This window comes from Peribacillus saganii (genome assembly GCF_003429095.1).
Classification (GTDB): domain Bacteria; phylum Bacillota; class Bacilli; order Bacillales; family DSM-1321; genus Peribacillus; species Peribacillus saganii.
The window spans coordinates 57,672-115,342 of sequence record NZ_QVTE01000001.1 but is presented as its reverse complement, the minus strand read 5'-3'; the positions used below and the strand labels follow the sequence as shown (position 1 = coordinate 115,342).

Here is a 57,671-nt window from a genome sequence, read left to right as displayed (position 1 = left end):
CGATTTGATCAGTAAGCTGCTTGTATGCTGCAGATCCGGTTACAGCTTCAATTCTTCGTGTTCCTGCACCGATACCAGTTTCTGAAACTATTTTGAATAAGCCGATTACAGCCGTGTTTGGTACATGGCATCCTCCGCAAAGCTCAAGGCTGTAATCTCCAACCTGAACGACCCGTACGATCTCACCGTACTTTTCGCCAAACAATGCCATAGCTCCCATTGCTTTTGCTTCTGCGAGTTTTTTGTTTTCTATATTTACCCCAATGCTTTGCCAGATCTTTTCATTAACGATTTCCTCGATTTTTTCAAGCTCGTCCGGTTTAACTTGTCCAAAGTGGGAGAAGTCAAAGCGCAAACGGTCAGGAGCTACCTGTGAACCGGCTTGGTTAACATGATCTCCAAGTACATCCTTTAGAGCTTGATGAAGCAAGTGTGTAGCTGTATGATTTTTGATAATTTGGCTTCTTGATTCGTTATCCACGATGGAAACTACTGCAGCATCTTGTTTAAGAGTGCCGGCTTCTACCGTTACCCTATGGAGGTTTTGTCCGTTTGGAGCTTTTTGGACGTCCTTTACTGACACCTTAACAGCTTCGCTGACCATGATTCCCTTATCGGCTACCTGTCCGCCACTTTCTGCATAAAATGGAGTTTCACTCAGAATAACCTGTACCTCTTCACCCTCGGTTGCTTCATCAGCTAACTCTCCATTTTTAATAATAGCAGCCACTGTTCCCTTTGCTTCCAGCACGTTATATCCCACAAACTTGCTTTCTACCTTCACGTCTCCTAGGACACCGCCCTGAATTTGCATGGAATCCACATCCTGGCGTGCAGCACGGGCCCGTACCCGCTGTGCTTCCATTTCACGTTCAAACCCTTCATGGTCCACGCTCATAGCTTCTTCTTCAGCATATTCTTCCGTTAACTCAACCGGGAAGCCATATGTGTCGTAAAGTCTGAATACATCTGCCCCCTGGATCGTGCTGCTACCCTTTTCCTTTTCCTTGCGAATAACTTCAGCAAGAATGGAAAGGCCGTCATTCAGTGTTTCGTGGAAACGTTCTTCTTCATTCTTAACTACTTTAGCAATGAAATCACCTTTTTCACGTACTTCCGGATAAAATTCATGCATGATCTCACCGACGACAGGCACAAGCTCAAACATAAACGGGCGGTTTATTCCGATATGTTTAGCGTATCTTACAGCACGACGAAGCAGTCTGCGCAGTACATAGCCGCGACCTTCATTTGATGGAAGTGCTCCATCACCCACCGCGAAAGTTACTGTGCGGATGTGGTCAGCAATTACTTTAAAAGCAGTATCTCGTTCTTTATCTTCACCATAGCTCATGCCAGCAATTTGTTCAGTCGCTGCAATGATTGGCATAAATAAATCTGTATCAAAGTTTGTAGGAACTTCCTGAATAACAGAAGCCATACGCTCAAGACCCATTCCAGTATCAATGTTTTTCTTTGGCAGAGGAGTATAAGAGCCATCGGGATTATGGTTAAATTGTGAAAAAACAAGGTTCCATACTTCAAGGTAACGCTCGTTCTCTCCACCTGGATATAGCTCCTGGTCGCTAGGATCATCACCAAATTCAGGTCCTCGATCATAGAAAATTTCCGTGTTAGGTCCGCTCGGGCCTTCACCAATATCCCAGAAGTTTTCTTCCAGACGGATAATTCTTCCAGCTGGGATGCCGATTTTTTTATTCCATAATTCAAATGCTTCTTCATCCTCTGGGTGGATGGTTACTGACAATTTTTCCGGGTTAAAGCCGATCCATTTTTCATCGGTAAGGAACTCCCACGCCCAAGTGATGGCTTCTTCCTTAAAATATTCCCCAATGGAGAAATTTCCAAGCATTTCAAAGAAAGTATGATGGCGAGCTGTCTTTCCAACATTTTCAATATCATTGGTACGGATAGCTTTCTGTGCGTTTGTAATCCGAGGGTTCTCCGGAATAACACGACCGTCGAAATACTTCTTCAGCGTAGCAACACCTGAATTGATCCATAACAATGACGGATCATCATGCGGCACAAGCGGAGCACTTGGCTCCACTGTGTGGCCTTTTTCCTTAAAAAAGTCTAAGTACATTTGGCGTATCTGTGATCCTGTTAACTTTTTCATGTAAATCCTCCTTATTTTCAGGCAATTGCCGTATACTTACCGTTTTTGAGCACAAAAAATCCCCGTCCCAAAAACAGGGACGAGGAGTTGTCTCGCGGTACCACCCTGATTATGGGTATCAAAGACTTACGACACCCATCACCTTAGCATTGCCTTAACGCGGCGAACGGCAGTGATTAGCTGCACTCCGGACTAGCTTTCCTCTGCCCTTCATCTGGAATTTCTTTCAGCCTTGGAAATCCCTCTCTATAGTGCCGTTTCGCACTCAGATGGTCTGCAGTGTACTTGTTCCTTCTTCGAATTCAATATTAGAATCATTCTATGTAAAGGATTATATTCACATCAATAGATTTTGTCAATAACGATCGGCCTTGAGAAAAGCGCAAGTGCCCTGCTTAAGGAAGAAGGGCTAAGGGCAGCTGGACATCTCGTACTCGCTATACAAGTTATACTCTCTTACTATGGAAGGAAACTTATAAAAAGGATTTCTTTATTCTCGCACCAGATCTTTTGGTGATTTAAGCTTCAGGAAGTGGATTCTGGAGTGAAGCAAGGCAACCTTCACGATTGCCAACATCGGAACTGCAGTAATCATCCCGATGACCCCTCCCACTTTCCCGCCGGTCAGCAGGGCAAACATGATGAATAATGGGTGCATATGCAAGCTCTTCCCGACTATCAGAGGTGATAGAATGTTCCCTTCCAAAAATTGGAGTACGAAAATGATGACTATTACAATTAAAACCATTTTAGGGGAATAGGTTGCCCCGATTGCCACTGCCGGAATTGCGCCGAAGAAAGGCCCGAAATATGGGATAACATTTGTTATGCCAATAATGATGCCGAGCAGTAAAGGATATTTCATATCAAAAATCCAAAACAGCAAGGATGAAAGGCCTCCGATTATCACACAAACAGTCAGCTGGCCCCGAATATACCCGCCGAGGGATGCATCTACATCCCTAATAAATGCTTTACTCTGGCTCCTCCAGGTGCGAGGAGTCAAATACCAAAACATCTTTTTTATTGCTTCAATATCTTTCAGAATATAAAAAGCAATCAAAGGTATGAGTGCAAAATATACAATAAAATTAAACAATTGCATGGCATACATAACTGCGTTGGAAAGCAGGCCATTAAGACTTGTTTCAATCATTTCAATACCTTCCTCCAGCCTTTCATGAAGTCCGAACGGCCAATGAGAGGTTTTATGATCAAGTTTTTTGAGCCAGCCTCTATACTGCTCGGCGACTCTTGGAGCACTGTCAGACAGCTCTCGAATCTGTTCTACTATTGCAGGTATGCCTTTGTATATGGCCAATCCCAGTCCGCCAAAAAACAAAATGTAAATAATTGTTATGGCCAGCCATCTTTTGACACCCTTGTCGTGAAGGACCTCTACGACTGGATGCAAAAGATACGATATAAAAGCTGCCGCAAGAAATGGGATCAGAACAGATACAAGGGTATCTAGTACAGGCAGCCAGAGCGGTTTAAGTTTTATAAAAATGTAGGCAACGATAAACAATAGCAGTAAAAAACCAAGCCTGTAATACCATTTAAGTCTTACATCCACGAATTTCACCTCAAATTTAGTGTTCGTGGAAAAGCATTGTTTCATACTTAAAAGCGAAGCCCGATGGTATGAGAAAAAAGACTCAAAATCGCACTGTTGTAGCTTAACCCAGGTTAAATCTTCGTCCTGAGAACACCGTTGAAACCACATTGTTAAATTGGAACGTCGATTCTGTCACTTTCTTTGCGCATCGCCAGCTAGCCATTGTTTCGTGCCGATGCAATACTGTGATAGCGTTCTGTGCATTGGGACTGGGGGTTATGGAGGAACTGATAGATCTACTGTTTTCGCTATATTATTTTTTTTGGGGTAATAAAAAAGTGCAGCACACGTGGCTTGGCCCTGTGACTGCACTTCGTTTCTGCTGCTTAAAGGCTCTACTTAACCTAGCCTGCGGTCTTGTTCATCAAATAAATCATCGAGGGAACTCAGGGTTCCATCTTCTTCAACTTGATGGGTATGAATCAAACCGTTTGATGTAGATAATTCAATAAAACAGCTCCAGCAATAGTACTGATTTACACCTATTTTTCCGATATCCTTGCTTCGACAATTGGGACATGTCATTTCCATGAAAGGGCCACCTCACTGATCATAGACAGATATCACAACGGCATCCTTTCCGAAAATGGGCGGGCAAGAAGTTTGAATCACTTTTGTCCCTACCGATATATCAGCAAAAAAACCGTCTGACGCTTCATATGCTACGATTGTGCCCTGTTTTTCATCAAAATATACATCATGGAGCAAGCCAAGTTCTTCACCTGAATTGGAAAGCAGTATTTTACCGGCTATAGGCTCATGGCTGTACAATGTATAACCAGTGAATTTGTTGCCCCTCCCAGCCTTTTCCGCAATCATCACTTCATCCCGCCCAAAACATAGGATGTCCTCCAGCGGCACAAAAATGGAAGAACGAAATAGGGCCGGCCGGCAAATAATTAGCCCGATAACAGTACCGTTTGCATTTATGGCCAGGTCATGTACTTGTCCAAGTTTCGTTCCATTTTCGGTAAAAACAGAAACAGCCTTTAATAATGACAAAGCTCTCAAAGTAATCCCGCCTTTTTGAACAGTATTATTATTTGGCTTTTCCAAAGAAATCATGATGAGTAACGTTTTCCATCAAAATTAAAAAGGGACGGTTCCCGGACACCCTGCCCGTAACCGTCCCTTTTTTGTTTTTGGCCAGCATCCTTGATTGGGGGTATTTCTTTGGAGTGTCAATGAATATTACTTAGCTTCCCCCATGAAATCATAAGGTGTGATGTTTTCCATGCCTATCATCGGGTCAGTTTTCAACAACTCTGATAGATAGTCAACATCTGCCCCCGTCTTAGCTTCATCTAAGGTTTTCTCCTGGAATGCCTCCAGCAGTTTTTGCTGTAGCGTGGTTCTCCTTTGAAGCTCATTATTCCGTTCTACACCCATACGCAATGCTTCTTCTTCTCCACAAAGAATTAAAAAGCTTTTACTCCGGGTGATCGCTGTATAAATAAGGTTACGCCGCAGCATCCGATAATAGCTTTTGACGACCGGAAGAATGACAATCGGAAATTCACTTCCCTGCGATTTGTGGATTGAACAGCAAAAAGCATGGGTAATTTGTGATAAATCCTGCCTCGTATAGGTAACCTCTATTCCTTCGAAGGAAACAATCAGCATATCCTGCTTTTCCGTGTTTTCCTTAGCATATAACACAGAAATGACTTCTCCCATATCTCCGTTATATACGGAGCTTTCGGGCTGATTGATCAGCTGCAGCACTTTATCTCCTACCCGATAGGTAACATCACCAAATGATAATTCCCTTCGTTTTCCATCACGGTTGCTATTAAAAATTTCCTGCAGCATTTTATTTAAACTGTCAATCCCTGCAGGCCCTTTATACATTGGAGCAAGCACCTGGATATCCCGGGAAGTGTAGCCTTTTTTCCGGGCATTCAACACAACCTTTTCCACCACTTCTGCTATTTGGGATGTCCCGCAGCTAAAGAAAGACCGGTCCATCTGCTGCTTTTGAATGTCATGCGGCAGCCTGCCATTTTTGATTTCATGGGCCAGTTCAATAATTGAGGATCCTTCAGCCTGGCGGTAGATTTGCTCAAGACTTACGATGGGAACACACTGGGATCCAAGCAGATCCTTCAGAACCTGGCCTGGTCCAACTGAAGGCAACTGGTCTTCATCCCCTACCAATATAACCTGAATTTGGTCTGGCAGCGCCTTAAAAAGCTGATTTGCCAGCCACGTGTCAACCATCGACATTTCATCGATAATCACTATTTTACCACTGATTGGGTTTTCCTCATCATGCGAAAACCCTTCTGAACCGTTCCAGCCAAGGAGTCTATGTATCGTCACTGCAGGAAGTCCAGTGGATTCAGCCATGCGTTTTGCGGCTCTGCCTGTTGGGGCTGCCAGGATAAAAGGAAATGGCTCATCTTTTTTATAATCATTAATATCAAGCGATACTCCATGCAGCTCACTGTAAAGTTCAACAATTCCTTTGATAACGGTTGTCTTTCCGGTTCCCGGCCCGCCCGTCATAATCAGCATCGGGGATTCTAAAGCTGTTTGGATAGCTTCCTTTTGAGCCGGTGCATATTCAACACCGATTCTTTCTTCAAGCTCCCCCAAGGCAAGCAAAAACTCAGATTCAGGGAATTGTTCCTTATACTCCGTTTGGGAGAGAATCCTCTTTATATGAGTTACGATCCCCTTTTCGGAAAAATAAAGAGAAGGCGGGTAGATTCTGCGCTCTTCCACCTGAATTTTTTCTTCTTCTCCCAATTTAACTATTTCATCAGAGATTGCAGCAAATTCGATATTGTCCCGTTTGTTTTCCTCGAGCAGTTTCTTCACGCTTTCCAGCAGCTGGTCGGCATCAAGATATACATTCCCTTCCTGAAGGCACTGTGTTTCCAAAGTGTATAAACATGCTGCCTTTATCCTGTCGGGATGGCTGCCGCTAATACCCAGCTGAAAGCCAAGCTCGTCTGCGCGGCCAAAGCCTATCCCTTCAATATCCTCAACAAGCTTGTATGGATTCTTCTGGATAATATCAAGTGAATCCTGCTTGTAGCATTGGTATATTTTCATGGAAAGCTGCGGCCCGAATCCATACTGGTTTAAGGCAATCATTACCTGTTCTAGTCCCTGGTGTTCGATAAGGGTATCATACAGGCTTTTTGCCTTTTCAGGGTTTAACTTGGGGATGCTATCCAATATGGAAGGCTGTTCCAAAATCTTGGTGATAGAATTTTCTCCCAACGCTTCAACGATACTTTCGGCAGTTTTTTTACCGATACCCTTAAATAGTTCACTCGACAAGTAGGCAACAATGCCATCCTTTGACTGCGGCATATCTTTTCGAAATTGCTCCACGTGGAATTGCAGTCCAAATTTAGGGTGATCTTTCATTTGTCCATAAAAAATATAGGTTTCCTGTTCGTGAATACGAGGGAAGTAGCCTGTGACCACAGCTTCTTTTTCATCATAGTTCACATTTGTATCATCAACACGGATTCTGACTACAGAATAAAGATTTTGCTCATTATGAAAAATAGTTACGAGATGACGGCCTTTCATATACAATTTTTCTTCTGAAAATAGATCCTGCTGCATGGGCTCCCTTCCCTCCTTTTTTAATTATTGATACTTTCAAGCCTTGTATATAGCGGTTTCTGATTAATTCTGAAAGCTGCTTTTTTTAATCGAAATCCAACATAATAAGCAAAAAGCGGCAAATAGAAGTCAGAGCAGCTCAATTCCTGTACAAAACACGTAAAATACAAGGTATGAACCCAAGTTCTAATCGCTTATCCGGTGGCTTACTCTTGCTTACCTTCTTCCATTGACTGAACAAGTTTCTTACCGTTTGCCGCCAGGATATGGTCCGGCTGAATCTCAAGCGCCTTTTCGAAATATTCTATGGCCTGCTTTGGGTCATTCAGATGTCCTGCTGCGGCTACTCCCAGGTTGTAATAAGCATCTGCATGCTGCGGATCATGTTCAATAACAAGTTTTAACTGTTTAATCAATTCATCATAAAGCTCAACATTGGCAATACAAAGGGCATACTGGAACCTGGCTTCTGAGTCTTCGGGGTTTAGTTCAACGCTTCTTTGAAAATAAGGCATGGCCTTAACAGGCTGTTCCAGCTGCAGGAACGTCATTCCCAGCATAAACATGCTGTCGCCGGTATCCAAACCGGTCTGGATCGCTTTCTCAAACATTTCCTTTGCATCATTAAACATTTCTTTGCCAAAAAACAAATTGCCCAGCGAGTAATAAGCAGCTCCTGCATTTGGATCAATTTCTATTGCCTTCTGATAAAAAGTAACCGCCTTTTCGCTTTCACCAACGTGGTTTAACACATTGCCAAAATTGATATAAGCTACCGGATCAACCGGATTTTCTTCAATGGCCTCTGAGAACACTTTAACAGCTTCCTCTATCTTGCCTTCCTGCATATATTGAATACCTATTTGATTTTTGTCCATCGTTACCACACTCCATATTCTAATAGCAAGTATATCATAGAAAAGCGCAGGCGCCCTGCTTCAGAGGAAGAACGGCTAAATTCGCCACGTCCTGTGGCAACGCCGTTCTGACCCACATCCTGTGGGCCTCCGACAAGCATAAGACAAGCGCTGATAGAAGGCGCTTTTTGCCTTCCGAAGCGATTGGCTTATGACCAGGGTTGTGACGGCCTTTGGTCACAACATTCGAGGGGCTGGGCGCTGCAGCTAGACATCATAGAAAAGCGCAGGCGCCCTGCTTCAGAGGAAGAACGGCTTAATTCGCCACTTCCTGTGGCAACGCCGTTCTGACCCACATCCTCATAAAAGAACGTCGACTAAGATCTGGCACGTCCTGTGCCAAAAGTCGACGCCAGCACATCCTGTGCAAGTCCGACAAGCATAAGACAAGCGCTGACAGAAGGCGCTTTTTGCCTTCCGAAGCGATTGGCTTATGACCAGGGTTGTGACGGCCTTTGGTCACAACATTCGAGGGGCTGGGCGCTGCAGCTAGACATTAGTCTGAATTTTAAAATAATAATCGGTTATATTAAGAAAACCCTGCCTCCATTCATCGAAGGCAAGGTTTTTCCTGATCATGCAGATTCCTGTTCAAGCTTCGCTTTTCCAGTTACCCAACATATGTTAACTTTTCCTCAGATTTAAAGATTTCGTCAATTGTACCGCCGCCTAAGCATTCTTCACCATTATAGAAAACAACAGCTTGTCCAGGGGTAATGGCACGGATCGGTTCCTTAAATATGACGGACACAGTGTTGTCCGGAAGAATTTTCACCTTTACTTCATTGTCTGCCTGACGATAGCGGAATTTAGCTGTGCATTCAAATTCTGCTGGAATTTCACGATCCGAAACCCAGCTTACATTCACACCGGTAATCGAGTCAGAATAGAGGAGATTATTATCAAATCCCTGGCCAACGTAGAGAATATTTTTCTGCAGATCTTTGCCTACTACAAACCAAGGCTCCCCGCTCCCGCCGATTCCAAGGCCCTGCCGCTGTCCGATTGTATAGTACATTAAGCCGTCATGCTTCCCCTTAACTTCACCATCAAGAGTTTGCATGGTGCCAGGCTGCGCAGGCAGATAATTGCTGAGGAATTCCTTAAAGTTTCTTTCTCCGATAAAACAAATACCTGTAGAATCCTTTTTAGCCGCTGTGGCTAACCCGGCTTCCTTTGCAATTTCCCGGACCTTACTTTTATCCATCCCGCCCAGAGGAAACATTACTTTTTCAAGCTGGTCCTGGGTAAGCTGATTAAGGAAATAGGTTTGATCTTTATTTTCATCGATGCCCCTGAGCATTTTATACTCACCGTCTCTGAACTCAACCTGTGCATAGTGGCCAGTTGCCAGATAGTCAGCTCCCAGACTGACTGCATGCTCAAGAAATGCCTTGAATTTGATTTCTTTATTGCACATTACATCCGGGTTCGGTGTTCTCCCTGCCTTATATTCATCTAGAAAATAGGTAAATACTTTATCCCAATATTGTTGTTCAAAATTGACGGCATAATAGGGGATTCCTATTTGATTGCAAACTGCAATAACGTCATTATAATCTTCCGTTGCGGTACATACTCCGTTTTCATCGGTGTCATCCCAGTTTTTCATGAAAATTCCCACGACATCATATCCCTGCTGCTTTAACAGCAAAGCCGCAACCGAAGAGTCAACGCCTCCTGACATTCCGACGACAACACGGGTATCTTTCGGTGCTTTATTCATTATTTATTCCTTCTTTACTTATTTATTTACTAGTCTTTTGACAATCTTTGCTGTTTCCAAAGCTGCCTTTTCAACCTGTTGTTCAGAATTGCCAAAGCCAAAACTAAACCGGATTGAATTTCTGGTTCGTTCCGAGCCCTTGCCAAACATGGATACCAATACATGGGATGGTTCTATTGAACCGGCCGTACAGGCAGAGCCGCTTGATGCCGCGATTCCAGCTAAATCGAGATTAACCAGCATTGACTCCACATTTGCGCCAGGAAAGCTTACATTTAGAATGTGCGGCAGGCATGACTCAGCGTTTCCGTTTACCTGATATTCAATGTCTTCACGTTCAAATATATTAATAACGATTCTTTTGAATCCTGCATATTGTTCAGTCTTTTCCGCCATTGATTCTTTAGAAATTTTTACAGCCTCTGAAAAACCGGCAATTGCAGGAACGTTTTCTGTTCCCGCTCTTCTTTTTCTTTCCTGCTCTCCTCCATATGTGCGCGGCAATATTGGAACATTGTTTCCTGCATAAAGAAACCCTATCCCTTTCGGACCGTTAATTTTATGGGCGGATACAGAAAGAAGATCAATGCCCATTTGCTTTACATCAAATGGGAGCAGACCGTATGCCTGCACAGCATCCGTATGAAAAAAAGCTGAATGCTCTTTTAAAAGCGCACCAATTTCGCGGATCGGCTGCACAGTACCAACCTCATTATTTCCGAACATGATTGAAACCAGAATTGAATCGTCCCGCAACACAGAATTCAATTGTTCCAACGATATCATTCCTGTTTCATCAACTGGCAAATACGTTAGTTCATATCCGGATTTCTCTAGAAAATGGCATGTATTGAGAATAGCATGATGTTCTATTTCAGTAGTAATAATATGCTTGCCCTTATCTTTGAGCGCCTCTGCCATCCCAATGAGTGCCATATTATCAGCTTCCGTCCCGCCGCTTGTAAAAATGATTTCATTTGGGGCAGCTCCAATACTTCTCGCTATCTCACTTCTGGCCGTATCAAGCAAGTGCCGTGCACTTCGCCCATATGAATGAATGCTTGAAGGGTTGCCGAACTCTGATTGCATAGCATCTGTCATTGTTTCGATAACCCTGGGATGCATTGGTGCAGTAGCCGCGTGGTCTAAATAGATTCTTTCCATTTTATCGCCTTCTTTATATTCACAGTTTTTCCACATCGCCGCTTTTAAATGTAGTACATATAGGAATCATGTTCCCCGGTATCCTTATAGTTTGCCAGATCCTCAAGGGTGGTATTATCCAAAACATCCTTAACGGCGTCCCTGATCCGCATCCAGAGCTCTCTTTTAGCCGGTTCCTCATCTTCGATTCCCTCAACAGGAGAAATCGGGCCCTCTAGTACCCGAATAATATCACCTGAAGTTATTTTATCAGGATCCCTTGACAGGACATAACCGCCATATGCACCTCTTATACTCTTTACAAGACCGGCGTTTCGTAATGGAGCAATAAGCTGCTCAAGGTAGTGTTCTGATAAATCGTTGTTTTGGGCAATCAATTTTAGGGAGGTCGGTCCCTCTCCATGCTTACGTGCCAGCTCAATCATAATTGTTAAGCCATACCGGCCCTTAGTCGAGATTTTCATAAACTGCACCTCTATAATTCCTGCTTATTTTATATAATCAACCCTTCTATCCGTTTCCATCCATTCGTGTGAGTAAAATGTTTTGAAATTATAACACAGAACGGTAACCACTTCATATATTATACCTTTTTCATAAAGTATAGAAAACCGATTGATTTAAAAGCCATTACTCTCGACACTAATATTGATTAGTCCCGTTATACTTAAAGGGCACTTTCATTGGAATCTTTGTATGAACTCTATATAATTAATAGAAGGACGTAATGTAATGGAGGTTATCAGATTGAATGGGGAACCGCTTGCATTTCGAATGCGTCCGACAAATATTGATGAAATTGTCGGCCAAAAAGAAATTATCGGTAAACATACAAGTTTATATAAAATGATAAAAAATGGCTATGTCCCTTCCATGCTCTTATATGGGGAGCCTGGCATTGGAAAAACGTCTATTGCGTACGCGATAGCTGGAACCACTAAGATTCCTTTTTTTGCTCTTAACGCGACCACTGCCGGAAAAAAGGATGTGGAAGCTGTGGTTGACGAAACCAGACTGACGGGAAAAGTGATTTTGTTTTTGGATGAAATACACCGCTTTAATAAAGCCCAGCAGGACTATTTATTGCCTCATGTCGAACGTGGGGATATTATTTTAATAGGCGCAACAACAGAAAATCCATTTCATGATGTCAACCCGGCGATTCGCAGCCGCTGCGGACAGATAAAGCAATTAACGCGCCTGCCGGTGGATGATATTAAAGAACTGTTAACACGGGCGCTGCATGATGAAAAGAAGGGCCTTGGACAAGAAAATGTGCAGATTTCGGACGAGCAAATCACGAAAATTGCATTCGGTTCCAATGGCGATGCCAGAAAATCATTAACCTTGCTTGAATCTATTATTTATTCTTCTTCAAGAGAAGGCAATATATATGTTGTAGAAGATGAAACGATTGACGACATGATCGGCAATGTAGGCGTATACGGGGATAAAAAAGGCTCCAATTTTTACAATTTGCTTTCAAGCCTTCAAAAAAGCATAAGGGGAAGCGATGTTGATGCCGCGCTTTACTACCTTGCCCATTTGCTTGAAACAGGTGATTTAACAGCGGTAAACCGCAGATTGCTGGTCATTGCCTATGAGGATATCGGGCTGGCAAATACAGCTGTAGGAAATAATGTCCTTGCAGCTGTTACTGCCAGTGAGCGCCTTGGCTTACCGGAAGCAAGAATCCCGCTTTCTGTAGCAGTCGTTGAAATGTGCCTATCTTATAAATCAAATTCAGCTTACAAGGCATTGGATATGGCAATTAACGATATTCGAACAGGGCATGTCGGTGATATACCAAAACACCTTCGAGATGGACATTATGCAGGCTCAAAGGTGCTCGGCCATGTTGGCTACAAATATCCTCATGATTATCCCATTGGAACGTTTGGCGGCTGGGTTCAGCAGGATTACCTTCCTGACAACTTAAAAGGCACCAAATATTACCGTCCAATCGAAGCCGGCGAAGAAAAACGCTTGGCTGCCATTTATCAGAAGCTGGAAGAGTTCAGGAAAAAGAAATAGCTTAATAACATTCGAAAGCATAGCGATTAGTATAGTATTCATAAGTTTTAGCATAAAAGCTCACACGTTATTTTTCGTGTGAGCTTTTTTTGTTTTAACTAAGTCATTCAACTTCCTCTTAAACTGCCGCATCTCGTTAAACACAGGCCAGAAAAGCTATAGCATGGAAACTGAAAAAGTAAATAACAAGCATTGTGATTAAGGTTAATGTCATTCCTTCGATTAAAGGTTCACCATTAACTATTGAATTAAATGGATGTTTTCATTCGGTTAAGGAAATGTATAGATTATTTTAACGCGATAGACACTATTTACAGTCCTCCCTGCCGTTTCTAAAAATTCCCTTAAAGAGTGAAGTCTTTTACAATTTAGTTAGCAAGTCGAAATAATTTGCTGTAAAATATATGCATAAAACCCAAGAGGAGGACCTTATGAGTCAATCAATAGCAAAAACAGGTCCAAATACCTCAGATAAAATTTGGACCAGAGATTTTACACTGATATGTTTGGCCAACTTTTTTATTTTTCTTGGTTTCCAGATGACTTTGCCAACATTGCCGCTGTTTGTGGAGCACCTTGGAGGAAATGATCAATTAATTGGAATGATTGTCGGTGTTTTTACCTTCTCTGCTCTTCTCATTCGCCCATATGCAGGACGGATACTGGAAACAAAGGGGCGAGGCTTTGTCTTTTTGCTTGGACTAGGCATTTTTGTCATTTCAATAGGTTCTTACGGATTTGTGGCCAGCCTGCTTTTTTTATTTGGAATGAGGCTAGTACAGGGAGTTGGGTGGGGATTTTCCACAACTGCTGCGGGAACAATTGCAACTGATTTAATCCCTCCGAGACGACGCGGCGAAGGAATGGGCTATTATGGTTTATCGGGAAGTCTGGCGATGGCCTTTGGCCCTTCACTAGGGCTATTTTTAGTAGACACTATTTCATTTACATTATTTTTTGGCATCTGCTCCATACTGGGCTTATTTGCTTTTCTTTTATCAGCACGAATTCATTATGTCAAAGGCCAAAAACCTTTGGTTAAACCAAAAAGATGGGATGTTTACGAAAAGACCGCTTTAAAGCCATCGATATTGTTATTTTTCATTACCGTTACTTTTGGTGGCATAGCATCCTTTTTACCTTTATATACTGCCGAAAAAGGGATCCCTGGCATCCAATGGTACTTCTTCCTGTATGCGATGGCAGTATTACTGAGCCGGACCTTTGCCGGTAAGCTGTATGACCTGAAAGGCCATCGCTTCCTCTTCCTGCCGGGTGCAACGATGATTTTTATTGCCATGCTGCTGCTTGCCTGGATGCCCAACAGTGCTATCCTATATACAGCGGCAGTACTTTATGGTTTAGGCTTCGGATCATTACAGCCTGCCCTGCAGACATGGTCAATTGAGAATGCGCCCATGAATAGAAAAGGAATGGCCAACGCCACTTTCTTTTCCTTCTTTGACCTGGGAGTCGGGGTTGGTGCGATTTTTTTTGGTCAAATTGGCCACGCATTCGGTTACCTGACCATCTATATTAGCTCGTCTATTTCTGTCCTTATCGCAATTTTGATTTATCTGCCTTCTCTTTGGAAAAAGGAGGCATAGCATTAAAGGCTCTTCTCTCAAAGGAGAAAAGCCTTTTTTGTGCTTGCTGGAATTTATTTTTTTCACGCGAAATACGCCTTTAATAAATAGAAATATTTTGTCAGGGACATCTTCATGAAATAATTATCTACTTTTCTTTGTTTCTCTCGCGCCCAATGAGAAATTAATCTTCCTCTGGGAATAAATCAGTTAGTCCTTCTTCTGAGACCACCCTTATTCCGTTTCTTTTAAGTAAGGCGGATGTAACCCCATTTCCAGACATTTTCTTTCCTAGAAACTCACCATTATAAATCTTTGAACTTCCACAGGACGGGCTAAATTCCTTTAGCACCACTGCGGTTGCATTGAGCTCTTGAGCTTTTCTTAGAGTAATATAAGCTCCATTTATGTATAGTTCAGTTACATCTCTACCCGTTTTTTCGATTACTCTGGCTTTTCCATCAAGGACATCGCCCCCATCACCGCCTATTATCTCAGCAGGTTCTCTGGGGGTTGAAAAACCACCAAGCAATTCAGGGCATACAGTTCTTGCTTTGTTCTCATCTAACATTTGACGTATCTTTTGGTTTAAACAATGAGTACCGTTATATCTTACTTCTAACCCCGCTAAACATGAACTTACTAAAATCATTTTTATCACCCCAATCTGGAACATTATTTCCTTCTTAAGTAAAACTGTCGCGTTAGCGGAATATCTAAATCTTAGTTTTAATTTTTATTCCTGTAAAAATATTAAGTCTATTCACTTTCCCGACAATCTAAAAAACCGCTGAACACAGCGGTTTTGCCATCATTACTTATTTTCTTCATTGACGCGGGTAATGCGGATATCTTTCAAAATCTCACGAACGACCCAGCTTGCTGCGATAAGGCCGGCAACGGAAGGGACAAATGCATTGGACGAAGGAGGCATTTTCGCCTTGCGAATTTTAGCGGCATCGTTCCCCACTTCTTTGCGCACTTCTTCCCGAATAACAATTGGGCTCTCGTCAGAAAAAATAACTGGAATTCCTTTTGTAATGCCTTCTTTTCTTAATCGGGTGCGAATTACTTTTGCAATCGGATCCGTATGGGTCTTGGATATATCCTTAATCATGAAACGCGTTGGGTCCATTTTATTGGCTGCCCCCATGCTTGATATCATCGGGATGTTGCGTTTCAGGCATTCCTTCATAAGGTGTATCTTATACACAATTGTATCAGAGGCATCTACAACATAGTCAATTCCGTATTGGAAAAATTCCTCGTATGTTTCCTCGGTATAAAACATTTTTAGCGAAATGACATCACAATCTGGATTAATGTCTCTAATTCGTTCCTTCATTAAATCCGCCTTAAACTGGCCCACTGTTGACAGAAGTGCAGGAAGCTGGCGATTTACATTTGTTATATCAATATCGTCTTTATCGACAAGGATCAGTCTTCCAACCCCTGACCTTGCAAGAGCTTCAACAGCGAAGGAGCCTACCCCGCCAATCCCTAAAATAGCGACCGTAGTGTTTTTTAGTAAATCAAGGCCCTCTTTTCCAATGGCCAGTTCATTTCGAGAAAATTGATGAAGCATCTTTTTCAACTCCAGTAAAAAATCTTTGTACTACTACAATTCCCATTCCTGAATATATCATAAACCGATATTTATACCAAGTAATTCTATATGCAATAGTGCATGCGCATTTTTGGGGATCTCCAGAGGGTTAGGTTTCCTCCTAAGACGGCAATTGGACTTCCATGGAAGTGCTGCCCTGTCATGGTCTTATTTCATTCTTCAAAAATGGTATGCCCATTTTATAGGCACTGGTTTTTTACATACCATTTATTATATATTTTCCCCATAAAAAAACCCGCACACGAGGTGCAGGAATATATACTCATATTGGGTGTAAGAGTCCCGATTGTGCCGTTTATGCCTTTGTTTTGAACCCGCTCTCCGCAGGTGGGTGCCCTGTTCCTTGCATTTGCAAGTCCTCAACGCTAGGGAGGCATTTACGCAGCCTGGAAACTAAGAGCTCCCGTAACTATAAGTGTTCGGTCAAAACTTATAGGTTAAAGAACGAACACATCAGGACTCTTACTTGTTAAAAGTATAATAGCATATTTTGGGTGCAGGATTCAAGATGTTATCTTTGGAAAATTATACCTTTTCACTCAATTTTAGAGCTAAATGCAATTCTTCAAGCTGCGCTTGGCTTACTTCACCAGGAGCTTCTGTCAGCAGGTCGCTGGCGCTTGCTGTTTTCGGAAATGCAATGGTATCTCTTAGATTTGTGCGTCCTGCCAGCAGCATGACAAGGCGGTCAAGTCCAAGGGCGATGCCTCCATGCGGCGGTGTTCCATACTCAAATGCCTCCATCAGGAACCCAAATTGCTCATTTGCTTCTTCCTTTGTAAAACCTAAAACTGAGAACATTTTTTCCTGTATATCACGTTCATAAATACGCAATGATCCGCCACCAAGCTCATAGCCATTTAGAACCAAGTCATAAGCCTGGGCCCTAACATTTGCCGGATCGCTATCAAGCTTCTCAAGGTCTTCTCTTACTGGCATTGTGAATGGGTGATGCGCCGCAAAATAACGCTTTGCATCCTCATCATATTCCAATAGCGGCCAGTCTGTAACCCAGAGGAAATTGAACTTACTTGTGTCAATCAGGTTTCTTTCTTTGCCAAGCTTGATGCGAAGAGCACCGAGTGCACCTGCAACAACGCTTTTCTTATCAGCAACAAATAACAGCAGATCTCCTTCAACGGCCTCAAGAGTTTCCATAACAGCCTTTTGCTCCTGCTCATCAAAGAATTTGGCAATCGGCCCTTTTAATCCGTCACTTTCTACCTTCAGCCACGCAAGTCCCTTGGCACCATAAACAGCTGCAAATTCGCCTAAAGCATCAATATCTTTACGGGAGTAATCGGCAGCTCCGCCTTTAACATTTATTGCTTTTACTTCTCCGCCACTTTCCACTGCACCTGAAAATACTTTAAAGCCGCTCTCTTTAACCAATTCTGAGACATTGGTAAGCTCCATCGCAAATCTAGTGTCAGGTTTATCGGAACCATAGCGTCCCATCACTTCATCATATGTCATGCGCGGGAATGGCAGTGTAACTTCGATGCCTTTAACCTCTTTCATAACTTTTGCCATCATTTTTTCCGTAAGGGCCATAATGTCTTCCTGGCTCATAAAGCTGGTTTCGATATCGATCTGGGTAAATTCCGGCTGGCGGTCAGCACGCAAGTCTTCATCCCTGAAGCAGCGGGCAATTTGATAATACCGCTCAAATCCTGATACCATCAGCATCTGCTTGAAAAGCTGCGGTGATTGAGGCAGCGCATAAAATTCCCCTTCATGCACGCGGCTTGGCACTAGATAATCACGTGCACCTTCTGGAGTGCTTTTTGTTAAAATTGGCGTTTCTATATCAAGGAATCCTTCTGTGTCCAAATATTCACGGATTGCTTTCGTCGTTTTATGGCGCATTTGGAAAGTTTCAAACATCATTGGGCGGCGCAAATCCAGGTAACGGTATTTAAGCCGGACATCTTCTGAAACTTCCGTTTTATCGTCAATTGCAAAAGGAGGTGTTTTTGCTTCATTAATGATGGTAACTCCCTGTGCCTGTATTTCAATTCTGCCAGTCTTAAGATTCGGATTAAACGTTCCTTCCTGCCGTGCGACAACCAATCCTTGGATATCAAGTACAAACTCGCTGCGGATCTTTTCAGCAATTGCAAGTGCTTCACTTGACAGATCAGGGTTAAAAACGACCTGTACAATCCCTGTGCGGTCTCTTAAGTCAATAAAAATCAGTCCCCCAAGGTCCCGCCTTTTCTGTACCCATCCTTTTAAAGTAACCTTTTCGCCGATTTGTGCTTCTGTGATTTCGCCACAGAAATAAGTTCTGCCCAACATTCCATTTCCTCCTCTTAGCGTTGTGTCTTTTTAAATTCTTCTACAAAGGTTTCCAGGTTCATTTCTACCTGCTCACCCGTTTCCATGTTTTTAAGGTTAATCTTATTATTGCTTAGCTCGTCGTCTCCGAGAACGGCTACAAATCTTGCATTTAAGCGGTCCGCCGCCTTGAACTGCGCCTTAACCTTTCTATCCAGATAATCTCTTTCAGCGGTAAAACCTGCGCCTCTCAGCTGATAGGCCAGTTTGACTGTATAATCCTTTGCTGCGTCTCCCAGTGATACAAGATAACAATCGATTGCCTGCTCCCGCGGAAGCTCTATACCCTCCGCTCCGAGAGCTGCAATTAATCTCTCAATGCTAAGGGCCATTCCGATTCCAGGCGTTTCCGGTCCGCCAATTTCTTCGGCCAGCCCATTATAGCGTCCGCCGCCGCACAAAGTAGTGATAGCTCCAAAGCCTTCCGCATCACTCATGATTTCAAAGGCCGTGTGGTTATAATAATCAAGACCGCGAACTAGTGTCGGATCTACTTCAAACTCAATTCCGAGCGAGGTCAAGTACTTTTGAACTTTTTCAAAATAAACTTTTGATTCGTCGTTTAAATATTCCAAGATGGATGGTGCCGTTGCCATTAACTCATGGTCACGGTCTTTTTTGCAATCCAGGATTCGCAGCGGATTTTTTTCGAGCCGGTTCTGGCAGTCACTGCAGAATTCTCCTATTCTTGGTTCAAAGTGATTCTTTAATGCCTCTCTGTGGCTGGTCCGGCTCTCCTTATCTCCCAGGCTATTGATGATCAGTTTTAATTTTTTCAGGCCAAGTCCTTTGTATAAATCCATTGCCAATGCCAATACCTCTGCATCAATGGCAGGATCGGAGCTTCCCAAAGCTTCTATTCCAAACTGAACGAACTGGCGGAAGCGCCCTGCCTGTGGCCGCTCATAACGAAACATCGGTCCGAAATAGAACAGCTTAACTGGCTGGGAAGCAAGACCGAACATTTTATGCTCGACAAAGGAACGCACAACTGGTGCCGTTCCCTCTGGCCTCAACGTGATATCACGTCCGCCACGGTCTTGGAAGGAGTACATTTCCTTCTGCACGATATCGGTCGTGTCGCCTACACCTCTTAAAAACAGTTCCGTATTCTCGAATATAGGTGTACGGATTTCATGGTATTGATACCTTCTGCATATTTCTCTGGCGGTATTTTCAATGTACTGCCATATTTCTGATTGTCCAGGAAGGATATCCTGAGTACCTCTCGGAGCTTGAATGGACATCTATGTTCCTCCTTTATTTTAAAGCGTAAGCGTCCTGTTGAAGGAAGAACGGCTAAGTGCGCCACGTCCTGTGGCAACGCCGTCCTGACCCACATCCTGTGGCCCTCCGACAAGTATAAGACAAGTACTGAAAGAAGGCGCTTTTTGCCTTCCGAAGTGCTTGGCTTATGACCAGGGTTGCGATGGGTCTTGATCGCAGCATTCGAGGGGGCTGGACGCTGCAGCTAGATATTTGCAGTTGTTAAGAGAGTTAAACAATCTTTTTTAAATAAAAAAACTCTCGTCCCTTGTAAAATACATTACAAAGGGACGAGAGTTATATTCCCGTGGTGCCACCCTAGTTGAAGCACAAAAAAACATGCTTCCGCTCAAAAACAGTTAACGCCTGTATACGTCCATCTCCTACTAAAGTGGTTATAGCTTTTTCAGAGTGAAGCCTACGGAGTGTTCTTTCATTAGGTCATCATGTGAAGATGGTTTCAGCCTGTGCCATTTTCTCTCTTTTCATGTGTTTCCCAGTTACTATTCTCCATCAATGGTTATCAAGGTATTTATGTATTTTTTTATCATACGGATGGAACCGAAAAATGTCAAGGCTGTTCTGAAATATTCCTGCAGATTACTTCATAATACTGGGAAATTTTTAATATTTTGTCCGAATTCGGAATCCCTAATCAAACAGTCTAAAAATCACTTTATCATTATGATCTTTCAAGCCGTTTCTTCAACATCCTGACGTCCCTTACGTGTAAGCCGAATTCTGAAGCAAGCTCCACCATATTGGAGCTTTGTTCTTTTTGAATGAAATCGTGAAAATCCACACCAAAGAGATCATGCCGCCCATTGTGGATTGTATTGCCCTTTTCACTGAATCGCATTTGTGTGCCCCTCCCTTAATCACCGTTACTTACTTCCTATTCTGTCCTTAATCTGTGATTTTTTTCAGAATTTAAGAGGGAATTTTTTTCTTATAGAGAATTTAATATTTTGCGGCAATGCATGCCGCCAATTCTTCACCTCTACATTTTCACTTCACGAATCAAGAAGAATTGCTAACAGGCTGCAGCCAAATCTTTAACAAAGGAGTCATTAGTTTTGAGAAATACAATCTGCAAATTGGCTGTTTCCTTCCTTTTGGTATCTTCACTGACATCTCCCGCTATTCCAATAAAAGCGGAATCAGATGAGGAAATAATAGTGAAAGCCAGTACTGTAAACGTCAGAAAGGGACCGGGTTTAAGCTACCCTATCGTTCAGCAGCTGCAAAAAGGGGACTCCTGTGAAGTCATCAATCAGCAAGGAGATTGGATTGAAATAAGCTCTGGAGCGGGACAATCCGGCTGGGTAGCCAATTGGCTGGTACAAAAGGACGATGCATCCAAAGAAGAAAGAACAAAGGAAGGAACAGCAGAAACCGACAATCTCCGCATTCGATCAGGCCCAGGCATGGATTTTCAAATAACCGGATCCCTTAAGAAAGGGGTAACCTTTCAGGTAATGAAGCAGAATGAAAGCTGGGTAAAAATTCAATACGGGGATAAGGAAGGCTGGGTTTCCTCAGAGTTTGTCAGCTTCAAGAAGGTAAAGGATGAAAAGAAAAAAAAGCAAAAGAAAACCAACTCCAAAAAAGGAGTGATATCAGCTGAACTGTTAAATGTCAGGACAGAGCCTAAAAAAAGTTCAACTTTAGCTGGGAAGCTAGCCAAAAATACTGAAGTAAAGGTCTATTCGAAAAAAGGCGACTGGATAGAAATTGAATTTAAAGGGGAGTCAGGCTGGGTAAGAGAGGAATACATAGTAATAAAGAATAACGATGACTCCAAAAAGAAAAATGAGTCAGATACCCTGGCCACAGTAACGGCCTCAGCCTTATCAGTCCGCAAAGAACCCTCCCTCGATGGCAGAATTGTTGCTAGGATACATGAAGGCGAAAAATATACAATCCTAAAAGAGAAAGGCAATTGGGTACAAATAGAGATAGCAAAAGGCGAAACCGGCTGGGCGGCGGACTGGTACCTTAAGAAAACAGATAAAAAACCTTCAGAATCCAAAATAGAGCTAAAGGATAGCAAAGTCCATGTAATACATAATGGCACAAACTTCCGAAGCAGCAGCGGAGGCAGTTCTCCTATTGTTTATTCTGGAAATGCAGGTGAAAGCTTCCCAATTCTATCCCTCGATGGCAATTGGTATAAAGTCAAACTAGAGGATGGAAGCCCAGCTTATGTCGCAGGCTGGATTGTAACTGTAAGCGGGGATGCTCCACAGCTGGAAAAGGCAGGGATACAAAAGTATCTTTCAAACAAGGTAATAGTCATTGATCCGGGCCATGGCGGACGGGATAATGGAACAACAGGGACAATGGGGACCCTTGAAAAAAACCTGACATATAGAACTGCTCGCTTACTTCAGGATAAATTGAACGCAGCGGGTGCAACAGCAATCCTAACCCGGGAAGGCGATTCGTATGCCTCACTTCCAGCCAGAGTGGGTACCTCCCATTTTCGTGAAGCTGATGCTTTTATCAGCATCCATTATGACGGAGCCAAGGATAAAAGTGCCAGGGGGGTTACTACCTATTACTATCATGCCTTCCAAAAGGACTTAGCCTCTGATATCCATAACTCCCTTACAGCCCAAATCAATCTTAAGGACAGAGGGTACCGTTTCGGGGATTATCACGTAATCCGGGAAAATAAACGAAAAGCCATCTTGCTTGAACTAGGATATCTGAGCAACTCGGCAGAAGAAATGACGATAACAAGCAGTAGTTATCAGGAGACTGTTTCGGGAGCAATCTTTACCGGGCTCGCCAGACATTTTAAAGCGAATATGTGAAGATGATAATCTCGTCATATTGATGCAAAAACACTGCTGATGGAGCTACTTATTTACGAGCTAGTTCAAAAAAGGCCATTCTAGAATGTTAAGAGTGGCCTTTCTATTTAAAAATATCACTCTTGCATTGGCCGGGAATTAGAAGCCCTGCTGGCTGCCAAAACAAATAAACGCATGGAATAGCTGCATGCGTTTTTTAAGATAAAATATTATTTTTTCTCTTTGCTCTCCACAATCAGCGTAACAGGTCCGTCATTCACTAGTTCAACTTGCATCATCGCCCCGAAGGTACCGGTTTCTACTTGAACTCCTTTGTTTCGAAGTTCCTGGTTGAAGGAATTATACAGGACATTTGCTTCCTCTGGCCTGGCGGCATCCATAAAGTTCGGGCGCCTTCCTTTACGGCAATCTCCGTATAATGTGAACTGTGATATCGAAAGGATCGAACCTCCCACATCCAGCAGTGAACGATTCATTTTTTCCTCGCTGTCCTCAAAAATACGCAGGTTTACGATTTTATCTGCGAGATAGACAGCATCTTCCCTTGTATCGCCGTGGGTGAACCCAACCAGTAGTACAAGCCCTTGCTCAATGGAGCCAGTGACCGTGTCTTCAACCGTTACTTGGGCCTTCTTTGACCGCTGTACAACTACACGCATTCAAAATCCCTCTTAATTCATAATTCTTCTTACTGAATAGATATCGGTTATTTGTTTAATTCTTTCGACTACTTTATGAAGATGGCTGATATTATGGATCGATATTGACATATTGATCGTTGCCATCTTATTCCGGTCTGATTTTCCTGAAACAGCTGAAATATTGGTTTTTGTTTCATTAACTGCTTGTAATACTTCATTCAGCAGGCCTCTGCGATCATAGCCGTTTATTTCAATTTCAACATTATATTCCTTGCGGTCATTCAGGCCGCCTTCCCATTCAACAGTGATTAAGCGGCTTTCCGATTCCTCTCCGCCAACGTTTGGACAATCAGAGCGGTGAACAGAAACGCCACGGCCCTTTGTAATGAATCCGACAATTTCATCCCCAGGAACTGGATTGCAGCATCTGGAGAGACGGATCAGCAGATTATCAATTCCATGTACCCGGACGCCAGATTCCCTCCGCTTATTTGATGGGAAAGATTTCAATTCTGAAACAGATTCGCTAATGTTCGTTTCCTGTTCCTGCTCTTTTTTCTTTCGGAGCTTTTCGGTTAGCCGGTTGGCTATTTGAAGACCAGTGATACCGTTATAACCAACTGCAGCATACATATCCTCTTCATTGGCAAAATTAAATTTCTCCGCAACTCGTTTTAGGTTTTCAGGGGTAAGCACCTCTTTAAGATCAAACTCAAGGTTCTTAATCTCTTTTTCAACCTGCTCTTTCCCTTTTTCTACGTTTTCTTCACGCCGCTGTTTTTTAAAGAATTGGCGTATTTTATTTTTTGCCTGTGATGTTTGGGTGAGCTTCAGCCAATCCTGACTTGGACCGTATGAGTGCTTGGACGTAAGAATTTCAATGATATCTCCTGTTTTGAGCTTGTAATCAAGCGGAACCATCTTGCCGTTCACCTTTGCACCGATGGTCTTGTTGCCGATTTCCGAATGGATCCGGTAAGCGAAGTCGATCGGCACAGAGCCTGCGGGCAGCTCAATAACCTCCCCTTTAGGAGTAAAAATAAAGACCATATCAGAGAACAGATCAATCTTTAATGATTCCATGAATTCTTCTGCATTCGTAGCATCGTCCTGAAATTCAATGATTTCCCTGAACCATGTTAGCTTATCTTCGAGGGAAGAAGGCTGAGCTGCATCCTTGCCTTCTTTGTAAGCCCAGTGCGCTGCGATACCAAACTCCGCGATCCGGTGCATTTCGAAAGTCCTGATCTGCACTTCAAGAGGATCTCCCTTTGGACCGATTACGGTCGTATGAAGTGATTGGTACATATTTGGCTTCGGCATAGCAATATAGTCCTTAAAACGGCCTGGCATCGGCTTCCAGCATGTATGGATGATCCCTAGAACTGCATAGCAGTCTTTAATATTGTTTACAACAATCCGGACCGCAAGCAAATCATAAATTTCGCTGAATTGCTTGTTTTGCAGTGCCATTTTCCGATAAATGCTGTAAATATGCTTCGGGCGCCCTGATATTTCTGCTTTTATATTTACTTCGTTTACTTGTGCACGTACCTCTCCGATAACTTCATCGAGATATTGTTCACGTTCGGCGCGTTTCTTCTTCATTAAATTGACGATTCGGTAATATTGCTGCGGGTTCAAGTAACGTAAAGCGGTATCTTCAAGTTCCCATTTGATTTTGCTGATACCCAGACGATGAGCGAGGGGAGCAAAGATTTCCAGTGTTTCATTGGATATTCTTCTTTGCTTTTCTTGAGGAAGATGTTTAAGGGTCCTCATGTTATGGAGCCTATCTGCCAGTTTGATCAGGATAACACGAATATCCTGAGCCATAGCAACAAACATTTTCCGGTGGTTTTCCGCCTGCTGTTCTTCCTGGGATTTATATTTAATTTTACCGAGCTTTGTCACACCGTCGACAAGCATCGCCACTTCTTCACTGAAAGCTTCTTCAATCTGCTTCAGTGTCACTTCAGTATCTTCCACTACATCGTGAAGGAATCCTGCTGCAATGGTAGAAGGATCCATTTCCAAATCAGCCAGTATGCCGGCAACCTGGATAGGATGGATAATATAGGGCTCTCCGGATTTCCGGAACTGTTCCCTATGGGCATGCTCGGCAAATTGAAATGCCTTATAAATAAGATCGGCATCGGACTGCGGAAGATATTCCTTCGCCCGCCCGACGACCTGCTCTGCGGTTAATATTTGATCATTCGCCATGCTATCACCTTTATCGTTCATATCCAGAATGGTTATGAAAAAATCATTATTGTTACTATTATCGAGAAAAACGCGGATAATGTAAAGAATTATTGCCCTAATTATGCCGTTTGCCAAATAATGCTCCCATTTCCACTTAAGAGCCGGCAAATTATTCAAAAGTTTTTCACAGTGTTAACTGAAAGAGCACCCTACTGTTACATAGAGTGCTCTCGTGCATTAAAAGTTCATCAGCGTAAGTATATCGTAGCCATCAAGCTTGCTTTTTCCATCAAGGTAGGTAAGCTCTATCAAAAACGCAATCCCTGCTACAATTCCGCCAAGCTCTTCTACCAGCTTAATAGTAGCTTCAATTGTTCCGCCTGTCGCAAGAAGATCATCCGTAATCAGTACTCTTTGGCCAGGTTTAATCGCATCCTTGTGGATGGTAAGGACGTCCTTGCCATATTCCAAACCGTAGTCAACCTTCACGGTTTCACGCGGCAGCTTGCCTTCTTTGCGCACCGGTGCAAATCCAACTTCAAGCGCATAGGCAACCGGACAGCCGATAATAAAGCCGCGAGCCTCAGGCCCAACTACAATATCAATGTTTTTATCGCGTGCATAGCTTACGATCTGGTCTGTCGCATACTTGTATGCGGCACCGTTATCCATTAATGTTGTAATGTCCTTGAATCTTATACCAGGCTTTGGCCAGTCCTCTACGATTGTTACATATTGCTTTAAGTCCATAGGATTGTTTCCTCCTCAGCATCTGCTGCTTCTCTAATTAAAATATCAAACCTCTGAAATAATTGCTTATATGAAGAATATAAAAGCTCCTGTTCCAGTTCAAACTGTTCTTTCTTTCTCTTATATGAAATGGATTCGTTCAAATCACGCTTGCTTGTTTGTTTAGCGAGTGAAATCAGTCCGTTTTCAATTGTAACAAACTCCAGCTCTAAAAACACCTGCGACATAAAATCGATTGTATCCTTAGACCATCCGCGGTACTTGGCAATATCTTCACAGTACCGTTCAAGGATAAATGGACCTTTTTTTGCAAGAAACGCATAATACCATTTGAAATGATCACGGGTCGGCATTGTACTGAAAAAGTGCTCTTGCTGATGGTGGAAGCAGGCATAAATACGTTCAGGGTGCTTGCCGGTGAGCAGCTTTTCAAGAATGGTCCTAGACGGCGGCATATCTAGCAGAACGACATAACTGCCGGCAAGATCCGTTTCTGCTGCTCCGGTTTCATCCGCTACAAGGCAAGCGTCCAATTCTTCCAAACCTAGAGTACTCAATGTGGCAGGATTAAAAGCTACCATTTTCCTTTTTGATTCGGGTATGGCCGTCAGCATTTTTCTTGCCTGCTTCATTCCTCTATAATCAAATAACTGCCAGTGTGAGACTGCTAAATCATATAAGAATATTTGCGGTTTCCGCATATTATTCCATTCATTCACCGCTAGTTCTCCTACAACAGAAACCTCTGAAAGCGGAGATATTTCGTCGGCATACCGTCCAAGTCCAAAACCAATCCCATCCAGCGAATGCCCGTCTCCTTCCAATAGGAGTTTCATATGGCTTTGATCCGAACCAATCTTTCGAATGGAAGAAATACCTGTTGATTCTATTAGTATTCTCGGTTTTGGATTCCCCATACCAAATGGGGCAAGCATCCCCATTTCCTCAATTGTCTTGAGCGAAATATCACTAAGCGCCGCTTGTCCATCAACGTTGGTAACGGGAATATAATCCTCCTCTGAGAGCAGCTTACATGCCAAAGTATTCAGGCGTGACCTGAGCTCGGATACGTCTTCAATTTTCAAGGTCATCCCTGCAGCCATCGTATGCCCGCCGAAATGAGGCAAAATATCCCTGCAGGTTGATAGATTCTTAAATAGGTCAAACCCCTCAATGCTCCTTGCAGACCCCTTTGCCAGCCCTTTTTCAATATCAAAGCTGAGGACGATGGCCGGGCGGTAGAAGCGTTCCACAAGCTTAGAGGCAACAATGCCGACAACACCTGAGTTCCAGCCTTCCTTTCCAACGATCAGGACGCCGTTATCTTCAGGTGGATATTTTTCTTCTACTTCCCTGATAGCCTCACGTGCCATTTCAGCGACCAATGCCTGACGCTCTTTATTCATCGCATCAATTTCTGAAGCAATTTGCTCAGCATCTTCCCTGGTTTCTGCAAGCAGAAGTTCAATTGCAGGATCTGCAGAGCCAAGCCGGCCTGCTGCATTGATCCGCGGCGCCATTCCAAAGCCGATCGATTCTTCATTTAAGACTTCCTGCTGGATGCCGGCTACCTTCATCAAAGCCGTTAGTCCCGGCCGGTTTGTACGCTGAAGGCCCTCGATTCCGAGCGCAGCAATCATCCTGTTTTCTCCTTTTAATGGAACAAGGTCCGCTATTGTTCCTATTGCCGCTATTTCAAGTAAATCTGAAGGCATTTTTCCGAGTAATGCGTGGGCAACTTTAAAAGCAACACCTACCCCTGCCAGTTCTTTACACGGATAGTTACCCTCCTCTAGCTTTGGATGTATAATGGCCAATGCTTCTGGTAAAACAGGACCCGGCTCATGATGATCCGTAATGATATAATCCATGCCCAGTTCTTTTGCAATCTTGGCTTCATGGACAGCAGAAATACCGGTATCAACTGTAATTAACAGGTTTACTCCGGACTCGGCCGCCTTCCTGAACGCCTGTTCATTAGGTCCATAGCCTTCTGTAAACCGGTTTGGTATATAGTAATTAACCCTGGCACCAAGTTTTTTAAGGGTAAGCAGCATTACAGCCGTACTGCTGACGCCGTCTGCATCATAGTCTCCAAAAATCATGATATTTTCTTGATTTTTAATAGCCTCGCTGATTCTGTTAACTGCTATTTGCATTCCAGGAAGCAAATAGGGATCGTGAAATTCCTGCTCTTTTACAAATAAAAAAGACCGTGCCTCATCACGGGTATCTATACCGCGGTGAACTAACAATGTAGCCACAAGCGGAGTTATGTTTAGTTCCTGTGTCAGCCTATTGACTGCATCTTGATCGGCTGCCTTCGCAACCCAGCGCGTTCTTGAATGTAACATGCATTCACTCCTCAACCTAATTATTATACAAAAGGTGAAGAAGGGTTTCAATTTAATTAGACAATAAATCTTTCAGCTCTTCTTCGGAAAGATCGGCAAATACGCTGGGAGACTTAAAGGCTTCTACCGTCGCAAAATTCATATATTCTCCGGCCTGTATGGACATGATGCTGCTGACAATGGAGTGCAAATGAATATCCTCTTGCGGCCGTTTCCACTTCTTTTTGACCAAAAAATTCCAGATTTCTTCATCTGTTACTGTCTTAAGGCCCAATATGGCAAATTCCTCACGCTTACTTTTTAGGGCAGGCTTGACCAAAGCCAGGTATTCGTCATAAGGATGGTTTTTGATCATGCGTTATTCCCCGCAATCCGTATTATTTTGAAGATACCTTGTCATGCTTTGTCCACTTTGGCGCATATAGATAATTGTATAGCATTACAGCTTTTTTGAGAAGGCGGGAATTCCTATGTCAAAGTTCATAAAGGGAACGATTATCCTTTTGGCCGCAAGCCTGATAACACGCGTTCTCGGTTTTATTAACCGTATCGTGATAGCCCGTTTTATCGGGGAAGAGGGCGTTGGGTTATATATGATGGTATTGCCGACACTGTTCCTGGTTGTTGCGATTACGCAGATGGGGCTTCCTGTTGCCATTTCTAAATTTGTAGCTGAAGCAGATGCCAAAGGCGACGTTAAGAAAGTAAAAAAAATACTGGTGGTATCTCTTAGCTGTACGATTACTTTATCGTTCCTTTTCACTCCTGCATTGATTGGTCTGGCTCCAACACTGTCACAAACGCTTTTTACTGATCCAAGGACTGTCTGGCCATTGATGGCAATTGCCCCGATAATACCGATTATTGCTGTTTCCTCTGTACTGAGAGGCTATTTCCAGGGAAGGCAGAACATGAAGCCATCCGCCATTTCCCAAATTATTGAGCAGGGAGTCCGGATTACCCTTATTGCCGTAATGACAGGGGCTTTCCTTCCCTATGGAATTGAGTATGCGGCAGCCGCTGCCATGGCTGCGTCCGTAATCGGCGAACTGGCATCTCTTATTTATCTATTAACAACGTTCAAGCTTAAGAAGCGCTTTAGGCTGAGAAAGGGATTCATTGGTGGAGTTAAGGAGGGAAGGAGTACCTTAAAGGAGCTAATGAGCGTAGCTCTGCCGACAACCGGTAACAGAATGATCGGAAATGTTGCTTGGTTTTTTGAACCTATCGTTATTTCACAAGGCCTTTTAATCGCAGGGGTTTCCACAACTATGATAACAAAGCAATATGGTGAATTGACCGGATATGCAATTCCATTGTTGCTGATTCCATCGTTTGTAACATTTTCTTTATCCACGTCCCTGATTCCGGCAATCAGTGAAGCAAATTCTACTGGAAATTACAAGTTAATGGAATTCAGGCTCCAGCAATCTTTGAAGATCACCTTCATTACAGGCTGTTTTTCGGTTGTGAGCCTATATGTTCTTGCAGAGCCTATCATGCAGGTTTTATACGGTTCATCTCATGCAGCGGTATTTATAAAAGTGCTGGCACCTTTTTTCTTGTTTTATTATTATCAGTTCCCATTGCAATCCGTTCTCCAGGCACTAAATAAGGCCAATGCAGCGATGATCAACAGCCTTGTTGGCAATGTCATCAAGCTTTTCTTCATGTTTTTGCTATGCTCTAAACCGAGCTTTGGCATTATGGGAGCAGCATTGGGCACAGCCATCGGGATTGTGCTGGTTACCTTTTTGCACTTTTTTTCAATTATGAAAATTCTTCCTTTTACACTGCACATACGCCATTATCTTTACACACTTTTATGTGCGGGCTCATCGGCTTGGATCGGGAAACTGCTTTTCTCAAAAATGGCTGAAGTCCAGTCTGAACTTGTTAGTGTTTTGCTGTCCCTTTTGGCTATGGGGCTATGCTTTTTCTTCTTACTTACATTAATTGGAATTGTGCGCCGTGAAGAGCTGCGAAGAATCCCTTACATTGGCCGCTTTCTATCGATACTTGCCCTTCGTTGATACGGGCATGTTTTAGTCTATGGCGTCAATAAATAATCTGCCATTCTCCATGCTGCAAAATGAAATGGAATCGAAATCATCAAAGCCTCGTTTTTTTAACTCAGCCTTTAGCCAGGTAATATCTCTTCCCAGGCCAGCGAGGTTTTGTGTTTGCAGCTTTCCATCCAGAATCAGCGGCAATGCTATATTTTTTTCTCCTTCGTCCTTTTTAATTACGGAGAGCTTTCCACTGGGTTCCAGTATCGCAAACTCAACATCAGAAAGATGAATGATCCCTTTTTCACGCAGCTGCACAAGCAAATCGTCAAAATTATAGCGCTGCTGCTTCATCACTTTTTCATCGATTTTTCCATGATTAATTATCAGCGACGGTTTACCATCTACCATTTCCCTAAACTTCTGGCTTTTTATTGAGAGCATTGCCATTCCAACCTGTATAACCAGCAGCACAAACATAGGCAGCAGTGCTTCGCTAATATTTCTGCTGCGGTCCTCAATGGCCACAACTGCCATTTCAGCAATCATGACAAACACAACAAGATCCAGTATGCTTACTTCGCCTATTTCTCGTTTGCCCATGAGCCTGAAAATCAGCAAGATAATAAAATACATAAAAATTGTTCTAAGTACCATCATGAAATATTCTTCCACTTTAAGCCCCCCATTTTTCAGGCACGTATACGGTTATCATAACCTTTCCTCTAATAAAATATTTGTTTGGAATTGCTGCTGTTCAGGAGAAAAAAGATTGTCTTGTATTCTAAATCTTCATGGTTGCGAATATGCTTGTACAAATAGTAATGACACATAGCAGAGGGGAGAGAATAACCATCGAAACAAAAAAATTGGGGACCGCCGTAGTATATGGAGTCTTATCGATTTTTATTTTTGGAGCAGCAACGAGTCTGATCTTTTCACTTTTCCTTCGATTCTCATCCATGGATGAATCGTCTTTAACGTATGTAATTATGGCTGCCTCATTTATCTCCCTATTTATCGGGGGATTTATCTCTGGGGGAAAAGGAAAAAGGCAGGGCTGGGTTCTTGGAGGAGGAACTGGGCTTCTATACACATTGATAATTTTACTTTTCCATTATCTTGGTCATGACGCACTTTTCACAATGAAACAATGGATTTCGTCCATCTGCTTAATTTTAACATCCATGATGGGCGGCATTCTCGGAGTAAATCTGAAGTCCGGATCACGGACGAACTAAATTATTAATTCGTTATTTTCTAAAATCTTGACAGCTCTAAATAAAAGACGGCCATCAGCAATGCTGACAGCCGTCTTTTTACTTATATTGTCTTCTCAGGTGCGCTCTCCAATACTTCACGGACCGCTGCTTTGTCGTATGTAAGACGGCTTCCATCTCCGCATTTGATAACAATCTTGTTATCATCAACAGAATCGATAAACCCATGGAGCCCGCCGATTGTAACAATCTTGTCCCCTTTTTTTAACCCGGTTTGCATTGTCTGAACAGCTCGCTGGCGCTTTTGGTTCGGACGGATCAGCAAAAAGTAAAACAGGACAAACATAATAATTAATGGTGCGATGGATGTTAAGGTTTCCATTCAATTCACTCCTTTCAATTTTAAAATTAAAAGTTCTTTGCATCCGGTTTATTGAAACCATACTGTTCAAAAAACTCTTCTCTAAAGTCTCCCAGCCGATCTTCTCGGATCGCCTGTCTGACCTGCTCCATTAAGTTTACCAAAAAATGAAGGTTATGGTAAGTCGTAAGTCTAATTCCTAGAGTTTCTTCAGCCCGGATTAAGTGGCGGATATACGCCCGGCTGTAATTCTGGCAAACATGGCAGCTGCAATTTTCATCAAGTGGCCCGAAGTCCCTTGCGTATTTTGCATTTTTCACTACCAATCTCCCATTGCTTGTCATCAATGTTCCATTTCTCGCAATCCGTGTCGGCAGCACACAGTCAAACATATCAATTCCACGCATGGCTCCATCAATCAGCGAATCAGGTGAACCTACCCCCATTAAATAGCGAGGCTTATTTGCCGGAAGCAATGGTGCCGTGAACTCGAGGACACGATTCATTACATCCTTGGGTTCCCCAACAGACAAACCTCCGACTGCGTATCCAGGAAAATCGAGCGAAACTAAATCCCTGGCACTTTGTCTGCGCAGATCCTCATATTCGCCTCCCTGAACGATACCAAACAATCCTTGGTCATTCGGGCGCTTATGGCCTTCTATACAGCGTTCCGCCCATCTTGACGTCCGCTCCACTGATTTTTTCATATATTCATGTGTTGCAGGGAATGGCGGGCATTCATCAAAGGCCATCATAATGTCTGAACCGAGAGCATTCTGGATTTCCATTGCTTTTTCAGGAGATAAAAACAATTTATCCCCATTCAGGTGATTCCTGAAATGGACACCTTCCTCTTCAATTTTCCGGAATTCACTCAAAGAGAAAACCTGGAAACCACCTGAATCAGTTAAAATAGATCCGTTCCAATTCATAAATTTATGGAGTCCGCCCGCTTCTTTAATGATTTCATGGCCCGGTCTCAGCCATAGGTGGTACGTATTGCTCAGAATAATCCCTGCCCCAATTGACACCAATTCTTCTGGAGACATGGTTTTAACAGTGGCGAGCGTTCCTACTGGCATAAACACAGGTGTCTCAAAAGACCCATGGGGTGTATGCACCCTACCTAGCCGGGCTCCTGTTTGTTTACAAGTTTTAATCAGTTCATAACGGATAGCAGTCACGTTATAACTCCCTTCTTCCACAACCCCTCAAATGAACGGGATCATAGCTTTCAAATCTTTTTGGTGATGAAACTCACCTGTTCTTTATTAAATAATCAGCATTGCATCGCCAAAGCTGAAAAAACGGTATCTTTCTTTTACAGCTTCTTCATAGGCTGCCAGAACATGTTCCCTTCCTGCAAGGGCGCTGATAAGCATAATTAACGTTGATTTCGGTAAATGAAAATTGGTTATCATGCCGTCAATCCCCTTAAACTCGTAGCCAGGATAAATAAAAATATTCGTCCAGCCATTCGCTTCTTTAAAAATCCCATCATTTGCTGCAGCAATGGTTTCCAGCGTCCTCGTTGAGGTGGTTCCAACAGTGATAATCCTTCCTCCCTGTTCTTTTACCTCATTGAGCAATTTTGCCGTACCTTCAGTCATCTGGTAAAATTCAGCATGCATTTCGTGCTCATCAATCTCATCCACACTTACCGGCCGGAAGGTTCCAAGGCCAACATGAAGTGTAATAAAAGCGATATGGACTCCTTTTTCGCGGATCTCGGCTAAAAGCTCCTCAGTAAAATGGAGCCCCGCTGTCGGAGCCGCTGCCGAACCCCTTTCCCTGGCGTAAACAGTCTGATAGCGGTCGCGGTCCTCAAGCTGCTCTTTAATATAAGGAGGGAGCGGCATTTGCCCAAGCTCATCCAGCACCTCATAAAAAATGCCATCATAATCAAAATGAAGAATCCGGCCTCCATGTTCCTGTTCTTCCAAACATGTCGCAACCAGCTTTCCGTCTCCAAAGATGATCTTGGAGCCTTTCTTTATCCGCTTGGCTGGTTTAACAAGAGTTTCCCATGTATCCTCTTCTTCTTGCTTTAAAAGCAAAACCTCAATCTTAGCGCCAGTATCTTCCTTGCTTCCAAATAACCTGGCCGGAAGGACCTTGGTATCATTTAAAACCAGGCAATCACCCGGCTTTATGTATTCTGTAATGTTTTTAAAAATCTCGTGCTGAATGGTTCCTGCTTGTTTATCAAGCACCATCAGCCTGCTTTGTTCCCGCTCTGCTAGAGGAGTCTGCGCTATCAGCTCCTCAGGCAAATGGAAATCAAACATATCAACCTTCAAAATAGTTCACTTCCTGTCCTGCTATATTCGTTTTACCATTTATTTTATCAGATTTTATTCATTTCTTCTTAGCGGGCATTTCCATCTGAAAATGCTTGTACACTAGCTCTGTAGCAATCCGCCCTCGAGGAGTCCTCTGCAGAAAGCCAATTTGAAGCAAATACGGTTCATAAACATCCTCAATCGTATGAGATTCTTCACCGATAGTCGCTGCAATCGTATCAAGCCCAACCGGACCTCCACGAAACTTCTCAATAATACCCTTAAGTAATTTATGGTCAATATGGTCCAATCCTAAACGGTCGACCTGCATCAATTCAAGCGCATAGTCTGCGAGTTCCATCGTGATCCGGCCGTCCCCTTTCACCTGGGCAAAATCCCTGACCCTGCGCAGCAGCCGGTTCGCTATCCTCGGTGTCCCCCTGGACCTTCTCGCAATTTCGGCAGCCGCACTGCCAACCATCTCCGTATCCAGGATTTCCGCGGTACGGATGACAATCTGCTTCAGCTGTTCCTCGTTATAATATTCAAGCCTACTAAGAACCCCAAACCTGTCCCTAAGCGGAGCTGTGAGGGATCCAGCACGGGTAGTTGCACCTACCAAAGTGAACGGAGGCAGGTCGATTCGAAGCGACTTTGCCGAGGGACCCTTTCCTATTACGATATCCAGGCAGAAATCCTCCATCGCGGGATAAAGAACCTCTTCAACAGCGCGCGGCAGACGGTGTATTTCATCAATAAACAGCACATCTCCCGGCTCTAATCCGCTAAGGATGGCGGCGAGATCACCGGGACGTTCAATTGCCGGGCCTGATGTTGTCCGGATATTCACACCCATTTCATTTGCAATTATAGCGGCAAGGGTAGTTTTCCCCAGCCCGGGCGGCCCGTATAAAAGCACATGGTCAAGGGTTTCTTCCCTGAGCTTAGCCGCGGTAATGAACACCTTCAGATTATCCTTGACCTTTTCCTGGCCAATATATTGCTCCAGTTTCTGCGGCCTGAGGCTCTGTTCAAAGGACAGTTCACTCAGGTCTGCGTCCTGGTTGACAATTCTCTCCTCCATTGTGCCACTCCTATCTCAGCATCATTTGCAGTGCTTTCTTGATGTACTGTTCAGTTGTCAGCTGCTCGGAATCAAGCTTACTGGCAACCTTCTGCAGCTCCTTATCCGAATAGCCCAATGCTTGAAGAGCCTGGATAGCTTCATCCAGCTCATCAGAATGCGCCCCTGAGCTGGCAGGCTCGACTCCATCATTAAATAAGTTAGGAAAATAATCCGGTACAACATTTTCAAGCTTTCCTTTTAAATCTAAAATCATTTGTCTGGCTGTTTTTTTACCTACACCTGGGAACTTAACAAGGAATTTTTCATCTTCATTTTCGATAGCCTGAACCACCTGGCCGACTTGGCCCGATGCCAAAATGGCAAGTGCGCCCTTAGGACCAATCCCGGTTACATTTAGCAGCTTTGTATACAGCGCCTTTTCTTCCCTGGAATTAAATCCGTATAAGGCAGCAGTATCTTCGCGAACATAGTGATAAATAAAAATTTTCACCTCACTGCCCTGCGAAAAAATAAAAGGATTAGGCGTCATTATCTGATACCCGATCCCGACATTTTCGACAACTATATATTCCGGTCCTACATAATCAATAATCCCTTTAATAAAATCGTACACTTAGGTTCGCTCCCTGAATTTGCTGTAAACCATTTTACCATATAAAACCGCCGAAGGTGTGAAAAAGGTTTATTAAGTAAAAAAGCGCAGCCCCACCTATCAGCCCATGAGGAAATAGGAAAGGAAAAGAAACGAAAGGGGGTGTAGTCCGCAGTGAGCTATGCGCTTTGTATAATACTTTGTCGGATTTTCTTGCTAAGGAAGGAACAACAGCGCATGCGCCCTCGTTAGAGAAGATCGGCAATGGTCGCCACGTCCTCACAAAGCTGCCGGTTTGATTCGTGCAATGTATCGCTGCCGAAGCATTCCGTGTCCTGTCCGCAAGGGCATTATTTTCCCGGGGAAGTAAGCTGCATTATTCTTAGTATGTAAAAAAAGCTGCTGCGCGCTGGAGCTAGAGAACTATTTTTGTTATACATAACTCAGGAATTTTATAAAGCAGTGAAAAAACCTGCCATGATGAACATGAACAGGTTTCATTCTAGCTGCTTTTAGTGCACAATTCCCTTTTAAGTTTATTAAGGCGACCAGGTTTCGCGGGATGCTGAGTAATATTTAAAAGATTCAATTACCTGTTTAAATCTATGTTTATTTTCAATGCGAATTCCCTCTTTCAGTTCCTGGCGTTTGTAGCTTTCGAGCTTTCTGACATCTATTTGGAAAAAAGATTGGATAATGTTTGATTGATCCGGCTTCCCATTAAAAATTGATAATGTTCCATCATTTGAAAGGCCGAAATACCCATTCGCCTTCAACAATGGTGAAATATCATTCTCCTGCTTGCGGAAAATAATCCGTTTTTCGTTTTGGTCCACAAGCTGCCAGCCTTCATACTCAGCCCAAAAATCTTCCATGGCCTGAATCTTATTCATTACAATTTCTATACTAACTTCACCATCTACATAAACACGTTGCAATACTACCTTTCTTTCTAGCGGTCCTGTAATGGTGGGTGCCTCTTCCCTATTATCAGGCCCAGCTGCCGAAATGAACAGTGCCGCCTTATTGTTATCACGCGCCGCTCCTTCATCCATGCTGCTGGCAAAAATACTTAAAAATATCATTATGGAAAACATTATGACATAAACGCTGAAACGTTTTCTCATTTTATCACCTACCAAGGAAGTGGAACTTTGTTATGAATAGCTTCACCTACTCTTAGGAATTTTAACCAACTTATTAATGAGGATTTGTGAACATTTTAAAAAAGAGGGGAGTTTGAAGATTTTGAGCGCAGTCAATCTCGCTGAAGCTGTTTCTTTTTTAAAACATACCCCTTGGCAAACCGCAACGATTCGTGCAAGGGGCATCTTTTTGTATACTGTAATATTTCCATTAGTTTTTACTCAGAATCAAAATAATTGTGATTATTCCTGTGAAGTGAGGATGAATTCCATCTGCATCTATGTCCGCCAGAAAAAAAGCATCCCTTCGAAAAGTATGCATTCCGGCCCTGACATTGCCGTTTTGTGACATATCATTCCCCATCCGGGTAACTGCAGTGGCCGGAGTGTTTCCAAGAAGATTTGATGGTGCCGTATTTGCGGGACCAGCGGGCCTGCTATTTCAGAGATAATATTAATTGTTCCAGATGGCGGTTAAAATGCATCCGGTTAATAAACTGCTCTACAGTCATTTTCCATATTGCGTGAAGCTGTGGCTGCCTTGCTTCTTTCTGTTCTTTGGCCAGTCTGTTCCACTCTCTGAAAATATCCGCTGGAAATGCCAGTGCATATAAAAATGCAGGATTCCTTTTATAAGGGGCAAGTTCCGGGTACTCCCAAATCTCATCTGGTTTACTTACATAAGGAAGTATCCTATTTGCATATTGAAGATAATCAATGACCGGGGGTGCAATCGAGATTAAATCAAAATCAATTAAACAAAGCTCGCCTGTTATTTTTCTTAAGAAATTATGATTTGCTACATCCCCATGGATGATAGCCATTTTTTCATGCGTTAACCAGCTTATATTGCGGGTGAGTCCTTCCAGCGACCAATCAGCCCATTTCTGCCATTGTTCTAGAACATGATCAGATACATAGTTTCGGACCATAGGAAGATTATGCTGAAACCGGCGAAACCTTTCCGACCATTTCCCTGTCTGGTCAAACGAGGATAAGTCCAGGTGAAAATCATCGCTTATCCGGGAGGAGGCCACGTGAAACTGTCCCAGCAGCTGCAGCCCTTCCTGTCTTTCACTTTTCCCCAAGAAAATAAACGGATTTGGATGAGGCATCAAGTATTCTAAAAACGCATAATGAAGGCCTCCAACTTGCATAGGCGGCAGATCAACGTTTATTGAGTAAGTCTTGTCAAATCCGTTATTCTTCAGTAAGTTAATTAGCCTTGACTGGAGCAACAGCTTTTTTTCACTAGAAAAACCTTTTGCAATAAATTTCCGAAAGCCATTGGTTTCTATATAAAAAATATTGTTTCTTATTTTTGCAGCCTTTTGCAAAGAGAATCCTGAACCTTGTAAATGAGACAGGAGACAAGTGATAAACTCACTGTCTCCCGCTGTTTTAAAATTCACTGCTTTCATCTGCATAACCTGGCATATTAAATGGCTCTGAGTCCGCCTGGTCCTGGTTTTCGCGAGTTTGCATATTACCTGGCTGATAGGGGTTTTGACCATATGGCTGTATTTGACCTTGTATTTGACCTTGCATTTGACCTTGCGGCAAAAATGGAGGCGGCTGTTGACCGAACTGCCGATAAGAGCCTGTTGGCTGCTGCTGGTGTTGTCCGTACGGCATTTGTTGGCCATATGGCTGCTGCCCATATCCGAATTGCTGGCCGTATGGCTGCTGGGCATACGGGGGCTGCCCTGTTAACGGCTGCTGGCCGTATGGCTGCTGGCCGTATCCGAATTGCTGACCGTATTGCGGCTGCTGGCTATATGGTTGTAGCGGCTGATTAAAGAACGATTCAGGCTGTGATTCTTCAAATACCTGATCCACAGACTCTCCCTGAGCAAATATTGGTGATTCCATAAATTGACTCTGTTCAAAAGGCGAGGCATGGCTATATCCGGGTTGCTGGCCGAAATGCGGCGGCTGGGCATATGACGGCTGCTGTCCAAATTGTGGCTGGACAAATGGCTGCTGCCCGTAATGCGGCTGGCCATATGGTGAGTGACCGCCGTATTGCGGCTGGGAATATGGCGATTGCTGGAATTGCGGCTGGGCATGTGGCTTCTGCTGTGCCAAGGGTGCCTGGCCGAAGAATTTTGGTGGCCCATATGAGCTTGGCTGAACTAAGGATGGCTGTTGTTGACTAAGTGGAAATGACTGCTGCTGAATTGGCTTCTGGTGCGGCATAGATGGAAATCCTGGAAACGGAATTCCTCCCATTTGCTGCCCAAAAGGAAACTGGGCGGATGATGAGCTTGACGAACTTGATGAGCTTGATGAACTCTCACAGCCGCAATCGCTGCTTTCCAGCTGAACTGGCGCCATCGCCGATACTGGCTGCTGAAATGAAGGGGGAGCTGGGATAGACGGCATACCCTCCATCGCTCCACTTACTCCAAACTGGCCCATACCTTCACATGTTTCGGCAACTCCTTGATAAGTCGGCGATTGGTCGGGATAACAAAACTGTCCCGGCTCCGGCTGATGCCATGAAGAAGGTGATACTGCTTGCTGCGGTAAGTATCCTTGAGTATCTGGAACGCCTGCCTGCCATACTCCCTGTACTCCTTGTGTTCCAGGAGTATAAGGCAATGAAGACGATTCTTCAAATAAACCTGGGGCTTGCTGCATTGGAAGCTGCCCTGGCATATTTCCATGGAACATTTGCGGACTCATCATCCACGGCTGAAGCGGAGGGCAAAATCCAGTTCCCGGCATAATTGGTGTAATCGGAATGCACTCTTCTGCCATCGCTTGTTGTACTTGTTGAGCCGGTAGTACTTCCGGGCATTCCTCCATTTTCTTCTCCGGTTTCACTATAGGCTTCATCTGCGGCTGCTGAATAGGCTTTATTTCCGGTTTCTTCTCAGGCTTCTTCATGGGCTTTTGCACCTGCGTATTTACCTTTTGCATCATAAGGTAGTTATTCACATCAATGTCTGCAACAAAAGTTGGAGAAATTGTTGGCTTCTCTTTCATTTTTGGCATTACAGGAGCCGGCTGTTCTTTAATAATTGGTTTCTCTTTCATTTTAAGCTGCTCCTTCACAATCGGTTGTTCCTTAGGAGCCACCTGCATTTCCTTTTTAACAACAGGCGGGGTTTCCATTACCGGCTGGAGGAGCTGGGATGGCTTAAGCTGCTCTTCTTTCGGCGCTTCCTTCTTTGTTCCGTAATGAACAATAGCTCCCGGGACTTGAGTCTCTTTTTTTATATTTGAAGCTGTTCCAGGAATTTTCACTTTCATGCCGGGCATGATCATGTCCGGATTGCTGAGCTGGGAATTCAATTTTTTAAGTTCTTCATAATCTACGCCGTATTTTTTGGCGAGATTCCAAAGAGTATCCCCTTTTTGGACGATATGAATTTTCACGCTGTTTCCCTCCTGTGCATATGTCCTTATATCCTATGAAACTTTGGGCAAAGTGCTATCTCTTTTTCATCAAAAACTTATGCGGCAAAAATCGTTTTTATGTTTATCTTTTCAGAAATCCTTTTGTGCTGGGCGGTTATGGAGTTCTTTTAATCATTTTTAACTTGAAGAAAAATCTTTTTTATAAATGGCTTTGTTAAACATGCCTGTTGATTTCCGATCCAGATACTCGCTTTCCCGCAGGAAGTTGTATAGTCTTCCTTCGAATAAACACCGCACGAGAAAATGCGGATGCATTTTCGAGGAGATTCGCACCTTCCGCTCCAATATAGAAAAGCAAAAGCGCCCCTGTTGAAAAGGAAGAACGGCTAACATCGCCGCGTCCTGTGGCAACGCCGTTCTCATCCACATCCTTTAGGCCTCCGACAAGGGGCTTTTTGCCTTCCAAAGCGATTGGCTTATGACCAAGGTTGCGATGGCACTTGATCGCAACACAGGGTTGTGACGGCTCTTGGTCACAACATTCGAGGGGCTGGGTGCTGCAGCTAGCCATACCCAGTGCAAAAACAAGAGTGAGCTTTAACATAACCTTATAAATAATAATATAAGTTTAATATTACGAGGTATTTTTATTATCCACCCAGTACACGATTTCAGAGGTTGCTCTAAAAAATATATGCTGCTGGTCAAAGAAATACTACCGGAACTCGAACAGCCTCCATGATGCATGGACCGTGTCCTCACATACTGAAGTTTTCATTGGAACATCTGGCCCAAAACTGGGGTTCAATGAAGCAGGATGATTTTTACGAGTGAGGCAGGGGAATCGATTTTAACTATCTCTAAAAAACGTTGCTTCCTAATGCCCCGGTAAAGAAACACATTTTTTCTTCCAAGGATCGAACACTCTTCAATTAGTGAATATGTGGAAAAATTTCAGGGGATAGGCGGCTAAGTAACATTCTTTACAGGAAAGATTGATTGGAAGCATTTCCAGAATCCAATAAAAAAGAACTGCCTTGGCAACCTGTAAACATGTTAATTCAGAGACAGAATGGATCTATCCAATTGTGTTTGCAGCAGATAGCATTAGCTGGTAAAGCCATAAAAAGTAGGTCTATGGGACAGAACAGGCAAAGTATAATATGGATATCGTTGGGCAGGCAAACAAGTCCCCTGGATGTGGTTGAGCAAAGCAAAGCGTTAATAGAGATCGGCACTGCTTCTGCTTTAACATCCTGACCGCTGTGTGATAAAGTGTCAATAATAGACGGTTTATTGCCTGAAAAGGATGACCTGAACAAATGAGGAGATATGAATGAAGACAAACAAAAAATTGCTTGGAGAAGAGAGGCGGCTCCAGCTGCTGGAGCTGTTGAAAAATAGAAATGAACCTGTTACAGGGAATGAACTTGCGAAAATTTCCAATGTAAGCAGACAAGTCATTGTCGGTGATATCACGCTTTTAAAAGCAAGAAATGAACCAATCATTGCAACAAGTCAAGGCTATTTATTTATGAAGCAGGTGGAAAATACCGTACAAGCCGAACGAACACTTGGATGCAGCCATACTCCTGATCGGACAGAGGAAGAATTGAACTTGCTCGTAGACCTCGGCATTACTGTAAAGGATGTCAGAATCGAACATCCGGTTTATGGAAATTTATCAGCACCCATTATGGTCAGCAATCGGGGAGAGGTTCAGCAATTTATCGCAAAAATCAATAAAACAAATGCTTCCTTTCTTTCTGAACTGACAGAAGGCATCCACTTTCACACACTGCTCGCCCGCTCCGAACAGGCACTTGACGAAGCGGAAACTGCCTTAAAAAAAATAGGGCTGCTTATTTAATAGCAGCCCATTTTGTAATTCATTACTGTTATTATTAAAAACCAAAATCCTCGCACGGCATGACTCTTGCGCGGCTTTACATGCGCTACTAAAACTTTAATTAGAGCTAACAGTTATGGATCCCTTCACAGACACCAGGGGATTATTTCATTTCTCATGGGCCGGGTATCCCGTCTTTTCTATGGTGAAGCTGGGATAGCTGCCAAGTAAAGAGACTTTACAGCCAAGGGCTTCCAGCTCTGCCATTGCTCCCGGGATTAGGACATCATCCAGTTTCATATCAATATCAATGATAAAAAAATAATTGCCCAGGCCTGTTTTGAGCGGTCTTGATTCGATTTTCGACAGGTTCAGCTTGCGCCATGCAAAAGCCGATAGAACTTGGTGCAAGGCTCCAGTATGGTCTGCAGGCAGCATGACAATCAGCGTTGTTTTATTATTGCCTTCAACTGTCTCATGTCCTGAAAAATCAGGTTCTTTTTTTGATACGATAATGAACCGTGTATGATTATGGCTGTAGTCGTGAATGTCCCTTCTTACGATCTCCAGCCCATATTCCTGCGCCGCCAGATCGTTTGCAATCGCAGCAATGCACCGGCCTGGATTATCTCTCACAAATTCTGCAGCCGCAGCAGTGGAAGTAGCATACTCGTACGGGGTCCCTTTCAATTCTTTATGTATGAATTTATGGCATTGGGCAATCGCATGTGAATGAGAATAGATCATTTCGGTTTGCTTCCAATTAGCCGCCTGCCCGGGATGCATGAGATAATGCTGCTGGATCGGTGCAATTATTTCCCCTTTAATCGGGAGTGTTACTTCGTGAATTAAATAATCCAGAGTAATATTGACCGAGCCTTCCAAGGCATTCTCCAGTGGAATAAGAGCAATATCCGCGTAATTCTCATTCACTGCATCCAGACATTCAGGAATTGTCATCATCGGCAGCTTTTCGCCCTTTGGAAACAGCCTAGATACCGCCAAATCAGTGAATGTGGCCCGCGGCCCTAAAAAGGCTATTGTTTGAGCCATGGTCCCACTTCCTTTTCTTTGTTAAAATTAATGTCAGCAATAAGCTACTTTGAAAATAAATCTATAATAGACCATTATTCCTAATATTTCAACAATTAATTGAAAAATTCAGATAATCCTTACTTATCCTTTTCTTCCTGCTTTTGAATTTCAGCAAGCTTCGCCAGCAAAATATGCTGTGGCATATGCATGATTTGTTCTAATGGCACTTTTAAGGATTCTGCAAGCTTTTGAGCTGTTGCGGGTGATATTTGCAGCGGTCTCATGTAAAATTCCTCCTTTTTTAAAATCAAAAACCGTGCAGCATTATTGACCTGCACGGTTTACTTCTTATTATTATAACATTTCCAGCAGGAATATGAATCCATCAACTGAAGCTTTTTTCCAGAAAAGATGAATCAGGTTATCTGACCTAAAGCTCAGCTGTAAAATGTTTGCTAATTTCTTTTTTCAAAGGGATATCTATATACAGTTGGTGAAAAATGAAAATCGAAGACAGGATAAGCAGGCATATAGCCAACACTTTAACGGCAGCCTGCAGCACTTGACGGATACCTTTTGTTAATTAAGCACCTGAGCTGAGAACTTCTACTTTTTCTACGAACTCCATCTTTCTTAGCCTTGTCAGCATGTCTTCAATTTCCATTACCATACCGCTTGTATTCAAAGAAAGTGTAACATTCGCTCTTCCTTGAAGGGGTATCGTTTGGTGAATCGTCAGCACATTGCAGCCCGCGGTAGCCACGACACCCAAAAGCTGCGAAAGCGTTCCCGAGCGATCCTCCAGGTGAAAGAAGAGTGTGATTAGCCTTTCTTTCACAATCGTATGAAAAGGAAAAACTGTATCCCTGTATTTATAAAATGCACTCCTGCTTAAATCGACCGTTTGGACAGCTTCCCATACTGAACCTGCCTTTCCCCGCTCAATCAGCTTCTTGGCATCCAGTGTTTTTTTCATAGCTTCTGGAAGCACATCTTCACGAACCAAATAAAACTTTTGATCGGTTTTATTCAAAATCCGCACACCTCATTTACTGCGGCAAAATCAATCCACAAATTCGAATTCAAAATCAAGAAGCCTTACTACGTCACCGTTCTTGGCTCCTCTTTCTCTAAGAGCATCGTCGACACCGAAAGAGCGCAGCTGTCTGGCAAACCGCTTGACAGACTCATCCCGTTGAAAGTCTGTCATTTTAAATGCCTTCTCTACCTTTGGACCTGAAAGGACAAAGGCCCCATCCGGATCTCTTGTGATCGAGAAGCCTGCCTGTGCAGCCTCGTGCTTATACAAAACTCGGTGGATGCCAGTTTCCTCTTCCTGATGCTGAAGCGGGAATTCCGGTGTAGCTTCAATTTTATCAGCTACAGCAAAAAGCAAATCCCTTAACCCTTCACGTGTAACAGCGGAGATACTGAATACCGGTACATCATCCTGCAGCTTCTCTTTAAACTTCTTTAAGTTCTCTTCAGAATCCGGCATGTCCATTTTATTGGCAGCAATTATTTGCGGACGCTCTGTAAGGCGCAGATTATATTCCTCAAGCTCTTTATTGATTGTCAGGTAATCTTCATATGGGTCTCGCCCTTCCAATCCTGACATATCAATAACATGGACAATTACTCTTGTTCTTTCTATATGCCTTAAAAACTGATGGCCCAGCCCGACACCCTGATGGGCCCCCTCAATTAATCCTGGCAGATCCGCAACCACAAAATCGCGGCCATCCTCTGTTTCAACCATCCCAAGGTTTGGAACGATCGTTGTAAAATGATAATCTGCAATCTTTGGCTTTGCCGCAGAAATGACAGAAAGAAGCGTAGATTTACCGACGCTTGGGAACCCGACTAGCCCCGCATCCGCCAGCAATTTAAGCTCCATGACCACATTCCGTTCCTGACCTGGCTCTCCATTTTCGGCAAACTCAGGAGCTGGGTTGGAAGCTGTCGCAAAACGCGAATTTCCTCTGCCACCTCGGCCTCCTTTAGCGATAACAGCCCGCTGGCCATGCTCAACAAGATCGGCAATAACTTCCTTTGTATCCTCATCAAGTACCACTGTTCCCGGCGGAACCTTGACAACCATATCAGAAGCATTTTTTCCGTGCATTCCCTTTGACATTCCGTGCTCACCGCGGGAAGCCTTAAAATGGCGCTGATAACGGAAATCCATTAAAGTCCGCAATCCTTCTTCTACTTCAAAAACGACGTTAGCGCCGTTACCGCCGTCTCCGCCCGCAGGACCGCCTTTTGGAACATATTTCTCACGGCGGTATGCAACCATCCCATTACCGCCATCGCCAGCTTTAACGTATATCTTGACCTGATCGACAAACATCCTGATCACTTCCTTCTTTGTATGTAGTCCATTGATGCCGTTTACTTACCAAATATCATTAGAATTATTTCCGTAATTCGCTACAGTTGACATCTATATGGAAGAAAAGCTCCTGCTCATTCATCACTATTACGGATACTTCCCCTTTTTCAGAGGGCGTTTCCTGAAAAAAGAAACGCAAACTATCTTCATTTCTTATTCTTCCCTGCAAATCGAAGGAAAACCGTATATTTTCACCGCAGTAACTTATAAATATGTGCAAGGAATTTTCCGCCATGGGATCAAGCGTATCTGAAAGCAGAAGGAAAAAATTTTCTGTCCAGCTAAAGATACAATCATCCAATAATGAACAGCCAGCAACTGTATCCATCACCTCATATTCAAGTAAAAATGGTTTACTGCTCCAATTTGATGTTAAAAGAAGTTCGGAAAACTTTGGCATGGCAAGATTGGAAAGTTTTGCTTCCTGCTGAGTTTCAATGATGATTTCATCAATGATCATTCGGACGCGGTCTATCTTATTTAAATCAAGATTCCCTTTAATCAGCTGGATTTTATTTAACCAGTCATGTCTTGAGTGGCGAAGAATCTCCACTGTATTCCATTCTTTTTTCATTAATAAGCTCCCAAAAGTAAAATAAAGAACTTATCCTCGTCAAGCCGCCTGAATTAGTTTAATGTAAGGGGATAAAATTCCTCTGTTCGTAATTTGAACAACGTTTGGCCTTTAGTATTTTCAGCCGCCGCCCTCGCTTTTAATAAGTATATCAAAAAAGCGGGCAACAGCGTATTATTTCGTAAGAAAAGCGTATAAGCGCCCTGGTTAGAGGAAGAACGGCTAAAAACGCCATGTCCTCACAAAGCTGTCGCTTTGTTCGTGCGATGTATCGCTTCCGTAGCATTCCTTGTCCTGTGCAAGTCCGCCCTCGAGTGGCTGGTCGCTGCAGCTAAACATCACATAAAAGTGCAAGCGCCCTGTTTTAGAGGAAGAACAGCTAAATTCGCCACGTCCTGTGGCAACGCCGTTCTGACCCACATCCTGTGGGCCTCCGACAAGCATAAGACAAGCGCTGACAGAAGGCGCTTTTTGCCTTCCGAAGTGATTGGCTTATGACCTCGAGGGGCTGGGCGCTGGAACTAGACATCTGTACCTTGTTCAAAAAAGTAATACCTTCTGATCTTTTAAAAAAGAAAACTCTAACCTGTGGGTTAGAGTTTTCTTAGTTGCATAATATTAAGCTTCTTGAGCAACAGGATATACGCTCACCTTTTTACGGTCACGGCCAAAGCGTTCGAATTTAACAACGCCATCAACCTTTGCGAATAAAGTGTCGTCTCCACCGCGGCCCACGTTTTCACCTGGGTAGATTTTTGTACCGCGCTGACGGTAAAGGATAGAACCGCCAGTTACTAATTGGCCATCTGCACGCTTAGCGCCAAGGCGTTTAGCGATTGAGTCACGACCGTTCTTAGTAGAACCTACTCCCTTTTTGGAAGCGAAGAACTGAAGATCTAATCTTAACATATGTTCCACCTCCTATTTATTTAAGTTAATTTGAATGTATTTACCGTAATCACGTTCAACCGTTTGAAGTGATATCAGCATGCCTTTCAGCAGCAACTGGACCTTCTCTTGTGCTTCCATAGGAATATCTCTCGGAATCGCACAGCGGAGATAGCCCCCATTACCGCCCTGCTCAATCTCAGGCTCTACGCCAGTTAACGACATGATTGCGTTCACAGTCCCAAAGGAAACTGCAGAAACACCCGCACAAACAATATCTGAACCATGTTTGGCAAAGTCAGCATGTCCGCTTAACGTAAACGAAGAGATCACTTCTGTACTTTCATACTCGATTGTAACTTTAATCATCTTATCACGCCTTACGCGTTGATTGCATCAATAACAACTTTAGTGTATGGCTGACGATGACCTTGCTTTTTACGGTTATTTTTCTTCGCTTTATATTTGAAAACGATGATTTTCTTAGCACGGCCTTGCTTTTCAACTTTACCTGTTACAGTAGCGCCTTCCACCAATGGAGCACCTACTTTAACATTGTCGCCGCCTACGAATAAAACCTTGTCAAAAGTTACAGTTTCGCCTGCTTCTACGTCTAATTTTTCAACGTATACCACATCGCCTGCTGCTACTTTAACTTGCTTGCCGCCAGTTTCGATAATTGCGTACATACCTGCACCTCCTTATTAAACTCAGACTCGCCAATCACAGGTGTTCTGCATCTATGCAAAAGCTTAATACCTGTTCTGAGCGGTTGTAGCACGGGTGCTACAAACATAACATTAAAATCCTATCATGAATACCTATGTGGTGTCAATATGTTATTGCAAAGTATTATACATAAGACAAATATATTTAGATAGACTTTTTTTGTCTTTCGGTTATTTCCTCTATACTGCCGAAATGGCGGATACGATAAGTATTTATATTTTCGGGCATTACAGAAAACAGCAATTTCTTTGCAATCGCCTCTTCCAGAGTAGGAAGGAAGGAATCCTTGTCCCCTGAAAGAACATCAATGATACTTTGCGGAGCCTCTATCCACACAGCCTCACCATCGGTCTGCTTGTGTTCTAGCAGTTCTCTTTCCAGCCTGAAGGCAAGTGATTCGGAGCTTTCGACTTTTCCGCTACCTTTGCATACAGGACAAGATACGTTCATTCGTTCACTAAGGGAAGGAGTCGTTTTTTTGCGAGTCATTTCGAGAATTCCCAGTGAAGAAAAACTCCCGATTTGTACACGCATTTCGTCTTTCTTGCTTTCTTCCTTTAATATAGAGATGACCGAGCGTTTATCAGCTTCATCCTTCATGTTAATGAAATCAACCAGGATGATTCCCCCAATATTTCTTAACCTTAGCTGCTTAGCAATCTCCTTAGCAGCGTTCCGGTTTGTTTCGGTCAAAGTTGCTTCTTTTTCCCGCTTGCCGGTGAATTTTCCTGTATTTACATCAATAACGGTAAAGGCTTCTGTTTCTTCAATGATTAGATAGGAACCATGTTCAAGCCAAACGATTTTTTTTCCAGCCTGCTCGATTTGATTCTGTAATTTATAAGCAGTGAAGATATTTTCCGGCCCTTTGTGGAGCAGGATTTGCCAATCCGAGCCATGATTTTCAAGCCATTTTCCGAGCTGCCGGTAACCGGCGCTGTCATCCAGTACGACCTCTCCCCAGTTGGCAGTGGATATTTCTGACTTTATCGATTCCATTAACGTATCTGCTGCTTTAACCAGTCCCGGCCTTTTTTCCATTCGAAGGGCCTGCTCTATTACTTTAAATTCCGCCCGCAGCTCCTCTATTGTCTTTATCATAGCCGTTTCGGGCTGATTTTCCATCGATGTGCGGACGATGAGCCCTTCGTCGTCTTCTTTGTGGGATGCAGCACGTTTTCTCCACTTTTCCTGTTTTGCTGGATCACTAAATTTCTTGGATACACCAACATAGTCAATCCCGTGCATATAAACAAGATTGTCTGATGAGAGCTCGATAATTCCGGTAAGCCGAGCCCCTTTATTGCCGCTCCCATCCCTTACCACCTGGATCAGAAGTTTCTCGCCCTGACGGATGAACTGATTGATCTTTTCGTTCCCACTCAGATTCCCGGCTCTTTTTGCGCGCTGAAAGGACGGCAGCTGATCACGATGCAGGAATCCGTTCTTCTCTGCACCATAATCGATAAAGGCCGCATCCATGCCCGGTAATACCTTAGTTACTTGACCCGTGTATATATTTCCTACAGCAGATGCCTGTTGAGGCGGAAGCAATTCCAGCTTCACAAGCTCACCATCTTCGATTACAGCATATCGTTTTTCCCTGCCGATCATGTTAATGATTATTTTTTTCATAAAAAAAATCCCTTCTCCAATATGACTGCTGCGCACAGACAGCCGATTATTGAAAAAAGAATATCATAATTACCATGAATATAACAGGTCTCCGACTTTAATGTTTGTCAGCTTATCAGAAAAGTAAGCATGAAGAATCTCGTTCTCATCAAGCGCGCCTTTTTCTTTGCCATTTTGCAGGATAATGATTGGATGCTTGCAGCCCCTGCGAAATTTCTCCAGCACATGGTATATATTCTCACTTTCATCAACTGCAAGCGGAGTCAGCTTTCCTGGACTGTCCATCCTCCCATAATGACGCTCCAGCAGAAAGCGGATGAACGCGTAATGCCGCTGCCTCCATTCAACGGTGAGTGAAAAAAATAGAAAACCGGCGATAATCCATATATTTAAATTAAAGGGACTAATAATAGCTGCAATAAAAACAAATAAAATAGAAAATACAATCGAAAACAAAAGCGTAACCCTATGCGCGTCCAAAAACGAACGGGAAAGGGAAAAAATCAAAAATAACAGCTTTCCGCCATCCAGCGGCCAAATAGGAAGCAGGTTAAACAGGAGGACAGCCAGATTCATATATAAGAATTGTTCAAATAGTACATGCGGGAGGATCGAGGCTGAATACAGTAAAAACGCTGCACCAATCAGCCATAAGTGCTGGATGGGTCCCGCAAGGATCACCATCAGATCTTCCTTTAGGGTCCGGTTCCCATACTCCTCCGTAACCACGGCACCACCAAAGGGCAGCAGCTCGATGGACTTTATCCTCCATTTATAAAACTGAGCAGCAAATGCGTGTCCCATTTCATGAAAGAAAACAATGCAAAGAAGCATCAATACAGGGATGAAATGTGCGGTAACAACCGAAATGCCGATAACCAGCCAAAGGGTAGGATGAATTCTCATCTTTAACAGAAGCTGAATATATTCATTCAAAAGATATCACCTTATTTGGGTCGATAAAAATATCGTCCTTTTTAATTGCTAAGTAAAAGGAACCTTTGGAAGCATCCTCACTTGGAGCGACTGTTCCTATTGATTTCCCCTTGCTTACAGGGTCATACAGCAGTACATCAACCCTCTCCAGCCCGCCATACCAGGATTCGCTCTTATCATAATGCTGGATAATCACAGTCTTGCCCAGCTGTTCTTTCACACCAGCAAAAATAACAATTCCTTCATTAACTGCCTCCACCTTTGAACCCAGACCAGTCTCTATCATGATTCCTTCGCCATTTACCTCAAAGGGCTCCATAATTCTTCCTGATGCAGGCAATGCATATTCGGTATTGGCTATAGTTTTTTCAGCCTGTTCGGATTTCCCGGTATCTGGGGGCAAAAAAGCAATCGGCTTTCCAAATGTTTCTTCATACCAGTTCGAAATGGCCGCAAACTGCATTTCCGTTTCCATTGTGTTACTGACAAAGTTCCGGGCTGCATCAAGCTTTTCCGAAGGATGTTTGAACAAAACGGCCGTGATGAGGAACAGGCACAGGGCAGCCAGTATTTTAAAATAAAAGACTTCCTTTTTAAATAAAGGATGATCAAGGTCTGATGGTGTCCCCTCATAGGCCGGCAGCCGCTCAAAGCCGTATTTCTCTTCATCATAAATGGGCGGCGTAAAACCTGACGGCCGTGTCCCACTCATCTTCTTCCGCTTCGCAATCCGATTCCGTATCTCTTTTCGTCTATCCTTCATATCTCCACTCGACCCCCTGCTTCGAACAAGTACTTTTGTTACACATTGTATGAGCGACTTGTCCATGCTATGACAAAATAGATTAATGCCGGGATTAATAAGAAGCGGATAGGCAGGAAGATTTTTTCAGCCGCTCGGAAGGCCAAAGACTTGTTTTTGGAGTACTCAAATTGAAAGATAGGTTGCAAATTTTACCGATTCACAGAACTAAAAAGGCTCCACCGCAAAAAGCAGTGGAGCCTTTCTATCAATTAGCGTACACCAAATAGTTTTTTTACTTTTGCCATGAAGCCTTTTGATTCATCTTCCAGCGGTTTTAGCGGCACAGATTCCCCCAGGATGCGGCGCGCGATATTTCTGTAAGCAATGGACGCACGGTTATTCGGATCAAGGGCAATAGGTTCACCTTGGTTCGAAGCCCTAATTACTTGGTCATCATCAACCACAATCCCAATCAGGTCAATCGATAAATGTGCAGTAATTTCGTCGATATCTAACATTTCCCCGCTTTTAAGCATATGGCTCCTAATCCGGTTGATGACAAGTTTAGGTGCTTCCACATTCTCTTCCTTCTCTAGCAAACCGATAATCCGGTCTGCATCACGGACGGCGGAAACTTCAGGAGTTGTAACAACGATTGCCTTATCAGCTCCCGCAACTGCATTCTTAAAACCCTGCTCAATCCCTGCAGGGCAATCGATCACAATATAATCGTAATCCTGCTTCAGTCCATCCACAAGCTTTTTCATCTGCTCAGGCGTCACAGCAGTCTTATCACTAGTTTGAGCAGCCGGCAGCAAATATAACAAATCGTCGAATCGCTTATCCTTAACCAGAGCCTGATGAAGTTTGCAGCGCCCTTCAATTACATCGACCAAGTCATAAATAATACGGTTTTCAAGACCCATCACCACATCAAGATTGCGAAGCCCGATATCAGTGTCAACCAGGCAAACCTTTTTGCCAAGAAGAGCTAACGATGTTCCCAAATTGGCTGAAGTTGTCGTTTTCCCGACCCCGCCTTTACCGGAAGTAATAACTATTGCCTCTCCCACGATTAGAGTCCCCCTTCTAATCTATCAAAATTAGGTCTATATTTCTTTAAAACCTGCAGCTTATCTACTATAATCTGATTACTGTCATCAATAAAGGCGCATTCCATCTCTTGGCCTTCCTCAGAATATTGGTCCGGAGTACGATGCATCATTCCCGCAATCCGCAGCTGTGAGGGCTTCATTACAGAAGCTGCAATCACTGCGCCCGAATTTCCCGTAGACCCGGCATGAACAATACCCTTTAGAACACCCATGATAAAAACATTGCCTCCAGCCGATACCGTCCCGCCAGGATTCACATCGCCAATCAGCAATAAATCACCTGGAACTTCTAATATCTGCCCGGACCTGACAATTCTTGCAATTGTCGTAATCTCGTTTTCTTCCTTCCATCTTTGGGCCTCATCCTTGGAAATGACATTAGAAGTTATACTTTCAACAGACAGTTTTTTCTTTGTCTGGATAAGCTCCTGGATTTCCTCATACTGCTCTTCCGTTAAAAACCTGTTGCCTGTATGTACTTTAACCGAAATTATGGGATCGTTTTCCTGGAAATTATAATTGGCCGATAGCTTTGTTTCAAGCTCTTTGATGAGCTCATGAAATGAACAAGAATCATCGAGATGAAGTGTCAGCCCGTCCTTTGTCCCCTTAATCATAACATTTTGCTGATTCCTCTTACTCATGACGAAATTTCACCTCAATGATATTATAATTCGACATTTCGAGGGGATATCCTTTTTCCTAGAAAAATTCTGTAAAGGATCATACCCGAAGTCAGTCCTCCCGTGTTTCGAGTTCAAACTTTTCCATTTGGAGTTTTAGCGGAAACGCTGCCAGAATGGTAAAAGCTAAGTTCAGAATCAGTGTAGGAAGAAGCCTAACTTCAACAAATTCAGAAAAACTCATCTCGGCAAAATGCAGAATTACGTTAACCTCAAAAATGGCAACCTCAAGCAAAGCTATAAATAACACAGAAACTATTAATACAATGAATAAATTTGTCTGCAGCACCTTCATTGCTTTTGAAATCAAATAACACAATATTGGGAAAAGAAACATGTAGATTCCCAATATTTCTGTATACACTGCATCAAATAAAAGACCAAGGATAAAGCCATAAATAACGCCCATTTTCCTAGAGCCATATATAGTAAGGAAAACAAGGAATACCATTATGAACCGCGGCACAAAGATCTGCTCACTATTGTACAATTCCCCAGAAAATAGAGTCACAAAAAGGCTTTCAGAAATGAAAAACAGCAAAGCAACAAGAGGAAGGATGAACTTGCTCACGGTGTTTCATCTCCCTCTTGATTGCTAAAGCTTTCATCCATTTCATCAACACTTGGAGTGAGTCGCTCCACTACCATTACATTATCAATATCATAAAAATCTGCAACAGGTTTAACATAAGCAGTCTGATTCAACCCGTATTGGTCCGTTATAACTTCCTCAACTGTTCCGATAGCAAGGCTTTCTGGGAACACCCCGCCAATTCCAGAGGTGGCGACCTCTGAACCTATCTTGATTTTTTCATTATATGGAATGCGCTTCAACAATAAAAGCTTCCGTTTCTGATCGTAGCCTTCAATTACACCGTAAATTTCTTTTTGCCCCTGTATAACTGCTGAGATCCGATTTTTTGGATCCTTAGAGCTTAACAGCTGTACAGTGGATGTAAAAGGCTTAGCATTTTTAACCTTTCCAATTAACCCCCGGGAGGTTATAACACCCATGTTTTTCTTGACTCCCTGGTTGGTCCCTCTGTTAATTGTAATGATCTCGTGCCAGCGATCAGGATTCCGCCCAATTACTGTAGCCTGTATTGGTGAATATTCGCGCAAGTCATCTTTCTTGCCAAGAATTTCACGAAGCTCCTTATTTTCGTTTTCTAGTCCTTGAACCTGGGTTTTCAGGGTTACATATTCATCCAAACGCTCTTTCAGCTTTCTGTTTTCATCATATGTATGTTGAAGATCGATCAAATTTTCAAAAAATCCGGCCACAGAAGTTACTGGTTTGTGGAAAACATTTTGAACAAAGCCGATTGTATCGCTAAGGAACTGCTCTGGCCAGCTCACTTTCTCTCTTTCTCTTAGAGAAAACCCAATCAATGCCACGAGAATGATAATGCTGACAAGCAGTAGAATGAGCCTTTTATTTAGAAAAAACTGTGGCATGGTTTACACCTCTATCATTTTGAAACTACTGCCTTCTTTCGGCAAATTTCGCAGTGGATATAAGAAAAGCGCAAGCGCCCTGTACAAAGGAACGTCGACTAAGGCCGGGCATGGTTGAAATTTAAGGCCATTTCAACCTCCCTCCTGTACGCCGGGCTGGGCGCTGCAGCTAGACATCTTGACTTGTTAAAAAATTATGCTGTCTTATCTTGAAAATAACCCACACAGAAAAGCAAATTTTATTCTGTTTCCTTTCCTGTGGCTAGCTTTTTAATCTAAATATTATATTAACGTGAGTCACGCGCTTTACTTTTGAATAAATGGATGTGGTCAAGAGCTTTCCCTGTTCCGATCGCTACGCAATCAAGCGGATTTTCAGCAATTAGGACTGGCATTTTTGTTTCCTCACTGATTACCTTATCAAGGTTTCTAAGCAATGCTCCGCCTCCGGTAAGGACGATTCCCCGGTCCATAATGTCCGCTGCGAGTTCAGGCGGAGTTTTTTCAAGAGTGTTTTTCACGGAATCGACAATTGCGTACACTGTATCATGAAGTGCATTTGAAATTTCCTTAGCTGTGATTTCAATCGTCTTCGGAAGACCTGTCAGCAAATCACGGCCGCGGATTTCCATATTATCAATGCCCTCAGTATCCCCTGCAGAACCGATTTCCATTTTAATGTTTTCCGCTGTACGGTCACCGATCATCAGATTATAATTCTTGCGAATGTAGGTTATGATCGCGTCATCCATTTCATCACCGGCGATACGGATGGATTGGCTTGTTACAATGCCGCCAAGGGAAATGATGGCTACCTCAGTTGTTCCGCCTCCAATATCAACGACCATGCTTCCAGTCGGCTCCCAGACGGGAAGATTTGCGCCGATCGCTGCTGCAAAGGGCTCTTCGATTGTATAGGCATCACGTGCGCCTGCCTGGCGTGTAGCATCGATTACCGCACGTTCTTCAACAGCCGTAATGCCGGAAGGAACACAAACCATGACATAAGGCTTACGGGCAAACACACCTTTGTTCTGGGCTTGTCTCATGTAATATTTCATCATCGTCGCTGTTGTTTCATAATCAGCGATAACGCCATCCTTCATCGGGCGGAGTGCCACGACATTACCAGGTGTACGACCGATCATATTTTTCGCATCATTGCCAACAGCGACAATTTGCTTCGTATCTGTCTGCAACGCCACTACTGAGGGCTCACGTACCGCAATCCCTTTTCCCTTTACATATACAAGCGTATTAGCCGTTCCTAAATCAATCCCAACATCTCTTGTACCAATTCCAAACATTCGCTGTATCTCCTTTTCATAGACAAGATGCTTTTTTATAGTAAGGTTTCAAGTCCCTTTTCATTCAATCTTTATCAAATGGAAGTCAAAAAAAAAAGATTCCCCCTAAAAATCATAAACAATATTATATCCTACCGTCAAAGAATATGGTAGTGCTATAAATAACCTTTTTCCTTAAGGCTGACAAATTTCTTTTCACCGATGATAAGATGGTCCAAAAGGTCTATCCCAATAATCTTGCCGCACTCTACCAGCCTTTTCGTCACTTCAATATCCTCCCTGCTCGGAGTAGGGTCGCCTGAAGGATGATTATGAAGGCAAATGATAGACGCAGCGGACCTGCGGAAGGCTTCTTTGTATACTTCGCGTGGATGTACAATGGAGGCGTTCAAGCTGCCGATAAAAACGGTCTGCTTGTGGAGAACTTGATTTTTCGTATTTAAATAAAGACACACAAAGTGTTCCTGAGACAAAAAGCGCATTTCATCCATGCAATAATTGGCACAGTCCTCAGGGGACCTGATGACATACCGATCCTGATAGTTGAGCGAGCTGACTCTCTTGCCGAGCTCTACCGAAGCTAAAATTTGAATCGCCTTCGCTTCGCCAATTCCTTTAATCGCTGTTATTTCTTCGATCGAGGCATCCTTTAGAAGCCGCAAACCTTCAAATGTGCTTATCAGCCTGTTTGCAAGCTGCAGGACGGACTCATCCTTTGTACCGGTCCTCAGGAGAAGGGCCAATAATTCCTGGTTGGACAAGCTGCCGGGCCCGTCCTGAATAAATCGTTCGCGCGGTCTTTCCTCTTTGGGAAAATCGCGGATCATTAAATTGTCTGACAATTACATCTCACCTTTCGATGGCTTAAGAGCTTCGAAAAGAAGAGTGGCAGCGGTTAATCCATGTCGCTGCAAAAGGCCTGCAGTTCACGGGCAAGCCTGGAAACTGGCAATCCGACAACCGTGTAATAATCTCCGGAAATTTCTTTTACCAGCAATGATCCGTAGCCTTGAATTCCATAGCTGCCCGCTTTGTCAAACGGTTCACCGCTATCCAGATATGTTTCGATTTCTTCTTTTGAAAGCTCCCAAAATACCACATCTGTTTTTTCTGAAAATACAAGGGAACTTTGCCCTTCTATAATTGCCACTCCAGTATACACGGAGTGTTTTTTGCCTGAGAGCATGCTAAGCGTCCTTGCAGCATCCTCTCTGTCAAGTGGCTTTCCAAGAATCTGTCCATCTAAAACAACGACAGTATCAGCTCCGATCACACAGCATTCCTGATTGCTGTCCGCGACTGCCTTTGCTTTACGGTAAGCCAGATCCTCAACCGCTTCTTTCCCGCTCATTCCCGGAAGAATCGTTTCATCCGTTTCTAAAGTTTTAATGTCAAAAGGGATTCTAAGCATCTGGAGAAGTTCCTTGCGTCTGGGGGAGGAAGAAGCCAAAATCAGTTGCATTCATTTTCACCTTACCTTGT

At 43.3% G+C, this 57,671-nt stretch carries 54 protein-coding genes, 1 other RNA gene and 2 other annotated features (1 of these 57 only partly in view); of the genes, 6 read left to right on the top strand and 49 right to left on the bottom strand.

What is annotated here, in order from left to right; genetic code table 11:
• From alaS to cymR, 9 genes are all read right to left on the bottom strand, one after another.
• Positions 1 to 2,140, bottom strand: partial view of an alanine--tRNA ligase gene (alaS, locus tag D0469_RS00525; protein ID WP_117324703.1) — the 5' portion only. 497 nt of this gene lie to the left of the window's left edge; only the first 2,140 of its 2,637 coding nucleotides appear in the window; it begins with the start codon at positions 2,138 to 2,140; the stop codon falls past the left edge of the window.
• 490 nt (positions 2,141 to 2,630) lie between these two features.
• Positions 2,631 to 3,716, bottom strand: coding sequence for an AI-2E family transporter (locus D0469_RS00520; RefSeq protein ID WP_117324702.1), 1,086 nt, complete (start codon positions 3,714 to 3,716; stop codon positions 2,631 to 2,633).
• Positions 3,717 to 4,097: 381 nt separating this feature from the next.
• Positions 4,098 to 4,289, bottom strand: coding sequence for a hypothetical protein (locus tag D0469_RS00515; RefSeq protein ID WP_233522901.1), 192 nt, complete (start codon positions 4,287 to 4,289; stop codon positions 4,098 to 4,100).
• A gap of 12 nt (positions 4,290 to 4,301) precedes the next feature.
• Positions 4,302 to 4,769: a PRC-barrel domain-containing protein gene (locus D0469_RS00510; RefSeq protein WP_158553312.1), complete on the bottom strand. Its 468-nt coding sequence runs from the start codon at positions 4,767 to 4,769 to the stop codon at positions 4,302 to 4,304.
• Positions 4,770 to 4,949: 180 nt separating this feature from the next.
• Entirely contained in the window at positions 4,950 to 7,343 is a 2,394-nt protein-coding gene (recD2, locus tag D0469_RS00505) for an SF1B family DNA helicase RecD2 (RefSeq protein ID WP_117324700.1), read from the bottom strand.
• Between the two features lie 206 nt (positions 7,344 to 7,549).
• Positions 7,550 to 8,221, bottom strand: a complete 672-nt coding sequence (locus D0469_RS00500; RefSeq protein WP_117324699.1) for a tetratricopeptide repeat protein — start codon at positions 8,219 to 8,221, stop codon at positions 7,550 to 7,552.
• A 649-nt stretch (positions 8,222 to 8,870) separates the two neighbouring features.
• Positions 8,871 to 9,986, bottom strand: coding sequence for a tRNA 2-thiouridine(34) synthase MnmA (gene mnmA / locus D0469_RS00495; RefSeq protein ID WP_117324698.1), 1,116 nt, complete (start codon positions 9,984 to 9,986; stop codon positions 8,871 to 8,873).
• Positions 9,987 to 10,004: 18 nt separating this feature from the next.
• Positions 10,005 to 11,150: a cysteine desulfurase family protein gene (locus tag D0469_RS00490; RefSeq protein WP_117324697.1), complete on the bottom strand. Its 1,146-nt coding sequence runs from the start codon at positions 11,148 to 11,150 to the stop codon at positions 10,005 to 10,007.
• Positions 11,151 to 11,194: 44 nt separating this feature from the next.
• Positions 11,195 to 11,614 (bottom strand): cysteine metabolism transcriptional regulator CymR, encoded by a 420-nt coding sequence (gene cymR, locus D0469_RS00485; protein ID WP_117324696.1) that lies wholly within the window; start codon positions 11,612 to 11,614, stop codon positions 11,195 to 11,197.
• A gap of 283 nt (positions 11,615 to 11,897) precedes the next feature.
• On the opposite strand from cymR, the gene D0469_RS00480 reads away from it, so the two are divergent.
• Positions 11,898 to 13,184 (top strand): replication-associated recombination protein A, encoded by a 1,287-nt coding sequence (locus D0469_RS00480; RefSeq protein ID WP_117324695.1) that lies wholly within the window; start codon positions 11,898 to 11,900, stop codon positions 13,182 to 13,184.
• A gap of 431 nt (positions 13,185 to 13,615) precedes the next feature.
• Positions 13,616 to 14,791 (top strand): MFS transporter, encoded by a 1,176-nt coding sequence (locus tag D0469_RS00475; RefSeq protein WP_117324694.1) that lies wholly within the window; start codon positions 13,616 to 13,618, stop codon positions 14,789 to 14,791.
• Between the two features lie 163 nt (positions 14,792 to 14,954).
• Here D0469_RS00475 and D0469_RS00470 read toward each other — a convergent pair whose 3' ends face one another.
• From D0469_RS00470 to D0469_RS21290, 6 genes are all read right to left on the bottom strand, one after another.
• Positions 14,955 to 15,422, bottom strand: a complete 468-nt coding sequence (locus D0469_RS00470) for a DUF523 domain-containing protein (RefSeq protein ID WP_117324791.1) — start codon at positions 15,420 to 15,422, stop codon at positions 14,955 to 14,957.
• Positions 15,423 to 15,584: 162 nt separating this feature from the next.
• Positions 15,585 to 16,355 carry a tRNA threonylcarbamoyladenosine dehydratase gene (locus D0469_RS00465; protein ID WP_117324693.1) on the bottom strand — a complete coding sequence of 257 codons (771 nt, stop codon included), beginning with the start codon at positions 16,353 to 16,355 and terminating at the stop codon, positions 15,585 to 15,587.
• Between the two features lie 317 nt (positions 16,356 to 16,672).
• A non-coding RNA gene (gene ssrS, locus D0469_RS00460) (6S RNA) lies at positions 16,673 to 16,860 on the bottom strand.
• A gap of 62 nt (positions 16,861 to 16,922) precedes the next feature.
• Positions 16,923 to 18,698, bottom strand: coding sequence for an aspartate--tRNA ligase (gene aspS, locus D0469_RS00455; protein WP_117324692.1), 1,776 nt, complete (start codon positions 18,696 to 18,698; stop codon positions 16,923 to 16,925).
• A gap of 14 nt (positions 18,699 to 18,712) precedes the next feature.
• Positions 18,713 to 19,984: a histidine--tRNA ligase gene (hisS, locus tag D0469_RS00450; RefSeq protein WP_117324691.1), complete on the bottom strand. Its 1,272-nt coding sequence runs from the start codon at positions 19,982 to 19,984 to the stop codon at positions 18,713 to 18,715.
• Positions 19,985 to 20,286: 302 nt separating this feature from the next.
• Positions 20,287 to 20,529 (bottom strand) — a binding site (T-box leader).
• Between the two features lie 156 nt (positions 20,530 to 20,685).
• Positions 20,686 to 20,862: a hypothetical protein gene (locus tag D0469_RS21290; RefSeq protein WP_199478289.1), complete on the bottom strand. Its 177-nt coding sequence runs from the start codon at positions 20,860 to 20,862 to the stop codon at positions 20,686 to 20,688.
• 217 nt (positions 20,863 to 21,079) lie between these two features.
• On the opposite strand from D0469_RS21290, the gene D0469_RS00445 reads away from it, so the two are divergent.
• Positions 21,080 to 22,822, top strand: coding sequence for an SH3 domain-containing protein (locus tag D0469_RS00445; protein WP_117324690.1), 1,743 nt, complete (start codon positions 21,080 to 21,082; stop codon positions 22,820 to 22,822).
• A gap of 209 nt (positions 22,823 to 23,031) precedes the next feature.
• On the opposite strand, the gene dtd is transcribed toward D0469_RS00445, so the two are convergent.
• The 5 genes from dtd to D0469_RS00420 all read right to left on the bottom strand — a co-directional run bounded on the left by dtd (position 23,032) and on the right by D0469_RS00420 (position 29,130).
• Complete coding sequence (gene dtd, locus D0469_RS00440; protein ID WP_117324689.1) at positions 23,032 to 23,481, bottom strand: D-aminoacyl-tRNA deacylase; 450 nt, start codon at positions 23,479 to 23,481, stop codon at positions 23,032 to 23,034.
• A 12-nt stretch (positions 23,482 to 23,493) separates the two neighbouring features.
• The gene (locus tag D0469_RS00435) at positions 23,494 to 25,689 is read right to left on the bottom strand and encodes a RelA/SpoT family protein (protein WP_117324790.1); all 2,196 of its coding nucleotides are present in this window, start codon (positions 25,687 to 25,689) and stop codon (positions 23,494 to 23,496) included.
• A 219-nt stretch (positions 25,690 to 25,908) separates the two neighbouring features.
• Positions 25,909 to 26,421 (bottom strand): adenine phosphoribosyltransferase, encoded by a 513-nt coding sequence (locus tag D0469_RS00430; RefSeq protein WP_117324688.1) that lies wholly within the window; start codon positions 26,419 to 26,421, stop codon positions 25,909 to 25,911.
• Positions 26,412 to 28,775, bottom strand: a complete 2,364-nt coding sequence (recJ, locus tag D0469_RS00425) for a single-stranded-DNA-specific exonuclease RecJ (RefSeq protein WP_117324687.1) — start codon at positions 28,773 to 28,775, stop codon at positions 26,412 to 26,414. The genes D0469_RS00430 and recJ overlap by 10 nt, the downstream gene beginning before the upstream one ends.
• A 52-nt stretch (positions 28,776 to 28,827) precedes the next feature.
• Positions 28,828 to 29,130, bottom strand: coding sequence for a post-transcriptional regulator (locus D0469_RS00420; protein ID WP_117324686.1), 303 nt, complete (start codon positions 29,128 to 29,130; stop codon positions 28,828 to 28,830).
• A 115-nt stretch (positions 29,131 to 29,245) separates the two neighbouring features.
• On the opposite strand from D0469_RS00420, the gene spoVB reads away from it, so the two are divergent.
• Positions 29,246 to 30,808: a stage V sporulation protein B gene (spoVB, locus tag D0469_RS00415; protein WP_117324685.1), complete on the top strand. Its 1,563-nt coding sequence runs from the start codon at positions 29,246 to 29,248 to the stop codon at positions 30,806 to 30,808.
• 12 nt (positions 30,809 to 30,820) lie between these two features.
• Here the strand turns inward: spoVB and D0469_RS00410 are convergent, their stop codons facing one another.
• A complete protein-coding gene (locus D0469_RS00410) occupies positions 30,821 to 31,459 on the bottom strand; it encodes a DUF421 domain-containing protein (protein WP_117324684.1) in 639 nt (212 codons plus the stop codon).
• A 131-nt stretch (positions 31,460 to 31,590) separates the two neighbouring features.
• On the opposite strand from D0469_RS00410, the gene D0469_RS00405 reads away from it, so the two are divergent.
• Positions 31,591 to 32,025, top strand: a complete 435-nt coding sequence (locus D0469_RS00405; protein ID WP_233522900.1) for a TIGR04086 family membrane protein — start codon at positions 31,591 to 31,593, stop codon at positions 32,023 to 32,025.
• Positions 32,026 to 32,107: 82 nt separating this feature from the next.
• On the opposite strand, the gene yajC is transcribed toward D0469_RS00405, so the two are convergent.
• From yajC to D0469_RS20795, 9 genes are all read right to left on the bottom strand, one after another.
• On the bottom strand, positions 32,108 to 32,386 hold the full coding sequence (gene yajC, locus D0469_RS00400) for a preprotein translocase subunit YajC (protein ID WP_117324683.1): 279 nt from the start codon (positions 32,384 to 32,386) through the stop codon (positions 32,108 to 32,110).
• 26 nt (positions 32,387 to 32,412) lie between these two features.
• Complete coding sequence (gene tgt / locus D0469_RS00395) at positions 32,413 to 33,552, bottom strand: tRNA guanosine(34) transglycosylase Tgt (RefSeq protein WP_117324682.1); 1,140 nt, start codon at positions 33,550 to 33,552, stop codon at positions 32,413 to 32,415.
• An 87-nt stretch (positions 33,553 to 33,639) separates the two neighbouring features.
• Positions 33,640 to 34,668 carry a tRNA preQ1(34) S-adenosylmethionine ribosyltransferase-isomerase QueA gene (queA, locus tag D0469_RS00390; protein ID WP_117324681.1) on the bottom strand — a complete coding sequence of 343 codons (1,029 nt, stop codon included), beginning with the start codon at positions 34,666 to 34,668 and terminating at the stop codon, positions 33,640 to 33,642.
• A gap of 58 nt (positions 34,669 to 34,726) precedes the next feature.
• Entirely contained in the window at positions 34,727 to 35,734 is a 1,008-nt protein-coding gene (gene ruvB, locus D0469_RS00385; protein WP_117324680.1) for a Holliday junction branch migration DNA helicase RuvB, read from the bottom strand.
• A 10-nt stretch (positions 35,735 to 35,744) separates the two neighbouring features.
• A complete protein-coding gene (ruvA, locus tag D0469_RS00380) occupies positions 35,745 to 36,350 on the bottom strand; it encodes a Holliday junction branch migration protein RuvA (protein ID WP_117324679.1) in 606 nt (201 codons plus the stop codon).
• Positions 36,351 to 36,868: 518 nt separating this feature from the next.
• The gene (locus D0469_RS00375; protein ID WP_233522899.1) at positions 36,869 to 37,456 is read right to left on the bottom strand and encodes an intercompartmental signaling factor BofC; all 588 of its coding nucleotides are present in this window, start codon (positions 37,454 to 37,456) and stop codon (positions 36,869 to 36,871) included.
• A gap of 455 nt (positions 37,457 to 37,911) precedes the next feature.
• Positions 37,912 to 38,886, bottom strand: a complete 975-nt coding sequence (locus D0469_RS00365; RefSeq protein WP_158553311.1) for a phosphotransferase — start codon at positions 38,884 to 38,886, stop codon at positions 37,912 to 37,914.
• A complete protein-coding gene (gene safA / locus D0469_RS21805; protein WP_117324676.1) occupies positions 38,876 to 40,858 on the bottom strand; it encodes a SafA/ExsA family spore coat assembly protein in 1,983 nt (660 codons plus the stop codon). Before safA ends, D0469_RS00365 begins: the two co-directional genes overlap by 11 nt.
• Before the next feature lie 196 nt (positions 40,859 to 41,054).
• Entirely contained in the window at positions 41,055 to 41,444 is a 390-nt protein-coding gene (locus D0469_RS20795; protein ID WP_158553310.1) for a hypothetical protein, read from the bottom strand.
• 732 nt (positions 41,445 to 42,176) lie between these two features.
• On the opposite strand from D0469_RS20795, the gene D0469_RS00345 reads away from it, so the two are divergent.
• A complete protein-coding gene (locus D0469_RS00345; RefSeq protein ID WP_117324673.1) occupies positions 42,177 to 42,710 on the top strand; it encodes a transcription repressor NadR in 534 nt (177 codons plus the stop codon).
• Between the two features lie 147 nt (positions 42,711 to 42,857).
• Here D0469_RS00345 and pheA read toward each other — a convergent pair whose 3' ends face one another.
• The 19 genes from pheA to D0469_RS00255 form a co-directional block, all read right to left on the bottom strand.
• Entirely contained in the window at positions 42,858 to 43,742 is an 885-nt protein-coding gene (pheA, locus tag D0469_RS00340) for a prephenate dehydratase (protein WP_117324672.1), read from the bottom strand.
• Positions 43,743 to 43,861: 119 nt separating this feature from the next.
• Complete coding sequence (locus D0469_RS00335; RefSeq protein ID WP_117324671.1) at positions 43,862 to 44,008, bottom strand: YycC family protein; 147 nt, start codon at positions 44,006 to 44,008, stop codon at positions 43,862 to 43,864.
• A 299-nt stretch (positions 44,009 to 44,307) separates the two neighbouring features.
• Positions 44,308 to 44,757: an ACT domain-containing protein gene (locus D0469_RS00330; RefSeq protein ID WP_117324670.1), complete on the bottom strand. Its 450-nt coding sequence runs from the start codon at positions 44,755 to 44,757 to the stop codon at positions 44,308 to 44,310.
• A gap of 30 nt (positions 44,758 to 44,787) precedes the next feature.
• Positions 44,788 to 46,077: a GTPase ObgE gene (gene obgE / locus D0469_RS00325; protein ID WP_117324669.1), complete on the bottom strand. Its 1,290-nt coding sequence runs from the start codon at positions 46,075 to 46,077 to the stop codon at positions 44,788 to 44,790.
• 64 nt (positions 46,078 to 46,141) lie between these two features.
• A complete protein-coding gene (locus tag D0469_RS00320; RefSeq protein WP_117324668.1) occupies positions 46,142 to 46,693 on the bottom strand; it encodes a Spo0B C-terminal domain-containing protein in 552 nt (183 codons plus the stop codon).
• A 222-nt stretch (positions 46,694 to 46,915) separates the two neighbouring features.
• Positions 46,916 to 47,113: a hypothetical protein gene (locus D0469_RS20790; RefSeq protein ID WP_158553309.1), complete on the bottom strand. Its 198-nt coding sequence runs from the start codon at positions 47,111 to 47,113 to the stop codon at positions 46,916 to 46,918.
• A gap of 198 nt (positions 47,114 to 47,311) precedes the next feature.
• Complete coding sequence (gene rpmA, locus D0469_RS00315; RefSeq protein ID WP_117324667.1) at positions 47,312 to 47,602, bottom strand: 50S ribosomal protein L27; 291 nt, start codon at positions 47,600 to 47,602, stop codon at positions 47,312 to 47,314.
• A 12-nt stretch (positions 47,603 to 47,614) separates the two neighbouring features.
• Positions 47,615 to 47,950 (bottom strand): ribosomal-processing cysteine protease Prp, encoded by a 336-nt coding sequence (locus D0469_RS00310; protein WP_117324666.1) that lies wholly within the window; start codon positions 47,948 to 47,950, stop codon positions 47,615 to 47,617.
• An 11-nt stretch (positions 47,951 to 47,961) separates the two neighbouring features.
• Positions 47,962 to 48,270 (bottom strand): 50S ribosomal protein L21, encoded by a 309-nt coding sequence (gene rplU, locus D0469_RS00305; RefSeq protein ID WP_117324665.1) that lies wholly within the window; start codon positions 48,268 to 48,270, stop codon positions 47,962 to 47,964.
• Between the two features lie 13 nt (positions 48,271 to 48,283).
• Positions 48,284 to 48,365: a sequence feature (ribosomal protein L21 leader region), on the bottom strand.
• An 89-nt stretch (positions 48,366 to 48,454) separates the two neighbouring features.
• Positions 48,455 to 49,945 (bottom strand): Rne/Rng family ribonuclease, encoded by a 1,491-nt coding sequence (locus tag D0469_RS00300; RefSeq protein ID WP_117324664.1) that lies wholly within the window; start codon positions 49,943 to 49,945, stop codon positions 48,455 to 48,457.
• A gap of 69 nt (positions 49,946 to 50,014) precedes the next feature.
• Positions 50,015 to 50,881: a M50 family metallopeptidase gene (locus tag D0469_RS00295; protein WP_117324663.1), complete on the bottom strand. Its 867-nt coding sequence runs from the start codon at positions 50,879 to 50,881 to the stop codon at positions 50,015 to 50,017.
• Complete coding sequence (locus D0469_RS00290) at positions 50,874 to 51,644, bottom strand: M23 family metallopeptidase (protein ID WP_117324662.1); 771 nt, start codon at positions 51,642 to 51,644, stop codon at positions 50,874 to 50,876. The genes D0469_RS00295 and D0469_RS00290 overlap by 8 nt, the downstream gene beginning before the upstream one ends.
• 251 nt (positions 51,645 to 51,895) lie before the next feature.
• Positions 51,896 to 52,699 carry a septum site-determining protein MinD gene (gene minD, locus D0469_RS00285; RefSeq protein WP_117324661.1) on the bottom strand — a complete coding sequence of 268 codons (804 nt, stop codon included), beginning with the start codon at positions 52,697 to 52,699 and terminating at the stop codon, positions 51,896 to 51,898.
• A gap of 2 nt (positions 52,700 to 52,701) precedes the next feature.
• Positions 52,702 to 53,385, bottom strand: a complete 684-nt coding sequence (minC, locus tag D0469_RS00280; RefSeq protein ID WP_117324660.1) for a septum site-determining protein MinC — start codon at positions 53,383 to 53,385, stop codon at positions 52,702 to 52,704.
• 91 nt (positions 53,386 to 53,476) lie between these two features.
• Positions 53,477 to 53,995 (bottom strand): rod shape-determining protein MreD, encoded by a 519-nt coding sequence (mreD, locus tag D0469_RS00275; RefSeq protein ID WP_117324659.1) that lies wholly within the window; start codon positions 53,993 to 53,995, stop codon positions 53,477 to 53,479.
• Positions 53,992 to 54,882 carry a rod shape-determining protein MreC gene (gene mreC / locus D0469_RS00270; protein WP_117324658.1) on the bottom strand — a complete coding sequence of 297 codons (891 nt, stop codon included), beginning with the start codon at positions 54,880 to 54,882 and terminating at the stop codon, positions 53,992 to 53,994. The genes mreD and mreC overlap by 4 nt, the downstream gene beginning before the upstream one ends.
• Positions 54,883 to 55,169: 287 nt before the next feature.
• Entirely contained in the window at positions 55,170 to 56,189 is a 1,020-nt protein-coding gene (locus D0469_RS00265; RefSeq protein ID WP_117324657.1) for a rod shape-determining protein, read from the bottom strand.
• A 155-nt stretch (positions 56,190 to 56,344) separates the two neighbouring features.
• Positions 56,345 to 57,016 carry a RadC family protein gene (gene radC, locus D0469_RS00260; protein WP_117324787.1) on the bottom strand — a complete coding sequence of 224 codons (672 nt, stop codon included), beginning with the start codon at positions 57,014 to 57,016 and terminating at the stop codon, positions 56,345 to 56,347.
• 68 nt (positions 57,017 to 57,084) lie between these two features.
• Positions 57,085 to 57,651, bottom strand: coding sequence for a Maf family protein (locus tag D0469_RS00255; RefSeq protein WP_117324656.1), 567 nt, complete (start codon positions 57,649 to 57,651; stop codon positions 57,085 to 57,087).
• Between the last annotated feature and the right edge of the window lie 20 nt (positions 57,652 to 57,671).

Excerpts from the sequence above, each read along its gene's own strand:
- D0469_RS00515 (WP_233522901.1), bottom strand. The coding sequence starts at position 4,289 with ATGGAAATGACATGTCCCAATTGTCGAAGCAAGGATATCGGAAAAATA.
- recD2 (WP_117324700.1), bottom strand. The coding sequence starts at position 7,343 with ATGCAGCAGGATCTATTTTCAGAAGAAAAATTGTATATGAAAGGCCGT.
- D0469_RS00500 (WP_117324699.1), bottom strand. The coding sequence starts at position 8,221 with ATGGACAAAAATCAAATAGGTATTCAATATATGCAGGAAGGCAAGATA.
- mnmA (WP_117324698.1), bottom strand. The coding sequence starts at position 9,986 with ATGAATAAAGCACCGAAAGATACCCGTGTTGTCGTCGGAATGTCAGGA.
- D0469_RS00490 (WP_117324697.1), bottom strand. The coding sequence starts at position 11,150 with ATGGAAAGAATCTATTTAGACCACGCGGCTACTGCACCAATGCATCCC.
- cymR (WP_117324696.1), bottom strand. The coding sequence starts at position 11,614 with ATGAAAATCTCGACTAAGGGCCGGTATGGCTTAACAATTATGATTGAG.
- D0469_RS00475 (WP_117324694.1), top strand. The coding sequence starts at position 13,616 with ATGAGTCAATCAATAGCAAAAACAGGTCCAAATACCTCAGATAAAATT.
- D0469_RS00470 (WP_117324791.1), bottom strand. The coding sequence starts at position 15,422 with ATGATTTTAGTAAGTTCATGTTTAGCGGGGTTAGAAGTAAGATATAAC.
- D0469_RS00465 (WP_117324693.1), bottom strand. The coding sequence starts at position 16,355 with ATGCTTCATCAATTTTCTCGAAATGAACTGGCCATTGGAAAAGAGGGC.
- aspS (WP_117324692.1), bottom strand. The coding sequence starts at position 18,698 with ATGTTGGGCAGAACTTATTTCTGTGGCGAAATCACAGAAGCACAAATC.
- hisS (WP_117324691.1), bottom strand. The coding sequence starts at position 19,984 with ATGTCCATTCAAGCTCCGAGAGGTACTCAGGATATCCTTCCTGGACAA.
- D0469_RS21290 (WP_199478289.1), bottom strand. The coding sequence starts at position 20,862 with ATGCGATTCAGTGAAAAGGGCAATACAATCCACAATGGGCGGCATGAT.
- dtd (WP_117324689.1), bottom strand. The coding sequence starts at position 23,481 with ATGCGTGTAGTTGTACAGCGGTCAAAGAAGGCCCAAGTAACGGTTGAA.
- D0469_RS00435 (WP_117324790.1), bottom strand. The coding sequence starts at position 25,689 with ATGGCGAATGATCAAATATTAACCGCAGAGCAGGTCGTCGGGCGGGCG.
- D0469_RS00430 (WP_117324688.1), bottom strand. The coding sequence starts at position 26,421 with ATGGACTTAAAGCAATATGTAACAATCGTAGAGGACTGGCCAAAGCCT.
- recJ (WP_117324687.1), bottom strand. The coding sequence starts at position 28,775 with ATGTTACATTCAAGAACGCGCTGGGTTGCGAAGGCAGCCGATCAAGAT.
- D0469_RS00420 (WP_117324686.1), bottom strand. The coding sequence starts at position 29,130 with ATGATCAAAAACCATCCTTATGACGAATACCTGGCTTTGGTCAAGCCT.
- spoVB (WP_117324685.1), top strand. The coding sequence starts at position 29,246 with ATGTCAAAGTTCATAAAGGGAACGATTATCCTTTTGGCCGCAAGCCTG.
- D0469_RS00405 (WP_233522900.1), top strand. The coding sequence starts at position 31,591 with ATGCTTGTACAAATAGTAATGACACATAGCAGAGGGGAGAGAATAACC.
- yajC (WP_117324683.1), bottom strand. The coding sequence starts at position 32,386 with ATGGAAACCTTAACATCCATCGCACCATTAATTATTATGTTTGTCCTG.
- ruvB (WP_117324680.1), bottom strand. The coding sequence starts at position 35,734 with ATGGAGGAGAGAATTGTCAACCAGGACGCAGACCTGAGTGAACTGTCC.
- D0469_RS00375 (WP_233522899.1), bottom strand. The coding sequence starts at position 37,456 with ATGAGAAAACGTTTCAGCGTTTATGTCATAATGTTTTCCATAATGATA.
- D0469_RS20795 (WP_158553310.1), bottom strand. The coding sequence starts at position 41,444 with ATGTTAAAGCTCACTCTTGTTTTTGCACTGGGTATGGCTAGCTGCAGC.
- D0469_RS00345 (WP_117324673.1), top strand. The coding sequence starts at position 42,177 with ATGAAGACAAACAAAAAATTGCTTGGAGAAGAGAGGCGGCTCCAGCTG.
- pheA (WP_117324672.1), bottom strand. The coding sequence starts at position 43,742 with ATGGCTCAAACAATAGCCTTTTTAGGGCCGCGGGCCACATTCACTGAT.
- D0469_RS00335 (WP_117324671.1), bottom strand. The coding sequence starts at position 44,008 with ATGAGACCGCTGCAAATATCACCCGCAACAGCTCAAAAGCTTGCAGAA.
- obgE (WP_117324669.1), bottom strand. The coding sequence starts at position 46,077 with ATGTTTGTCGATCAGGTCAAGATATACGTTAAAGCTGGCGATGGCGGT.
- D0469_RS00320 (WP_117324668.1), bottom strand. The coding sequence starts at position 46,693 with ATGAAAAAAGAATGGAATACAGTGGAGATTCTTCGCCACTCAAGACAT.
- rpmA (WP_117324667.1), bottom strand. The coding sequence starts at position 47,602 with ATGTTAAGATTAGATCTTCAGTTCTTCGCTTCCAAAAAGGGAGTAGGT.
- D0469_RS00310 (WP_117324666.1), bottom strand. The coding sequence starts at position 47,950 with ATGATTAAAGTTACAATCGAGTATGAAAGTACAGAAGTGATCTCTTCG.
- rplU (WP_117324665.1), bottom strand. The coding sequence starts at position 48,270 with ATGTACGCAATTATCGAAACTGGCGGCAAGCAAGTTAAAGTAGCAGCA.
- D0469_RS00300 (WP_117324664.1), bottom strand. The coding sequence starts at position 49,945 with ATGAAAAAAATAATCATTAACATGATCGGCAGGGAAAAACGATATGCT.
- D0469_RS00290 (WP_117324662.1), bottom strand. The coding sequence starts at position 51,644 with ATGAAGGATAGACGAAAAGAGATACGGAATCGGATTGCGAAGCGGAAG.
- minC (WP_117324660.1), bottom strand. The coding sequence starts at position 53,385 with ATGAGTAAGAGGAATCAGCAAAATGTTATGATTAAGGGGACAAAGGAC.
- mreC (WP_117324658.1), bottom strand. The coding sequence starts at position 54,882 with ATGCCACAGTTTTTTCTAAATAAAAGGCTCATTCTACTGCTTGTCAGC.
- D0469_RS00265 (WP_117324657.1), bottom strand. The coding sequence starts at position 56,189 with ATGTTTGGAATTGGTACAAGAGATGTTGGGATTGATTTAGGAACGGCT.
- radC (WP_117324787.1), bottom strand. The coding sequence starts at position 57,016 with ATGATCCGCGATTTTCCCAAAGAGGAAAGACCGCGCGAACGATTTATT.
- D0469_RS00255 (WP_117324656.1), bottom strand. The coding sequence starts at position 57,651 with ATGCAACTGATTTTGGCTTCTTCCTCCCCCAGACGCAAGGAACTTCTC.